This is a genomic window from Phormidium sp. CCY1219, from assembly GCF_055795085.1.
Window position 1 is genome coordinate 57,672 of sequence record NZ_JAYFEQ010000448.1, and the last position, 52,067, is coordinate 109,738.

Below are 52,067 nucleotides of genomic sequence, written 5' to 3' on the forward strand. Positions count from 1 at the left end.
ATAGGTTGAACTCTGTTTGTCGATTAAATGCTGGTAATCGTCATGGGAATTTACGTGATAGGAAGAATTCCGGGTCTCGATGTGGGCTAACCAAGTGGTGTGGATGGTAAAACCGACGTTAAAATCAGGATGCCACAGTTTGCATTTTGGCCCACTTTTGAGATCGGCGGCATCAAAAATCCACAATTCATTGCCGTTAGTCGGATCGGATCCGTCCCCGTGATGAACGATGCAAGCGATGTAACCATCGGTAGAACTTCCGCGATCGCTGCGGGGAATAAATTGAGGAGAAATCGCCCACCGATTCTCGGGAAACTGATAAACATCAGCGATGCTCAATCGGTTTTCCCCCGCTTTGACACTTTCTCGGGGTTTTATCTGCACCCGCAATAGATTCGAGTTGCGACCTTGTGCGGTAATTTCATCCAGTAATTCCAGTCCGATCTGTCGGTGGGGGTAATCTCGATACAGGTGAACCATGTGGGGAGTTTTCAGTTCCGACCAACATCCCAAACAACTCCAGTAAATATTCTCCAGGGTCTCGGGATGGGGAAAATTGCGATAAGCATATAATGCCGGCCCCCAGGTATAATTCACGTCCATTACCGTATGTTGTTGGTTCTCGATTAAGGTACCGGTTTTGCCATCGATTTCGTGACACCCCAATCGACTGATATCCATCGGTCCGGCGATCGCGCCATACAGACGCCCCAGCTTTTCCCCTGCTTCATTCTCGTCATAGTCAAATTCGGAAAGCCATTCCGCCGCATCCCAGGCACACACATGGGACACATGCAGGGTAATGCGATCGCCCGGGTTGCGATAGTCTACCAAAAAGTGCGCCGCTTCTCCCGGAATGATGGCTTTCTTAGCATCCACAGAATCTTTTTCCGGCTTTAAATCCCGGCGATTGATGATATAAACCCGCGTATGAGACAGTTGCGGTTTATCGAACCAATTTCTGAGAATTTTTTCGATTTCTGCCGCGTCATTGATGTTTGAAAAAGAGGGCAGCAATTCTTCAATAGAAAGCTTGAAGGCGGTATCTACCAGCACTATATAATCTTCTGTTACCCCCATTTGGTGGATGCTTTGCTCGATTTTCAGGGGGCATCCATTATAGTGAACTTTCCATTTTTTCAGCTTACCCGCACCGTCCCACTGCATCAAATACACAAAGTTTCCCGTAAAAAATTCCCAAATTGCCTGCAGGAAAAGCATCAAGCTTTGGAAAATTTGGTAGAGTTTTTTCCATCCGAATTGCAGGGAAAATTCTCCCTTCTCATCCGGCGGTTTGAGTTCAGCATCTTCTGCGGGATAGGTGGTAACTTTGCCGCGATTTTTCAGCCAGTCTACCAACTCTTTCAACAAATAGCAAATCGGAAATAATTGCGAGAAAACATTGGCAGGCGATCGCCCAATATTTACCGTAAACATCTCGGACGTATAAGGGTCGAAACAGGGATGCGCCGAGGTTTGCACGATTTTAAACACTTGCGGCGGTTGACCCAACGAATTGCCCAGCTTGCTGACTTCTTCCCATTCATCATTGCCCCCCACCGGCGTCACGGTTTCGAGGGTTTTCGGGTCGATTTCGTAGGGACGACCCACATCCCAGGTCACCAACAACCGATCGCGGTTTTCCCCCTGAAATTTCATCGGCAAAAAGGCGGTATTTAATTGATTGCGCGACCCTAACCGAGAGATTCTCGCGATGCCTAGATTGTAAAATTTCAAGCTGCGATAGTCGGGACATTTAGCGGTGGTTACATCGGCGTAATAACAGGGGGGTTTCACCAATCGCGCGGACAGAAATACCCCCTCTTGCAGATTGTCGAAATCCACCCGATAAACCATCCCATCGCCATTGTAAAGAGGGGTAGTGCCATCACGAGAAGGGCAGACCGTGGCTTCACTGACATCTACATCCCCCGGGGGTGAATCAATCGACCCATTCGCCCCAATGAAGAACAAATGCCCTTGCAAATCCGTGGGAATCGTTCCTTCCTTCACCTGTAGTTTTAGGGGGCGCTCTTTCGCCGCTGGATTGTCTTCTGGGTTGCCAAATTCAGCTCGACTCACTGACAATATCGAGCGCGGAAAGCGGGTGGTTATGCTTTTTTTTGTATCGGTTTGTAGTAGTTCGTTCATCAGCGGTTGTGGTTTTTCGGTAAAAAAGCAGTATGGGGCGATCGCCGAAATGGCATGGTTCAATGGTAACGATGACGCCAAAACCCTGTCACCCTGTGGGGCGATCGCCAACTGTGGATGTTGTTACCCTGGTTACAAAATCCTAAAGTTTCTAAGTGGAAGACTATTTTAACCCAAAATTAACCGTATCAACTTCGCAAACAAATCAGGGTTCCGAGGGAGAAAAGCGAAGGGGCAAGGCATAGGTTCCATCGGGGAAAACGGGAGGAAAGCGAACTGTAGCTTTGTCAATTTCCCTTCTTTAACCGCCTCAAAATAGTTTTAATACCGTCGGGGGCTTTGCCAGCGATAAATGACGGCTAAAGCAATGGACAAAAAAAGCAATAGCCAAATCACTCCGCTGGAAATACCAGAGAGAACCTGTAGTCCTCGGAGTACCCAAAGGAGGACCAGGAGGCTAACCACAATCCAAAATGACCCGGAGACAATTTTGAGCATCTGCGTCGGAGGCGATCGGCTTTACAGGTGAAACGCAGCTCGGGGGAGAACCCAAACAAGGGTTGGTGCGCGCTTTCTCTAGTGTGCCACAGGGTGGAGGGTTTGGCAGCCCATCTGTTTTTCTTGCATTCCAGGGAAAAATAGGGTCAAGAGAAACGGACCGGCGGACCTTTGCATCGCCGCCGAGATGTTTTGCCCGTGGTGAATCGCGTTACAATCAACCCCCAAACATCACAAATCATGCATTATGCCCAGTCGTAAAACGTTGAAATTACCAGATATCGAGCTTTCTTACCTGGAGTGGAACCGAGGAAAAGAGCCGCTGTTGTTATTGCATGGGTTGGGAGACCATGCGGGAGTGTGGTGTAGCTTAGGGGAGTATTTGGCCGATCGCTATCATATTGTGGCACCGGATATGCGCGGTCACGGGGAAAGCGGCAAACCGGAAACGGGATACTCGGCCACCGAGGCGATCGCGGACCTGGAAGGAGTGATGAACCATCTCGGTTGGGACTGCGCCCACATCTTGGGTCACTCCTGGAGTGGAAAATTGATTCCGATTTGGGCGCGCCAAAACCCGCAGCGCTTCAAAACTACCATCTTGGTGGATCCGATTTTTATTACCAAAATGCCTAGCTTTCTCAAGTTGAGTTTTCCAATTCTTTATCGCACTCTGGATTGCTTGAAAATGATCGGGCCATTTCCCAGTTATGAGGCGGCGCAGGCGCAGGCGCAGCAACTCGGTCAGTACGCCGGATGGAGTCCTTTGCAACAGCAGGTGTTTGAAGGGTCTATCGAGCAAAAACTGGATGGGAATTGGGGGAGTAAGTTTGTCGTCGCCGCCCGGGATGGAATTTTTGCCGATGTGATGCGGGTGGCGGGGTTAACTGAAGCGATCGCGATTCCCACTTTATTCATTCAACCGGAAAAAGGGGTCAATCGTTCCGCTTGGCAAATGAAGCCTTACCTCAAGTATTTAAAACATCTTAGGATCCAGCGACTCCCTGGGAATCATTGGCCGTTTTTAGTTCAACCCACGGCGTTTAATCAGACAATCGAAACATTTTTAGCCGAGTTTGCCTCCAGCTAGTGCGGGGGCACAAATGTTGTCCGTTTTCGTGAAACCCTGATTTAGAAAGAACTCTGGCCATTGCTGTCCTACCCTAGGGGCGAAAAATGAGTGCCAGAGCGATCGACTCGACTGGACAATTCCCGGTTTCAATTGTTATTGATTGAGGGGTTTAGTACATGAGGGGTTTAACCCCCCACTTGACGCTTAACACTTCTACATGAGAATCTATTACCCTGAAGCTCGGAGATAATAGCAATGACAGGATCCAATCCCGCCTTCGGTTTTAGCCCAAGTTCCGCATCCAATTCCCGGGATGCTGACAATTCTGGCCTCGATCCGACCAGCGATCGCTCAAACCCCCTCGAAATAACGAGGGAAAATGGGGAAGAGACGCCCCATAGCGCGATCGCCGCAGTGGATCCCCAGCAAGCCTGGGAAACCGCTTTGCGTCAAGTAGGAGAAGAACTGCAACAGGTTCGCCTTGACAGAGGTATTTCTCTCTATCAACTGCACGCATGGACCTACGTTCCCCTGGATCACATCAAGGCAATCGAAAACGGGACCGTCGAGAGTTTGCCCCCAGCCATTTTCGTGCGTGGGTTTGTCCGTCGCCTCGGCGATGCCTTGGGATTAAGCGGTTCGGAGATTGCTGATTCTTTACCCGAAATTACTCCGCATCAAACCCTCGCCAACACCTCGGAAGAATTCAACTCTGCTTCTGGATTTTCCCTCAGTCCGATTCATTTGTACGTGGGCTATGCCGCAATTTTAGTCACTGCAGTTGCCGGACTAACTTGGATCACCGGTCAGGTTTCCGCCGAGTCTTCTCCCACTCCCGCAAGCGGGACAACCCTCGAATCTACCATTGAATCCGAGGAATAAATCTCCTCTCAATTGATTGAGATGAAGCATGGTTCCCGAGAAAATTATCACCAAAAAACGGGTTGTTATTTCACAGATAGTTTCTCGGAAAAGGCGTACCAAAATTAAGCAAAGTCAGTGTTAATCAAACATACTGATAGCTTTGATTGTCGGTTAAACCTTACCAAAGCGCAGCGATCGCTGAGCTTGTAAAAACCGAATAAACCTCCGCGATCGCAGCTAATTTTTTCGGCGATTTATATTCTTATTTTGAGGCAATTTAACAATAAATGAAGGAAAATAAATATCCGTTAGAGCGAGGATTGAAAAATTTTTAAATTCAAAAAATACCCCAAAAATACCCGGCAAATTCAGAAATACAGGCCACTGCTTTCCGGGGGAATCCATACTTGCAAGAACCCCACACAAACCCCGGAGTCACCGTCACAGAAATTCCCGTTTGAACCTACACTCAGCCGGCGATCGGGGAACAGAAAACTGCATTCGTGCTGAATTGGGAATCCTCAGCCCCCGTCAAGCCAGGAATAACGCACCGATCCAAAGCTAAGCCGGATTTTATTCCAGAAAAACCAAGATTTATGGTACAAAATCGGCTAAAATGCGCTTTGGCATCTGTTGGCTCGTTGGGAGAGATGTGGCTGGTCAAGCGATCGCCCTTTCATACCCTAAAACCCCTCGGCATTGTTAAGCGCCTAAATCCGGATTCGATTCTCCAAAATCCGAAACCTGAGAGGGATTCATTCTAGGATGGCGAGAACTGTAGCAAGATGCCGGCAACCCTTCGAGGGTCTAGCCTTCTGAGAGCAATCGCTTTCTCGCGCCCGCGCCGGAAGTCAGCTTCCTCCTGTTGCCCCAGGGTGGATCCAGCATAATTCTACAGATAAGCTAAAGTATTTGGATAAAAATCCATGTCCCCGATCGAATCTTTCAGTCGCATTAAACGTTGGCCTCGCATCGCCCTAGTGAGTTTATCCTTAGGAGGGATTTGCGCCATCACTCCAATCCAAACCGCGATCGCCCATTCCCCTCTCGATGGCGAAAATCAAACCCACCGCAATCCGCCCGCACAATCCGAATTTACCGCATCTAGACGCGATTCAATCCCACCGGAACAAATACATCACCCTCCTACAACTCTCCACGACGCGAGGGCGATCGCATCCCAGTTACCCCCCGATCGCCTTCCCCGCATTTCTCCAGTTCAGACCCAATTCACCACCGTATCCCCAGAGGAATCTCAGTTCGACCCTCACCAAAACGCGATCGCCCAACAACTCAGCGCCTGTCCTAACGGACTGCAAGTAGAAAGCGTCAGCGGAGAGGTCACATTTGAAGGACAGCTCATCTCTGCGGGAGAATGCTTGCAACCCGCCACCGGCACCATCGTCGCCGATGTCAATTCCACCGCAAGGTTGCGCCTCGACAATTTTCGCGGCAGCATCGAGGTCGCCGAAGTCACCGAATTTAACCTCGAAACCCTGTCAGATTCCAACGTGGATTTGTTCGTACAACAGGGGCGCGTCCGCTTTTCCGTCGGTCGCTTATCCCAAAATCGCGCAGCGCTGCCCGCCGAGACCCTAGAAGCGCTCAAAACCACTGACCCAGAGAACCCGGCGATCGCCCAAAACCGTGGCGGCGATTCTCCGTTTCGCGTTCGCACTCCCACCGGCGTCGCTGGCGTGCGCGGCACCTCCTTTGGCGTCGATGTCGGTCCTAACGGTCAAACCGGCGTTAGAACCTTAGCTGGCACCGTCATCGCCAGCGGTCAGGGGCAAGAAGTTACCGTGGGTCGAGGTCAGTTTACGGTGATAGGTCCTGGATCTGCCCCCCTAGCACCCCAGGAGATTCCCCCGGAATCCAAATTCCGCGTGTTGCTCACCCAAGTCCGAGGCATGGATCTGGTTCGCATCGAAGGCAAAATCGATCCCCCCGACATTTTACTGCTCGACGGAGAACTGGTGGAAACCAATAGCGATGGGACGTTTTCATTGTTGGTGCCTCGCCCCCGGTCTCGCCGTTTCCGGTTTGTGGTCCGAGGTCCAGCAGTTCGCGAACGAGTCTATGTGGTTCCGATTCGATAATCTGCCGCTAGTCCAAGTCACTTCCCCAGTCAGTTTTCTCTCGATCTTCGAGAAAGCTGATTTTTTTTATCTTTGCGAAATACCATCAGGCCGTAAACATCCTACCACTCTTGCCCGGTACAACCCTCACAAAATCACGCACTTCCCGGAATGCTGTGGGAGGATTTGCCGCAAAATGAGGCACCGGGAACGAGTACAACGATTTGAGGCTTCCACTCCCCTCCGCCTCCGGAAAAGCAGAGGCGCGAATTTCGTTGATACTCGATGGGCATATTTCATCCCTTGCTCGAACGAGAAACTGCAGGCACTTTAAGCTAAACCAGATGCCACTGCCTTTCGCTCGAAATCTCTGCGAATCCTGAATGCCCGCCGCCTTGCTCAGCGGCACCAGGGTATTGCCCCACAGCGTCGGCATAGGTCCGCACGGAGAAGGGAAAGGAACGAATTAGTCCTCATTTGCGTTTTTTATCATGTAAAATCTAAACTCTGAAAGGACAGTTGGTGTTGTTGTGGGATTTCGAGGCTGGATAGATAAATATTTCCGAGGGCATCATCCGTTGGTGCCCGGAACCATCGCAGCAGTCATCTCGGTGGGGATGTGGCAGTTAGGCGCATGGCAAGGGTTGGAACGCTTGGCATATCAGATGTTATTCCAACTGCGACCCGACCCGGGGTGGGACGAACGGATTGCCGTCATCGCCATTGATGAGAAAAGCTTGCAAGAGTACGGACAGTTTCCCTGGCAGCGCGATCGCTACGCTGAATTGTTACAAGCTCTGGAATCCTCTCCTCCCGCCGCCATTGGTTTCGATATTCTTTTCCTCGACCCGAGTCCCCAAGATGAGGAACTCGCCGAAGCGATCGCCGCGAACGATCGCGCGGTCCTGGCAAGGGGAGGGGAAGGGGAAGAACCCCTGCCGATTTTACAATCCGCCACCGCCGCGATCGGTCACATCGTCCACGAAGCCGATAGCGATGGGATCAGCCGTCAAGCCATCATCTGGTTCGATGGCATCCCCACGTTGAGTTTGGCTATGCTTCACCTGGCGCGAGAGCAGACCTATGCCAGTCTTTTAGATACCATTCCCCCCACTGCCAAAATCCAGCCGAATCCAGAACTCGATTGGATTAACCTCTGGATCGATTGGCCCGGAAAAATGGAAGCGGTGCCCACGTATCCCTTTGTGGATGTGGTGGAGGGCAATGTTCCCCCAGACGCCTTTCGAGATCGACTCGTTTTGCTGGGGTTTGTGGCTACGGGGGTAGATACGAAAATTTCCCCCTTGCAACGGATTTCTGGGGTTTATCTTCATGCGGCAATTTTGGATAATTTTCTCCAACAACGATTTTTGCAGCGCCTCCCGCAGCCAGTGACGATTCTGTTACTCATGGCGATCGCCCTCGGCATGAGCTGGCTGCAGTTTAAGCGCGAATTTACCGGACGGCTGGCGATCGCTCTATTGCTGTCTGTGGGTTGGTTCGCGATCGCCTTCGCCGCTTTTACCTGGGCACAGTGGTGGCTGCCGGTAGCCGCACCGATCGGCAGCATCATTTTAGCCGGCACCGGGGGACAACTGCGCGACCAATACGAAAAGCAACAACTCTTAAATCTGTTTTCCAAGCAGATTTCTCCCCAACTCGCTCACAATATCTGGTCTCGTCGCGACGAAATTTTTCAAAATGGGGATCTGCCGCCTCAAGAACTCACCGCTACGGTGCTGTTTATGGACATTCGCGGCTTTACTAGCATCTCGGAACTCATGTCCCCCCGGGATTTGCTCCCCTGGTTAAATGAATACCTCGATGGAATGTCGGATTGCATTTTGGATAATGGCGGGGTCATTGATAAGTATATTGGGGATGCGATTATGGCGGTGTTTGGCGTTCCGTTCCCCCGCGAGTCACACTCACAGATCGAACAAGATGCCCTCAACGCGATCGCCGCTTGCTTTGCCATGCACCAGCGACTCCAAGTGTTGAATCAAAAATTCAAACAGCATGGTCAACCGGAAATACGGATCGGGATTGGGATGCATACCGGATCTCTGATTGCCGGCAGTGTGGGGGGTCGCCGACGAGCCAATTTTTCCGCCCTCGGCGATACGGTGAATGTGGCAGCACGATTGGAGCCTATGAACAAGCAGTTTACGGAAAATAATCCCTTAAATCTGTTGGTCACCAGTCACACTTATGAATATGTGCGCGATCGCTATGTTGGCATCCAAGTGGGGCAAATGCAACTGCGGGGCAAGCAGCAAGAAACCACAATCTACGCGATCGTGGAGGAACGTTCTACCGCCGATTAAGCAGTTTGCTACTTAAATTGCGCTAGGCTTTCTTGTTTCTGCCGCTCTTTGCCATCACCCATCGCCTTTTACCTCCTCCATTCCATCCCGGTAGTCGCCAGCATTCCCTCCCCAAAAATCTCACAAATCAGGGGTGCTCTGTAAAATCGAGCCACACTATGATATGATGTTTCGGGTTTTTATGCCTGAAAAAAACTCGGGTAAATCTCTATTATTTTACCATGTTTTATTGTTTTAAAAAACAATAAAATAGCCAAACAGTTAGGCCAATTAAATGTTAATTATACATGCAGATTGGGGTCGAAAGCGCAATAACCTGGCGCTCGAATTCTTTGATTGGCAGTGGGCACCTGGTGTAGGGACAGGCGATCGCCACATTTTGGCCTTGGGATTCCCCATTGTTATCCCCCGGCTCTTATCTAATGCCATTTTTTTGAATGACGAAACAGTTAAGATCCCCCGCTCTTGCTGCTTACAAAGGGGGACCCAGAGGAATAAATACTTATCTCACCAAGACCAACGGCGAAGCCCCGCAATCGATCGTCATGGGGAGTTCGTATTCTGCGAATTGTTGCAGAGCTAAATGAAAATGGTATAAGTCGGCGTTGTAGCGATCGCCGCTTTACCCGGGGCAGCGATCGGGATTGGCCCCACCACAGTTTCTCCATGCAAGTCCCGGCACTCATCAAAAATTACCGAAGTTGGCGGATTTGCGCCGGTTGAAAAAATTTTTTTTATGCCGTATAATAAAATTCAAATTTCATCAGTGGTGCATGTCACGTGACGACAAGCAGGGTGCTACATTCTCCGGTGAAACCCTCCGATCCAGTCACAGGATGACCCAAAAGGCTTCCTATCCAAGGCTAGAGTCGAGCCGTTGTCTTTTTTTCAGGGTGTTGGAAGGGTAAGGCGATCGCCAACGCGATGCAGATCTGCATCATTATTATTCCACTGTTTTGAATTGCAAAGCAAAAACCTCAGGAGCAAGTTGAGGGTGCAGCGCGTCAGCAAATAAACGACTCCTCGGGTGTGGCGGGCAGCGGTTTCCCCATCCCTAAAAAGGCAGGAGAGAAGGAGCCTGTACGATGGTCCCTCTCTCCCTCTCTTCCCTGATTTAGATAATGTTTTAGCATCTAGCTATTTTTTTCTGGATTTCCTCGGTTCTAGAGATGTTAATTCTAATGTCACCTTAGGGCTATGGGGGTCTTGCTTGAGATTACAACGAAGTGTGGTTGGTTTGTCGTCATCATCTTTTTCGGATTTTTTGCCCGAGAAAATTTCCACTGTGAATGCAATAAACAACAGAATAAAGACTACAACTGGCATAATACTTGAACTCCAAATAAAATGGCAATTACTTAGAAATATACCTGGGTAGAGTCAGGGTTTGGGTTTTACTATGCCAGTTTGATAATTGGCAGAACCATGCCTGGGAAAAGGTAGAGTTTTCCCGAAAAAGCGATTGCGAATCCACGCATGGTTTGTGTCAGAAAAGCCAACGCCAAATTCCCGATGAGCGCAGTGGGGATGAAAGCCAGAACAACGCCACTGATTTTAGTAAAAGTCCAGTGCTGGGTGCATCAACCATCTTGCAGAAATTTATTCCTGAAAGATAAAGCAGAGCGCTGAAAACTATTGCGACTTTCGCGGTGCGCTGGAGGTTTGGAAAGCAAACCGGACTCCGGAGCGATCGCGCCTTACTAGCCGAAGAGGAATCCCCCATCGCGGACTCACGATGGCATCCCTGATGCCCTAATCAGGAAGGTTGTCCTCAACGCGAAAACAGGGATATCCCGACCCAGTGTCAAACAAAGCGGCTAAAAAAAGCGCCAAAACCAAAAACCAAGCCGATGGGTGGCACGTTTCTACGCCATTTGAGGATCGCGGGAGGGTTGAAAGACCCAAACCAGAGAGTCAGTTTTGTCCTCAGGGACGTGCTTTGCCATCGGGAAATTGCAATGTCGAGGTCTAGGTGGAAATTGGTTTTATGCAGAAATTCATGTCAATACCCCGATTAGAAACGTTACTTGCGGATCGCTATCAAATTATTCAAAGCCTGAGTAACCAGGATGTAGGAAAGACCTACATTGCTCGAGATACGCAACAATTGGGCCATCCGAAATGCGTTATCAAACAGCTTCAATTAACGAAAAACCCCCAAAGCTGCCTCAAATCAGCCCAGCGGTTGTTTGCCATTGAAGCCGAGATCCTGAAAAAACTCAGCATCCACGATCGGATTCCAAAATTATTACACTCCTTTACAGAAGCGAACTGTTTGTACGTAGTGCAAGAATTTATTGTCGGAGAAACCCTCACCGACTTGCTTCCGGTTGGCAAGCGCTACACTCAACCTTGGAGCGAACCCGAGTGCCTCCAGTTTTTGCACGAGATGTTAGAGATCCTCGAGTTCGTTCATCAGCAAGGAATCGTTCACTGCACTATCGCACCGGAAAAGATTATCAGACGTGAAGCTGATGGAAAATTCGTGCTGCTCGACTTTACAGCGGTGCAGGCAATTTCCCAACCTTATGTAACGAAGCGCGGAGAATTTTTAATTACCCTGCCAATGGGGACGTTTGGGTATTTACCGCCAGAGCAACTCACCGGTAATCCGCATCCGAATAGCGACCTATACGCCTTGGGTTTGATTGGCATCCAAGCACTGACGGGAAGACATCCGGCACAGTTAGAGGTTGACCCCACCACTGGGGATCTGCAGTGGGAGCGAGAACTGCTCGCCCCGGTGAGCGAAGGGTTGCAGGCGCTGTTAAGTCAGATGGTGAAGTATCACTGGAAAAATCGCTACCCCTCTACAGCAGCGGCGATCGCGGCACTGCAATCCCTCCAGGGGTCTGACGCCCAGGTAACCCGTGGGAAAAACAGCCCAGTGCAGAGCGCTCAATGCACGGCAACATCGGAGGAGAATTCCAAGGTGCTACAGATAACTGGTGAAGAACGGACCGGGGAGGATTGCAACGCTTCAATTCCGACGCCGACTTCTCTTTCCCGTTGCGAATTCGAGGGCGGTGTCCCAGAACAGTCTCATCCCGGGGTGGAAACGTCCGGGCCAGCAAAGGTAAATTTAGATTTAGAGTTAAAGGGGATGTCTTCTACAGCAGATACAAGTAATATGGTACCGGATGATGCGGAGTTGTCATCGGTACCCACAGGGAAGGCAAACTCTTCGCAGAATTCGACCCGCCCGATGCCCTCTGTTTTGTTATTGGGAATGTGGACTGGGATTACGGTGAATTCGCTGGTGATTACTGGTGGATTGACCTCTTTGCTGCATTTTTCTCCCTCAGATGAAGGGCCAGAGAAATTACGTCAGGCCACAGAGCAGTTTCATGCCGGGGATTATGAAAGCGCGATCGCGGCAGTGGAATCGATTCCCACCTTCAGTGCGGCATATTCCGATGCCCAGACCCTTTCCCGTCGCTGGCAGGAGGATTGGGAAAAAGCGGCGGAGAAATTTCCGTTAGTGGAACAAGCTTATCAGCAGGAGCGCTGGACCGAGGCGATCGCGATCGCCTCGGAGATTCCCGAGATTGAGTTTTGGCAAAATAAAATTGCGCCCCTAGTGGAGTCAGCCACGGAGAAAGTGGCTCCTTTGACCCCCGGGTGGTTAGAGACTGGATATGAAAAGGCGCGGGAAAGAGATTTTGAGGCGGCGTTAGAATACCTGACGAAAATTCCGCCAGGAACCCCTGCGTATGAGGCGGCGCAGGCGAAAATTCCCGAGTATCGAGAAAAGCGCGCGATCAAGCTGGAAGCTGAGGCGCACGAGTTAGTGAAACGGGCGTATGCAAAGGCGATCGCGAAAGATTTTGATGGGGCGATCGAGTTGCTTCTGACGGTGCCGAAGGATACGCCGACTTATAATAAGGTGCAAGAAAAAATTCGCGAGTACAAGGAAAAGCGGCGGATTAAGGGGAATAAATTGTTGCAACAAGCTTATGAGCGAGCGCGAGGTCAGGATTTTGCGGGGGCGATTCGCTTCTTGAAGCAAATTCCGAAAGGGACTCCTGCCTATGCGATGAGTCAAGTCAAGCAGGTGGAGTATGGGAAAAAGCTGCGGGTAGGTCGCAAGCGAGCAGCGGCGACGGGGGTGAGCGAAAGCCCGATTGCGGTTTCTCCTTTAACCCTGTCCTCGTTGGCCACTGAGGGGATGGAAGCGGGCGATCGGGGGACGCGGGTGGCGCTGGAGTCGCAGATTTCCGGGATAGTGGAGGAGTTAGAGCCGGGGGATTTTTTTCAAGAGGTGACGCTTGAGATGTTTTTGGTGTGAGGGGGAATAGTCGAGGGAGAATTTGGCCTCGAGGATGAGGGGTGACAGGTTGAGGGTTGAGGGAAAGGGATCCGCGTGTTGGGTGCTTTTCCCTCATTTTTTATGGGGGTGAGGGGGGATTTATTCGATTTCGGCTCGATCTACCGTGGCATCTCCCGGTCCGAGAATGAATTTGATGGGGAGGCGATTGGGGTGTGCTTTGGCCACGGTGCGATAAACTTGGTAGTTGGTGGGTTTTGCTACTTGGCGATCGCCGAGTTGATAGTTGAGTTCGTACTGGACGTTTTTTTGCAGTTGGGGGGTGCTGGCGGTTTCGTTGGGTTGTTTGCGTTGTTCGATTTCCTCTACTGTGGGACGGGGGGGAAGCGCCGGCCACCACAAACCGCGATCGTCTTCGAGGACCGCTCCTTCAGGTTTGATGCCGTTGCGATTGATTAAGGTGGTGGAGGCGAATGTTTCTTGGCGCGGGTATTTTCCTCCGCCTGGGGTTTTGGTATATTCGACTTGCCAGGTATATTTGACTATGGCGGTGGCGTCATAGCGATCGGTGATGATGTTATTGCAGCCGGTGAGGGCGAGAGCCAGGGTAAAGCCAGCGATCGCCATTCCCAGGAAGCGGCGTCGGCGATGGGGGCGAACCGGGCGAGGGTGTGGTGCCTGGGGTGCGACGGACCCCAGGCAGGAGTTTGATGAAAAATCTTGACCGGGTTGAAGCAAAATAATTTATTTTTTTTATCTCGGCGAACAAGTTTTGGGAGAATTTTGATTTTCTATTCTAACATAACGGTAGCGGGATGTAGGTTGGGGAAAAATTAAATTAAATAAACTTTTTTGAAGAAAAGCAAATGCCATTTGCGCCATTGTATCCAATTGTGTATCGAATTTTGAAGCCTTGTTTTGGGAGTTGTCTGTGGTCGGGGAGTGAAACCGAAGCGCAGATCGCTTTGACATTTGACGATGGTCCCCATCCGCAGTACACGCCAGAGTTGCTGGAGGTTTTGGATGAGTTCGGGATCGAGGCGAGTTTTTTTTGGTTGGGGGTTTGTGTGGAGCGATCGCCGCAGGTGGCGAAAGCGGTGTACGAGCGGGGTCATTGGATCGGGTTGCATGGCTACGAGCATCGGTCGTTTCCGCGATTGAGCGCCCGGGAGTTGCACGAGAGTTTGACGCGCACCCAAAGGGCGATCGCCAAGGCTTGTCACCTCGACCCACAGCAGGTTAATACCCAGATGCGAGATGTTCGTCCCCCAAATGGATTGTTTGTGCCTAAAACGTTGGAATACTTGCAGCGGTGGAATTATCGACCGGTGATGTGGAGTGTGGTGGTGGAAGACTGGTGGAGTCCGGGGGTGTCGGTTGTGGTGCAACGGGTGCTACAGCAAGTCCAAAACGGCTCTCATATTGTCTTGCATGATGGATGCTACGGTGGCGCAGATGTTGCTAAAATTACGGCGCAACTGATTCCCGAATTGTTGCAGCGCGGTTATCAATTTGTTACACTCGATCGGCTGTGGCATTCACTCAAATCACCGAATGTCTCGGGCGCAAAAGCTCCCTAGGGTGGGTCGCGATCGCGAAAGCCGTTCGCCGGAAACACTATCGGAAGCGTTACCCCGATTGGCATCCCTCTAGATATAGAGGAAGAGGCGACAAATGGCATGGAAAAGCCAGGGACTCGCGATCGCTCGCAATCGGCAGAAAAGACGATTCAAAGACAGATGAATGTCAGTATTACAATTCTTTTCATTTCTGCCCCACTCCAGCCAACCATGAGTGCCCCTTCGGTTGAGGGAATGTTAACTTATGCAATAAAAGCCCTGTCAAATTCGAGATGGATTGATTAAAATATCGAAGTGGACTTAACTTACGGAAATGGCTAATTGTGGCATCGCTCGCCCCTACCCGCCTACCTCAGCGCGCGGACAAACTCGCAAAAGTCGGCAGGAAAGAATCCTTCAGCACAGATGACGTTATGCGCCGATGCCCTCGGCAGTTAACGGGATTTGCAGTGGCGTTGCGTGACAAAGGTCGCGAAAATCAAGCGCATTTTTCGACTACACCCCCACCGGGGAAGAACGAAGCGCTCGAGGAAGAACGCTTTCCCACTGCCCGCCAAAAAAAAAGGGTATCCTATGCTCGTAGAGGATTGGATTCCTGGGGGCGATTCCCGTGAAATATCTGGCCAAAAAATGATGGGAAGATCCGCAAAAATCATCCGTAGAACAGTAATGAAGCAAAAATGCGAAACCCCGTGGAATGCAGCAGTGTGATTCACTCCTTGCCAAATCCAATCAGAAGACCAACCAGATGCGAATGCATCAGACAAATTGGGGCAAGCTGAATAAAGTGGTGGATGAATTTTCCCCGAGGGGGCTTGCCCCTAAAGCACAAAATTCATTTCTTTGTTAAAATTTCAATCTGAATATGAATAGGAGGCGATCGGTCAAATCAACTCGGGAGCTTACCCGTCAAAGCCACCAAACACGCCAGATGGCTATCGATGGATCTATATGAAGGAAATCAAGTGAAGATGGGTGCATTGATTCTTAGATTGCTGGGAACTCAAAGGGCAAAACTTGCCTTCCAGTGTATGGGTAAACAGCGACAACTGAATGTAAAGAGTTTGTCAAGATGGGGATACAGTGGTTATGCCTTGTTCTCGCACCCGAGCCATTGAAAGCGCGATCTGGCAGCGGATCGCCCGGGGCGATGGTGCAGGTCAGATGCGGATGTCAGGAGGTTGCTTCCTTAGAGATCCCGACTGGCAAATAAACCCAGACAACAAGCGTGCATTTTTTGTGAAAAAGGCTACAATTGGTGCATGTCTTTGCGCCTACCGCACAGAACCCAAACTGAAGAGAACACTTCTAGTTAACCGTTTCGTGGATTGGGAATAATTAATGAGATACAGGTTCTGTTCTAGTTACTCGTGGATGGAGAGCAGTTGAAACGCAATTGCCACCCAGTGTTTGTCGCTCAGGCTTTGCGATAGGCGCAAGCTGACCGGATGACACGGGCCAGACCCGATCGCCTCTGGGAATCGTCACTGGAAAGTTGGGTTTTTCCGGTGGTATCGAGACCTTCTTAATCAGCCGGAAATGGGGGTAAAATCCACTGAGGGGCTAGAAATTGAGAACTGAATCCCGATCGCACATTTGAAAATTGTTGATTGTTTCATTAAGGAGCATGAGGAACGCGGCATGACCCAAGCTAACAACGTATTGGCACCCCTTGAGAACTCCGATCTCGAAGCGATCGGTCGGTCTCAAAATGAATTAGATATGCTAATCGATTCGTCCGACGAATCGATGCAAAACCGCTCGGGAGACGAGGAGGTGATGGAAACTTTGCCCGATGGCGAGGATGGCAAGTCGGCTAAACTGAGCGCTGCCCGTCGAAAACCCCAAGCCAAGAAGAAGCACTATAGTGAAGACTCGATCCGTCTGTATTTGCAAGAAATTGGTCGGATTCGACTGCTGCGCGCTGACGAAGAAATCGAACTGGCGCGTAAAATTGCAGACTTGCTCGAATTAGAGCGCATTCGCGAGCAACTCTGCGAACATATGGGACATGAGCCGAGTGAGGCGCAGTGGGCAGAAGCCGTAGATATGCCTTTACCCACGTTTCGCAATCGCCTTCATTTGGGCAGGCGGGCCAAGGACAAAATGGTACAGTCCAACTTGCGTCTGGTGGTTTCCATCGCTAAAAAATACATGAATCGGGGATTGTCTTTTCAAGATTTAATTCAAGAAGGCAGTCTCGGTTTGATACGCGCCGCCGAGAAATTCGACCACGAAAAAGGTTACAAATTCTCCACTTACGCGACTTGGTGGATTCGACAGGCGATTACGCGCGCGATCGCGGATCAATCTCGCACCATTCGCCTTCCGGTTCACCTCTACGAAACAATTTCTCGCATTAAGAAAACCACGAAGCTTCTTTCTCAAGAAATGGGTCGCAAACCCACGGAAGAAGAAATCGCAACTCGCATGGAAATGACCATCGAAAAGTTGCGCTTTATTGCTAAATCGGCTCAATTACCGATTTCTCTCGAAACTCCGATCGGCAAAGAAGAAGACTCTCGCTTGGGGGATTTTATCGAATCTGATGGGGAAAACCCAGAAGACCAAGTGTCTAAAAATCTCCTGCGCGAAGACCTCGAAAGCGTCCTCGACACACTTAGCCCGCGCGAACGCGATGTGTTGCGCTTGCGCTACGGGTTGGACGATGGTCGGATGAAAACGCTAGAAGAAATCGGCCAAATATTTAACGTCACTCGCGAACGCATTCGCCAAATTGAGGCGAAAGCACTGCGGAAGTTGCGCCATCCCAATCGCAACAGCATCCTGAAAGAATATATTCGCTAATCGCGCCCCACTGGGTTAGGGATGGGGGTCAATTCGGTGGCGATCGCCCTTGACCCCCCGCTTGGTTCATCAATCCCTACGCACCAACTATGACCCTCGAAAAACAACTGGCAGTTCCGACGGGAACTACCAGCTATTTTTTTTTTCACCTTGCCACAGGGGGGACAAAACTCACGTGAGCATTAAACCCACAACCGAGATTTTTGTTCCCCTACGCGCGATCGCCCCCTGGTGCAACAGCCAGAGTTGAACCAGATTCGCCGCACTCTCCTTTTCTCGCCTAGCTGGCGATCGGGCGAGGCGATCGGGCCTTTCATCCCCTAGGGATACTGAAAAGCAGTGAGTGGCTTGTATGGAGAAATCACCAACAGGTTTGTGGTACAATCATTTCATCTCGAGCGCTACGGTAAAGGGCGCAACACCGATTCCGAATTCATCCGCAGATTTTGTAACGTTTGGTTAAAAAAATCGCACCTAGCATTGCCAAAGAAGCAACGTTGTGGTAACAAAAGCTAGGGAGCCGATCCCTGGCGGTGGAAGTAGGTGCAGGTCGCTCAAGCACTGGCCGAAAAAATGGCCAACCCCGTATCGGGATCGAACAGATGAATCTTATCCCGAGCGATCGCTAGCCACAGTTCTTCCCCAGGACGCACGAACCAATCCGGTGCGATTCGCGCCTGGAGGGTGACGGGGGGTGACGCGCCCACCAAGGTTCCGGCAATATAGGTTTCATGTCCCAAGGCTTCCACCAGGTCTATTTTCACCATCAAATTTTTCGTGGCGGCGGGACTGATATTCAAGTGTTCCGGTCGGATGCCTAAAATTAACGACTGTCCGTCATAGCCTTGTAACGGTTCTGCCCACGATTGTGGCAGCGTAAAGCGAAATGACTCGTGGGTAATTCCCAACGGGGCTTTAAACTTAACTGGGATAAAGTTCATCGGGGGCGAACCGATGAACTCGGCCACGAATAAGTTAGCCGGACGGTGATACAATTCCAACGGCGGCGCGATCTGTTGGATCGCCCCGGCATTCATTACCGCAATCCGATCGCCCATCGTCATGGCTTCGGTTTGGTCGTGGGTGACGTAAATCGTCGTAGTGCCTAACTGACGCTGTAGCTTGACGATTTGGCTGCGGGTTTCGGCTCTGAGTTTCGCGTCTAAATTGGAGAGCGGCTCATCCATTAAAAAAACTTGGGGGTTGCGCGCCATTGCGCGACCCAGTGCCACCCGCTGCTTTTGTCCCCCAGAAAGCTCTTTTGGTTTGCGATCGAGCAGCACTTCGATTTGCAGCAATTGAGCCACCATTCGCACCCGGCGATCCACTTCGCGCTCTTTTTCTGAGAGATAGCGCCAGGGTTTTGGGAAATTGCGCGTCATGGCAACTAACGCATCTTCCGCCCAACCGGGAATTGAGGAGGCACGCTCCACTGAGGTTCCTAATTCCGACCCTTGTCCCCTCTGCGCCACGATGGTGCGCCGCAACCCAAAGGCAAGATTGTCATAAACCTTCAGGTGGGGGTAAAGGGCGTAGGTTTGAAAGACCATCGCAATGTCGCGTTGTTTCGGGGGCAACTCGTCGATCGCGCGATCGCCCACCCAGATATTTCCCGCCGTCAGTTCTGATAACCCCGCAATTAACCGCAATAGGGTACTTTTTCCGCATCCGGATGGCCCGACTAATACCATAAATTCGCCATCTTCCACGGTTAGGTTGATTCGCCGCAAGACTTGGGCGCTTTTGCTCGGCGATCGCCCCGATGCCTCATCTGCTACTAACCGGGGATCTGTGGGGGATTTTGCCGCGATCGCGCGGCGGCTGTAAGTTTTGTAAACGTTTTCGATAACAACCTGTGCCACGATTAATTCCCGATGACCTCCACTCAATGCCACTTGCGATCTGTTTTTATTGTCTTTTATTGTTGCGCCGATCGTTCGCTTTGAGCTAATTCCTCGATCTATCTCCCTGCCCCGGATCCCTCTTTAGCGCTTGTTGCAAAACGCGATCCCTATCTTCCCTCTCCCCGTGCTACCTTCGATCGTGTTATCTTAGCGATTATCATATTTTTGCAGCATTGTCAAATTCCTTCCCCCAACCTGCATAACAAGTTGCCAACTGTCAACCCTCGTTATTTATCTTGGCTCTCGCTTTGTGATAAAAAGTCCGGTGGGTTAGAGGAGGCAGGTATATATAGCGATCGAGGCCGAGGGCAGGGTTAGGTTCCGCTTGTCCCTCCGCCTCCTTCGGTGTTGAAAACCCCGAAAGAGACTGCCTTTAGGGTATATAAAAAACATAAACCATCGATGCAAGGGAGATGTCCGGGGTAGATACAAAAGGGTTCCTTAAAAATACAACGCGAACCACGACCGACGGTTAGGGAAAATTGGGCGGGCTTCAAAAGCGGACTTTATAGAGATTAAACAATTCTCCCGGCAGACGTTTCACGATTTTAGCGCCTGTGGATTTTATAAGTTTTTCCCATTCATGGAGGGATTCCAAAAAGACTTCCGCACCGAGATAGGTTTCTAAAATGGCCCAATTTTCTGCGATCGGGGAATCGGGGTCGAGAACGTCAAAGACAAAATAGCTTTGTGGTTTTAAAACCCGCTGCACCTGAGCCATAACAGAAGACCAATACTCGAGGGGATAATAGCAGCTAAAGCCGGTAGCGATCGCGAGATCGAAGCGATCGTCCTCATCGCTCAAGCGATGTGCCGGGGAGAGTTCGACCCCTTTAAACAGCTTAGAATTGAGCTGGGGGCCACGGGAATTGAGGAGATCGCGAGCCTCGGTACTGATTTCGCGACCGTAAAAATAAGCGCGCCAATCTCGCCAGGGATAGACCAAAAAGCTGACTCCGCAGCCGAGATCGAGACAGTGTTGGTTTTTTTGAGGTTGAGCGAGTTCCCAGAAAGGGGAACTCGTTTTCGCGTGTAAGGTACCAGAAGCGCGATCGTGAAAAATCGGCATTGCCTCCACCTCAGAGGGGAGCTCGAAGGCATCGCCGCGATATTCCCGGTTAAAGCGAGTAGAGATAGCCGAGGTGCGATCGCGCCAAGGGTCAGAACCGAAGCGATCGCCCGGTGAAGGGGTAATATGGCGCGGTTTAGACATGAGCTGACTTCCCCATCCGAGACCTCCGATGTCACGTTATCGACTTGCAATTGTGTAGCTAGTTATTTTCCTTTGAGGGCTTTGTTAAAATTTTTGCGATAAGACTTATTCGCAATCAAGACAGGCCACAACAAAGTCAAATAAAGGCGACCTTCGCTGAAGTTGGTGCGTTTAAAGCCTTTCCAGAACTTCCAGCCACCACCAGCATAGACGACCAGCAATAAGAAACTCAATATTTCCATATTTGCCACCTGTGGGATAAGGATCTAGATGAACGACGGTGCAACACTGCACAAGCGGTTAAAAAAGAGCGTACGCCTTCCAGTAGAGACCCCTGCAAAATAGAAGTAGGCCACAGTACCGCCGCTAGAGAGTATTGTACCGCGTGCAAGGAGGTAAAAGGATTCGCCGGGAGATGATAGGCTCGAGAGGGAACAGCGAAGAGCAACCGCGAGGGTGGATCCGACCCAGGAAGAGAATGGTACAGAAGCAAAGAGGCGACGAACATCCAACTCATAATCCAGGGGCACACCCCAAAACCGGGCGGGGTTTCATCAAAATTACACCGCTAGGGTGTAGACTGAGCCGTAAGCCTTCCTAAATAATCAAACAGGCCAAGTCCCGCAAAGACGAGCGTCAAGTTGCCAGTCAAACCGCCACTATTCACCCTTGTCTGAGATGGAGAGGCCAAGGAGGAGGCAAACCAAGCGAACCCAGGAGATATAGTCTGGTAAGTGTTCAGTTGCTAGAGTGCCGATAGAGAGCGTTAGCCCAAGGAAAGGGGGTAAGCTGAGAAGCTCATAGATGCGACAAGCATAAGATACTAGAGTACGAAGATCGCTGACAAGACATAAACCAGAAGCGAAGCGATCGCGGAGTAAAAATACCCAACAAGGAGGAACTATGCGAGCAGTGCTGATGGCTGGCGGTTCGGGAACCCGCCTGAGACCGCTGACCTGCGATTTGCCCAAACCGATGGTGCCGATTTTAAACCGACCCATTGCCGAACATATCGTCAATCTCCTCAAGCGGCACGGGATCGAAGAAATCATCGCCACCCTGCACTATCTTCCCGACGTCATGCGGGACTACTTCCAAGATGGCAGTGAGTTTGGGGTGCAGATGACCTATGCAGTCGAAGAGGATCAACCCCTAGGAACGGCAGGATGCGTCAAAAATATTGCCGAACTCCTCGACGACACCTTTTTCGTCATTAGCGGAGATAGTATTACCGACTTCGATCTCAGCGCAGCGGTAAAATTTCATAAAGAGCAGGGATCCAAAGCGACCTTAGTGTTGACGCGGGTTCCCAACCCCATCGAATTTGGGGTAGTGATTACCGATGAAGACCAGCGGATCAAGCGGTTTTTAGAAAAACCCTCCACCAGCGAAATCTTCTCCGATACCGTCAACACCGGAACCTACATTTTAGAACCGGAAGTCCTGAAATATCTGCCTGCCAATCAAGAAAGCGACTTTTCCAAAGACTTATTCCCCTTGCTGCTAGAAAAAGGGGAACCGATGTACGGATATGTTGCCGAAGGGTACTGGTGCGACGTAGGGCACCTAGATGCCTATCGCGAGGCGCAATACGATGGACTCGATCGCAAAGTCCACCTAGATTACGCCTACGAAGAGCATTCCCCCGGCATCTGGGTGGGTCAGAACACCTATATCGATCCCAGTGCCAAGATTCAAACCCCAGCGCTGATCGGAGATAATTGCCGGATTGGGGCGCGGGTCTGCATTGAAGCCGGCACCGTGATTGGGGATAATGTGACCGTAGGAGCCGATGCCGACCTGAAGCGTCCGATTGTGTGGAACGGAGCGATCGTCGGGGAAGAAGCGCACTTGCGCGCTTGCGTTGCAGCGCGAGGGGTAAGAGTCGATCGCCGCGCCCATGTTCTAGAAGGGGCGGTGGTAGGATCCCTCTCCACTGTAGGAGAAGAAGCGCAAATCAGTCCTGCAGTGCGCGTTTGGCCGAGCAAGAAAATCGAATCCGGTGCCACCCTAAATATTAATTTAATTTGGGGTCATGCAGCACAGCGCAATCTATTCGGACAGCGAGGGGTATCCGGACTGGCGAATATCGATATTACGCCAGAATTTGCCGTGAAACTGGGGGCGGCCTATGGATCCACCTTAAAACCCGGTGCCAGCGTCACCGTATCGCGGGATCAGCGCAGTATTTCCCGGATGGTATCGCGATCGCTGATTGCCGGCTTGATGTCTGTAGGCACCAACGTGCAAAACCTGGAAGCCACCGCCATTCCCCTAGCGCGGTCCATCGTCCCCACCCTATCCGTGGAAGGGGGAATCCACGTGCGCCTGCACCCAGAACGCACCGACTCCCTCTTGATTGAATTCTTCGACGAGAAAGGCATCAATATCTCCAAGGCGCGGGAGAAAAAAATCGAAGGTGCCTATTTTAAAGAAGATTTCCGGCGCGCGCAGATTGAAGAAATCGGAAATATGGCGTACCCCAGCCAAGTGCTGGATCTCTACAGCACCGGATTTGAGAACCACCTCAACGTAGAAGCCATTCGCTGTAGCAATTCCAAAGTGGTAATCGACTATTCCTATGCCGTTTCCGGCGCGGTTCTGCCTGTGCTGCTGGCCAAATTTGGCTGCGACGCGGTGGTATTAAATGCCAGCTTGCGCCAAACCGCACCTTCCACGGAAGAGCGCGAGAATTTGCTGCAACAACTCGGTCAGGTGGTGGAAGCGTTACGCGCCAATTTTGGGGTGCAAGTTTCCGCCAATGGGGAACAGCTCATTTTAGTGGACGAAACCGGGGGTCAAATTCGCGGCGAATTGCTCAATGCCCTGATGACTCACATGATTTTGACCACCAACCCGCGCGGAACCGTGGTGGTGCCGGTGCATTCCTCCTCTGCAGTGGAACATATTGCCCGTCGTCACGATGGGAAGGTGATTCGCACCAAGGCAAATCCCACCGCCCTGATGGAAGCTTGTCAGGCGAATCAAAATGTGGTTCTCGGCGGGAGTGGCGAGATGGGCTTTATTTTCCCGCAACTGCATCCTGGATTTGATGCGATGTTCTGCATTGCTAAGGTGATTGAAATGCTGACGGTGCAGGAACAGTCTTTAGCGCAAATTCGCTCCGACGTGCCTCGGGTTTGCCACAAAACCTATACCGTGCGCTGTCCTTGGACTGTGAAAGGTGCTTTGATGCGTCATTTGGTAGAAACTCACCCAGGGGATAATTTAGAACTGGTGGATGGGGTGAAGATTTTCGATCGCCCCCACCAAGAAGATAGCTGGGTGTTGATTTTACCCGATGCTGGCGAACCAATGGTTCATATTTTCGCCAACAGTACCGATCGCGAATGGGTGGATGGAAGTTTGATGCAGTACCGCAAGTACGTGCAAGATTTCGTTCAAGAACAAGAAGGAGGTAACTCCATCTCGTTAGCGGAAAGTTAATCTCATCGACCCATAGCCGCATCGATTGAATCGCGAGTCAAACCCCCCTCGGCGGGGGGTTTGACTCGCGATTTCTTTATTGGCGATCGCAGTTGACCCGCTCGGGTATATAATTAATTATTGTAGGTCGGGGAACAGAAGAATTGAGGATTGAGTATTGAGTGTTGAAAGGTGAAAATTGAGTGGTGTTTCATGCTTCATTATTCGCGCTTGACGCGATCGCACCCCAGTCTCTACTCTTCTCCCCCGTTGAATCTCGAAATTCGGAGCTTTTTATGAATAGCTGCATTTTAATGGCCGAAATCGTTCAAGAGCCTCAACTTCGCTACACCAGCGATAACCTGGCTTTGGCAGAAATGTTGGTGGAGTTTCCCTCTTGGCGCGACACCGATCCCCCCTGTCATTTGAAAGTGATCGGATGGGGAAGATTCGCGGAAGAAATTCAGGGTCGCTATCACCCGGGCGATCGCGTGGTGATTGAAGGTCGCTTGAGTATGAACGTGGTAGAACGTCCCGAAGGCTTTAAAGAAAAACGAGCCGAATTGGTGGCCAAACGCATTCACAGTGTGGGGAAAGAAAGCGAAGTTCCTTCCCCGCCAGCCAAACCTTCTGCGACAAAGACAAACGTGGTTTCCTTGCAGTCTCGCCGCCCGCAACATGCTTCCGGTTCTCCCAAAACCGACGACGCAAACCACCCGTCCACTCCTGCTTCTCCTCCCGCACAACCCAGACAACCAGTTCCCTCCAAACCCTATCCCCTACCCACTCGCCAAACCTCTTCCTCCCAAGAACCGCCGATGGAGGAATACTCTGAAGATGATATTCCTTTCTAACTCCCTAACTCCCGGCGGTTTTCTCTCGCTTCTTTTAGTGTAAAGACTTACCCGTGCGGATCTTTACTCTAGGAGAAGTTTCTCTGAGATAGCACATCCCATAACTCCTTTCCCTGGAGACGGGCAACCGTTCGTCTCCGGTTTTCATATAGTATAAACCCGAAACAACTCCCACATCTGGCAAAACGCCTTCCCCACTCCAGACAAGAAAATTCCCCTCCTTCCCTGCCGGCTTGGTAATGGAAATAACAAAAAAAGAACGAAAGGGTATTGTCGCCTTCCTAACTATTTTTCCCCACCGAGGCAGCCGTTTGCAGCAAATCGCGAGCCTTTTTCTCGCCCGCGATCGCAACCCTGCTAAAGGCGCGCGATCGACAACTCAGGCCAATTGTTAAGGATTCTTAAAACGGCGATCGCCAGACTTGTCCGAAAAAGAATTCCAGGCTATACTAAAAAAATACTGCCTGCCAAGCCTCTGTCCGTCAACGCCTAAATGAAAATTGACCGAACTCACGGAGGTCTTCAAACCCTACAGGGAAAAGCGATTTTTCAAAAAACAGCGCCACTGCCAAGCCCCTGCATGTTCTAGAAAAACTAATAAATCCGGAAAGTCCAATAAAAATGTAGCAGCATGTAGACTCCGGACAGAAAAAAGCCAAAATCGGACTCAACTGCACCGATAAACCAACAGGCATAACGAAATGAACAACAATCGAGTGAGTTTTGACCCTCTGACCAATCATCTGAAAATTTTACAAACCGAGACGATTGGGCTGTTAGAAAAAATCGAAAAATTGATGGGTATTGCCCAGTCAAATCGGGGTAAAAAAGACGGAGAAAAATACCTGCAATTTCAGCAGGAAATTCACCATGCCATTCGCAATGTAGAACAACTGAAGCTAAAAATGGCGATCGCTGCCCCGATGAAAGCAGGGAAATCAACCATCGTCAATGCGCTCATCGGTCAGCCCTTGGTTCCCCGGCGCAATGCCGAGATGACGAATTTACCCCTTGAAGTTATTTTCAACGCCCAATTAAAACAGCCCATTTTGAGATTTACCCCGCAACCGATCTCCATTTTCGAGAAAAGCTTTAGCGCATTGCAAGCGCAAATCACAGAACTCGGAATCGAGAAAGTGCGCCAACAAATGGCGGAGTCTGCCCATTTCGGGGAAGAACTAGAAACTATGGCACAGCGATCGCACTTTTCCCTTGCGGCGCAAGTCTCCGGTTGCGAAGCGGTTTGCCAAACCCTAAACGATTGCAATGCGATCGTGCGGTTGAGCAAAATTATCGCCCCCGAAGCCGATCCCCTGAAATTTTTAACCGAACTTCCGCGTATTTTTACCCCATTTTGGGGATTACCAAAAAGCGAAACTCCAGAAATGCGGGGCAACCTAGTGATTGTGGATACGCCCGGGGTTAATGAAGCCGGCGAACCGCAATTAGCCTCCGTAGTGTTGGAACAACTGCGAAAAAGTTCGATGGTGGCGGTGGTACTGGATTTTACGCAACTGAAAACCCAAGCTGCAGAAGACATCAAACAAGAGGTACAAAAGGTCATCCAACTGAGAGGAAAAGAGAATTTATTGGTCTTGGTCAATAAAATAGACCAGCGCCGGGAAGAAGATATGACCTCAGAAGAACTGCGGCAGTTTGTGGCGGCGGAATTTGGATTGGGGGAAAAAGCCGATCGCGATCGCCTGTTTGAAATTTCCGCCAGACAAGCCTTTGTAGCGGCGCAATTTCTCCAGGAGTTGCAGGAAAAACCGGGGGTAGAAATTGCCCAGCTAAAAACCGCGCGATCGCTAGCGCAAGAAGTATTTGGCATAGACTGGGAAGAAGACCTGGAAGATGCCACCTTGGCTCAGTTGCAGAAAAAAGCCCAGCGACTTTGGCAACGATCGGGCTTTGCACCCTTCCTAGAAAGTGCGATCGACCTGCTCATCGAACGGGCGGCACCTCGCTGTATTAAATCGGCTTTAAATCTCAGCAAGAGCCAGATTTTAACCCTCTGCAACGATACAGATTTACAAGAAACTGCAGTCGGGAAATCCGCCGAAGAGTTGAAGGTGCAAATCAGACGATTGGCGGAGTATCTTTATCTCGTCGAACTGTGGCGAAAACTAGCCAAACAAGTAGAGGAAGAACTCAAACCCCGACTGTTGATTGAAATCAACCAAGATTTAGTCAGCCTCAAACGGAATTTGCGACTATCTCTAGAACGGTATTTTTACCAAGAAGAATATCGCCAAGCTTCCCCGGTGAAAAAATTCCGGGTGGGGTTGGTGCAAAAAATCAACGGCGGACAAACCGATCGGACGCAAGGGGGGTTGCAGTGGCTCGAATCACAGCTAGAATTTAAGTCTACCGGATACTTGCAGTTTGCTAAGCTAGAAAACGCCCAAGAGCAAGCCGATCGCGCTTATAATTCTGTCAAACCCGAACTGGTGAAGGCTCTGGATATGAAATACCAAGCCATTCAAACCGATATCGCGGACAAGCAGGGAAGTTTAGTAGAAACGCTGCAACAAGCGATGGGGATTTTAGGCGAACCCTATCAGGGGTGGGTGGCGGCTCATTTACCGCAAGCGATCGCCCAACCCAAACTCAAATTTGACCCGGACAATATTGAGGATTTGCAGCCTTCGATCGCGGAAAATTTGGTATTAGAAGAAACCGCTGATGGTCAGCGATCGGGTAATGTGTTGGGATGGTTGCCCTTCAATCAAGCCAATACGCCTCACTACTCGGTCTCGGTAAAAGACATTTTCGATATCTGCGAATTTGCCATCAATCGAGAAGTGGAACGCATTCGGGCTAAAGCCAAGGGATATTGGGAAATCCGAGTGAAAAATAGCCTGCAAACTGTCTTCGAGCAGCTTATCGCATTGGGGGAGAAACAGTGAAGGGGTAAGAATGGGGAAATGAGAAATAGTGGCGGTTTCTCATTTCTCCTGTCCCGCACGATGGGGGAGGGTGGGTAGGGAGATAGAGTTTCCCCCGAGGTGGGGGAAGGGGTTAGGAATTCACCGCCATGAGTTGTGGTGTGGGATTGGAAGAAGCCAAGGATTGTCGGAGGGGAATTTCGATGCGAAACTCGGCTCCGTTTCCGGGTTCGGAGAAGCAAGCGATCGCGCCTTTGTGTTTTTCCACCACAATTTTATAGCTAATCGACAGTCCCAACCCGGTGCCTTTGCCCACCGCTTTGGTGGTAAAAAATGGATCGAACAGACGCATTTTGACGTCTTCCGTCATCCCCGGACCATTATCGGAGATAATAATTGCCACTCGGTCAGGGGTGCGATCGCCAGTGAGCCATTCGGTGCGGATGGTAATTTGGGGAGAGGCGTTTTCTTGTGCTGTAGCGGGCTGATGGGGAGAGTTCTCGAGGGCATCGATCGCATTCCCTAAAATATTCATCAAAACCTGATTGAGCTGGCCCGGATAGCATTCGACTTTTGGTAACGAGGCATAGTCTTTGACCAGTTGGATTGATGGATGACCGGGTTTTGCTTTGAGACGATTTTGCAAGATTAATAACGTGCTGTCGATGCCTTCGTGAATGTCAGCCAATTTCATTTCGGCTTGATCCAAGCGCGAGAAATTCCGCAGAGACAGAACGATTTCGCGGATGCGATCGGCTCCAATTTTCATGGAGTTTAAAATGCAAGGCATATCCTCGCGCAAAAAGTCGAGTTCGATATTTTCCGCATGCTCTTGGATTTCTACGTGGGGTTCGGGATAGTGTTTTTGGTACAGTTCGATTAAGTCGAGCAAATCTTGGGTGTAACCGTCCACGTGAGAAAGATTGCCGTAAATAAAGTTCACCGGGTTGTTGATTTCATGGGCGACGCCGGCGACGAGTTGGCCCAAACTGGACATTTTTTCGCTTTGAATGAGCTGAGTTTGGGTTTGTTGGAGTTGGTGTAAGGCTTGTTGTAATTCTTGGGCTTTGGTTTCGGCGACTTGGGCGGCGGTGCGGGCTTGTTCGTAGAGTTCGGCTTGATGGATGGCGATCGCGAGTTGTTCGGCGAGTTGTTCGAGCAAATCGATTTCCGAGGAGCGCCATCGGCGGGGGCGATCGCACTGATGAACGATCAGCAGTCCCCATAATTGATTTGAACAACTGTGCAGGGGGACGATCAGACTCGATCGCACGTTGAGCCGTTTCCAACAAGCGTGCTTGGCGGCATCCACCGCCGGCGCGCGATCGATATCTTCGATGGCGCGCACCCCGAGGTTGTGTTGGTATTCCCGGGCGTAGGCGCGACAATTTCCATCAAAGCAGCGTTCTTGGCACAGTGCTTTCATCCGGGAGATACCCGGGAGATTTTCTTCCACCACCACTTGTCCGGTTTCAAGGTCCCTAAACTGATAAATCGCCACGCGATCGGTGTCGAGCAGTTGGCGGACTTCCCGGGCGATAGTTTGCAGGATAGTTTGCAAATCCAGGGTGCGGCGAATCTGTTCGCTAATGAAGCGCAAGAGGGATTCTCGCTCCATCGAGGCGCGAGTTTGGGCGTACAGACAAGCTTGCTGGATGGAGATGGCTAGTTGGTCTGCCACGGCTTGCGCCAATTCGCGGTCGTGTTTCGTCCAGTACCTTGTGTGAGAACACTGATTGATATAGAGTAGGGCATGCAATTTGCCGTTTGCCTGCACCGGCACCACCAGGGAGGATTTGATTTGCGCTTTTTGGTATTCTTCGTTTTGGCTGCCGATGCGGCGGTCTTGGCTGACATCAGCGATCGCCACCAGTGTTCGATGAGCGATCGTCCATTGGGTAATCGGGCCGTGAGTGTCGAAGTCCTCGAGGGAGGGTGAAAATGGCGCTCGGCAGACTTCAAACAAGTGCGATCGCCGGAACGCCACATCATTAGCGATGTCCCAAAAACAGGTTTCCGAGTGCTTGGGCGAGTCCTTCTCCGTCGGTTCTTGGTCTTCTACCAGATGCACCAAACAGCGATCGACCGCTAAAGCTTCTAACAGTTGGCCGATCGCTTGGTTTAAAATCACTTCCAAGTTAAAACTTTGACGGGTTTGGCTGGCAATTTGATTGACTAACCGCTCTCGCTGGGCTTGTTGGTGGATTTGTTCGTACATTTGCGCTTGCCGGATGGCGATTTCTAATTGTTGGGCGATTAACTGAACGAATTCGATTTCTGCAGCGGTCCAGGGGCGAGGTTCTTGTGAGAAACAAGCGACGAATCCCAACCATCCTTGCGATCCTTTTACCGGCACTAATAGATTGGCGATGCGCTCTTGTGGTTCCCTCTGCGAGATGTCCCCCCGGGTAGAATTCCATGAGGCACGGTCCGCGTTGGGTTCGCCCAATAACGGTTCTGGCGGACGGGCGAGGGGACAGTTGGCGATGATGCGGGTCATTGCGCCAAAGGCACCGGGTTGGGATATCGGTCCGGTGCTGACCATCATGCGTCCCTGAGCGATCGCGCTGGCGGCGGAACCAAAGACATCTAAGGAGTAATTGCCTATTTCCGAGAGTTTGCCGATCCCGCCACCGGCGGCGACTCCCGACTTGCAGTGGCAATCGCATACCACTTGCACCCGTTGCGATCGCTCAAAATACCATAAAAAACTACAGGCATCGAGGTCGAGCATTGCCGCAATTTCATCCACGGCGCTTTGCAGGATTGCTTTGAGATCCAAAGAATGCCAAATTTGGTCGATGACTTTTCGCAACAAGGCGCTGCGCTTTTGAGGGTCTTCGATGGGAGTGGGTTGCAACGGACTTCTCAGGGATACGGTTGGACTTACGCGAGGAAAGAGGAAAAAATTCTCGAACATAACGACTCATCACCCCAAATTTTCCTGGTGGGCAGCTTGGGCTATTTTCTGGGCGGAATGGCTTTTCCCAACCCCGGTTTCGGGGATTTTGTGCGTGTTATTCAGTTAATTTATCGAGTCAAAAAAAAAATTTATAAAAATTAAGCCGTAAGATGGCAAAGGTATGCCGTCCCGCTTGTTTTAATTTAAGATAGGTTTTCCGGTAAAAATGTATTCTGGGCTACATTTCTAGGGTACAACAGGGAGATGAATTTTTGACATTTGTTAATCAAATCTTTGGGATCGAAACCGAAAATCAAGATATCCTAACAAAACCGGGTTGGTCTCGTCAATCCCCAATCCCGAGGGCGGGCAAATCCAACCCGGATGAGGGGCATTAAATTCGTGAAATAGCTCGTAAAATAGAACCATCCGCCCAGAGGTCACAGGGGAGAGTCTGGGCGGAGGTAGGGGTCTGTGGTCAAAGGAGTTTTCGGCCACAGAAATAGGATGGCGCTGTTAGAGATTGTGGGTAATATAAACCTCAACCTCTTCGAGCATTTGGGATAATTTTTCCACACCCTCGGCGGCATTTGAGAGATTTTCAGCTTTAGCCTGACGATTGAGGGTAGTGGCGAGATCTTGAATAGAAGTCACGCCCACATTAGAACTGGCACCTTTGAGCTGATGAGATTCATTTTCAAAAGCGGTACAATCATTTGATGCCAGAGCCAACTTGAGCCGATCGATATTGTCGCGGGCATCCTCAACAAACGCTTCGAGGATATCGCGTTCGAATTCAGTATCTCCACCAGATATTTCGTGCAAGCGATCGAAATTCACAGCAATCTCCAGATTGGTAGTGCTAGCCTGATTGTCGGTGTGCTCGGTGGTAGAGACGCGATCGCTCGCGTCTCCACTTTGGCCCGCGATCGCGGGCCAAGGTGCAGCAGCAGATCCAGGGGGTTCTTCCGTGGGTGAAGGAGCCACAGGGGCAGGACTAGAGTTAAAATTCATGGTCGTTTGCCCCGGTAGCGCTTCAGATGCTTTCACGTCCACCAAGTTTGGGGAATGTAGGTTCGGGGCGGTTGCAGCAGACGAGTCCTGAGCCAAAGAGGTTGGAGTTTGTACCATCATATCTTGATTTTCCGCTCCCACCTGAGAACAGCGGCGAGCGGTCCAGCGCTCGATCGTAGAGCCGAGGTCGGATAAATCCACCGGTTTGCTGAGATAATCATCCATTCCCGCCGCCAGACATTTTTCCCGATCGCCCTTCATGGCATGAGCCGTCATAGCAATCACCACCGTATGCTGGCGATCGCCTTCCCGACGGCGAATTTCCCCCGTCGCCTGATACCCATCCAGGATCGGCATTTGACAATCCATAAATACAATATCGTAGTGAATTTGCGCCAGCATCTCCAAGGCTTCTTGACCGTTCGCCACCGCATCCGCAGAATAGCCCAACCGTTTAAGCTGATTGAGCACCACCTTTTGATTGATAACATTATCTTCCACCACCAGAATTTTCACCGATTTAGGTTTAGGCGAGTCTGGAGTAGAAGGAGACGGTGTGGGAGAGGGCGTTTTGGCAGACACCGAACCCAAGCGCAGGGAAGAGCGGGCCGCGATCGCCCGTCGCAAACACTCCTGCAGCTTCGACTCCTTCACCGGCTTGACCAAATATGCCGCCAAACCCAATTCTTGTAACTTCGCCGCATCTTCTCCATGACACACCGAAGTCATCATCACCAAAGCGGTTTGCTTTAACGAAGGTTCCTTGAGAATTTGCCGCGCCAGCATCGCCCCATCCATCTGCGGCATTTGCATGTCCAAGATAGCCAAATCGTAAGGACGACCCAGGGCCACCGCCGAACGCAACGCGCTCAATGCTAACACCGCACTGCTCGCTTCATCCACCTGCATGTCCCATGCACTCGCCTGATAGCGAACGATTTGCCGATTGGTTTCGTTATCATCTACCACCAACAGCCGCAAACCGGAAAGGGAATATTTCTCGGAGGAAGAGTCCTTGAGGGTCAGGGTGGGGGAAGAGGCACCCGGATAGTCGGCGTCGGTTTCCAGTTTGGCAAAGGTGGCGGTAAACCAGAACGTAGAACCCACCCCCTGTTCGCTTTCCACGCCGATTTCGCCGCCCATTAACTCCACCAATTGTTTGCAAATCGCCAATCCCAAGCCGGTGCCCCCATATTCCCGGGTGCTGGAGGCATCCACTTGGGAAAATGACTCGAACAGCTTGTGCTGGTCTTGCGCGGCGATGCCGATGCCGGTATCTCGCACCGCAAATCGAATCGTGGCGCTACTGCGGGTTTGGGAGTGCAACGACGCTTGCACCACCACTTCTCCGGTGGAGGTAAATTTAATCGAATTGCCGATTAAATTCATCAGCACTTGTCGCAGGCGACCCGTATCGCCGCGCAGTTGTCGCGGAACTTCGGGATAGAGGGAGTAGCACAGTTCGAGTCCTTTTTGATGGGCCGGTGGGGCTAACAAGTCCGCCACATCTTCCAAGCAGCGATTCAGATCGAATTCGACGGTTTCGAGTTGCATTTCCCCGGCTTCGAGTTTGGAGAAGTCGAGGATATCGTTGATAATGGTGAGCAGATTTTCGGCGCTGATTTGGATGGTTTGCACGAAGTCGCGCTGTTCGCCGCTGAGGTTGGTTTTGGCTAGCAATCCTACCATGCCGAGCACGCCGTTCATGGGGGTGCGGATTTCGTGACTCATGTTGGCGAGGAATTGAGATTTGAGTCGGGAGGCTTCGAGTGCGCCTTCGCGGGCTTCTACCAGTTGGTCGATGCGATCGGTGACCATGACGATTCCGCCGACTTCGCCATCGAGGGTGTGCCAGGGGTGAATCGCCCAGCGCAGGTAGAAGCGGGAGCCATCTTCGCGCTCGAAGACATCTTCCGGGTTGGAGATGATTTCTCCTTTTAGGGCTTGTTGGTGGATGGTTTTCCATCGTGCGGGAATGTCGGGGAAGATTTCATAGTGGCTCACACCGAGAATGGAGCGATTTTCTAAGCCGTAGTCGGCGAGCCATTTTTGGGAGTAAGCCATGTAGCGCATGTTTTTGTCGAACATGGCCATTGCTACTGGGGCGTTGGTAATGATTTGGCGCAGTTGTCGGCGTTCTTTTTCGATCGCTTGTTCGGCTTGTTTGCGATCGCTGATGTCTCGACCTACGGCTTGAATTTCGACTAATTGGCCGTTTTCGTTAAAGATGCCGCGATCGCTCCACTGTTGCCAGTGGATGCGATCGGCCTCTAGAATCACCCGATGCTCGTAATGAACTACGGGATGCTCTGGGGAAATTTTGCCCATATTTTCGCGAATCACATGCATATCGGCGTCGGGAATCATCGGCATGAAGTTGTGACCGATGAGTTCGGAATGGGTTTTGTGGAAATAACGACAGTAGGCATCGTTGACGAAGGTGAGGGTGCCATCGGGACGGAAACGACAGATCAGTTCGGTTTGGTCTTCGATGATGGCGCGATAGCGCATTTCGCTGTCGCGCAAGGCGGCTTCGGACCGCTTGCGTTCGGTGATGTTGCGGACGATCGCCAATACGGAAGGGTCTGGGTCGCTGGTAAAGGGTAATACGCGCGCTTCAAAAAAGCGATTGCCTTCGTCCATTGGTAGGGCATATTCCACACTTTGGGACTTCATGGTGGCAAGGGTGCGGGCGATCGCGGCGTCTAGGGATGGGGTGATGCTTTTTGGCAGCACGTTTTGCACTTTTTGGCCGATGAATTCATCGGGGGTCACGTACAGATCTGAGGTGGTGCCGGCTCGATAATCCAGGATGTTTCCTTCGGCATCTAGGCGGAAGAATAAGTCGGGGAAGGCTTCAAAAATGGCTTGCAGTTCTGAGGTTTTTTGCCGCAATTCTTCTTCGGCGAATTTGCGATCGCTGATATCTTCGGCAATTCCAACCATGCGATACACTTCCCCGGCTTCGTTGAAAATCGGAAAGGCGCGCGCCCAAATCCAGCGAATCGAGCCATCGGGTCTGACGATTCTATATTCTTCGCTAAATTTGCCTTGTTCTTGCAGCAGTCTTTGAAATTCCGCCACCACTCGCTGGCGATCGTCGGCATGAATGGTCTCGATCCACGATTGGGGGTGTTTATACAGGCTCTCCCGGCTCCGCCCCCACACTTCTTCGTAAGCCGGACTGATATAAATCATTTCACTGGCATCTGGGGCAATGGTAAAGAACACTTCCCGCACGTTTTCGGCAATTTGCCGGAACCGTTCTTCGCTGTCGCGCAATGACGCTTCCGCCGCTTTGCGATGGGTGATATCTTCGGCAATCCCGGCGATGCGATAGATTTCTCCACTGGCATTTTTAATCGGAAAGGCGCGATCCCAAATGATGCGAACCGCTCCATCGGGTCGAACAATTCGATATTCTTCGTTATATTCGCCGCGAATCTGTTTGGCAAAGGCGGCCATGATGCGATCGCGATCGTCCGGATGGATGGCTTCCACAAAAGATAGAGGATTTTCATACAAACTCGCGCAGTTCCGACCCCAGATTTTCTCATACGCCGGACTGATATACACCATCTGATTCTTGTGCGGATCGGTCATCCAAAACACTTCATCGATGGTTTCCGCCATCTGCCGAAATCGTTCTTCGCTCTCGCGCAATGAGGCTTGCGCCGTGAGTCGCTCGGTGATATCCCGCGCAAAAATACACACATACTCTTGCCCGTTAAATTCTAAAAAATTACAGGTCACTTCTACGGGCAACAATTCCCCGTTGGCTCGGCGATGGGTGGATTCCTCGGTAAAATATCCCCGTTTTTTCAGGCTGTTCCAGGTATTCGACCATTCCCGACGGGAAAAGTTGGCATCGATGTCTTGGATTTTTAAACTCAGCAGTTCTTCCCGGGAATATAAAAGCAATTGACAGGCGGAATCGTTCACATCCACTAGCTCGCCATTCACTTCGACCCAAAACACTGCATCGCTGGCATGGGCGATGGAAAAAGCGGCTCTTTGTAGCCCCTCTTCTACCTTTTTTTGTTCGGTTACATCCCGATAAATCCACAAATATGCACCGTGGCGTTTTGCCAAATTTAAAGGTATAAAATCTCGGTCTATAATCGTTCCATTTGTTAAATCTAATCGGTCTTCCAGCACTCTTTTGCCTTGTGTCGTTATCTCTTGATTTCGAGAAACAAAATTTTCTTTGTCCGCAATTTTGTTGGCCACAATATGAGCGAAATCATCGAGATTTTTGGGCAGTATATCTTGAGAATTTACCTCGATATCGAACAGGTGAAAAACCTGGAGGCTAATATGTAAAATACCTCCGGCGCGATCGCTGACGATAATTCCTCCGGGCAAGTTGTCTAGGGCAGCAAAAAATCGGTGACTTTCATGCAGGTGAATCGGCAAATTGTCCGCCGCGAAGGGACGAGAATGAGAAATGGGTTCGCGGCGCGGGTGAGGTAGGGCAGCAAGATTTTGCGCCTCTACCGAGGTTGAGGAGATAGGACGGGAATGGGGGGGATTGTCTGTGCCCTCGGGAACGGATTTGGGCATCAGGGATAGGGCAATTAAGGCGATCGCGCTGAGGACCAGGGCAATAATGATGTAAGAGCCATCAATCGCCCAGGCGGTGTCTAAACTGACGGAAAAAGATGGAAAGGCATCGGGTCCTAGTCCGGTTTCCGAGGGGGGGAAAACGGCGGTATGGATGGCGGCTTGGCTGGTATAGTGGCTACCGGCGATCGCGGTGGCTAAAAATAAGGCGCTACTCCAATGTTGCCGGCGATTTCCCGGGGTAAAAGTGGTTAACCCCAACCCGGATAATCCACAGGCTAAGGCGAGAGACAGGAGCACCAACGGCAGATTAAGGGTTTGCTGGGCGGGCAGTTGTCTCGCGAGGAGAAGGAAAAATTGCGATAAGGCGATCGCAAAGGCAAAAAACAATCCACTTTTCACCGAAGACAGGGAACCCGGGGTCTGTGCGGGCTGTTCGGACAACCCGATCCCGCTAAGCGCAACCGCCACCACCAGAGATAGAATTATCGGCCAAATTTCATAGTCAAGGGAGGGGGTCGCCAGGGGCGGGGTCTGAAATGCCAGAAAGGCGATTCCGTGGACGATCCACATGCCAACTCCGATGGCGGCGGCACTGATGAGGATCCAGGCGGGGGGGGATCGGTGGGAACTGCGATCGGCATCTGGGCGATCGGCGGCGATCGCCACATAGGAGGCAAATGCAGCCACTGCGATGGAAAGCGCAACGAGGCGCAGATCGTAGAGACCACTCACCCAAGCATCAATCTGACTCATTTTTTACTGGACTCCTGCAAATACCGCTAGTTTTGTATGTTAGACGTGAATGATTTGACGGCCACTGCCTTCTCCAATACTAAAGAAGTTCCGAGAATCTTTCATCCCCTTCGCTTCAGCTAGAGAATGTTGGGTTGACATGCCGATTTTAAACGGACAATGCCGTTCCCCTCAAACCCGCTTAATTCTTAATTTTTAATCGGTCGTTCTGACGGGGTTTGTCGCACCGGAATCACGATTGCCATTTCCGTTCCTCGACCCACTTCGGAGATACACTGGAGATGACCGCGATGCTGCTTGACGATAATTTGATAGCTAATCGACATTCCCAAACCCGTCCCCGCCCCTACTGGTTTTGTGGTAAAGAAAGGGTCGAACAATCGCGCTTTCACCTCGGGGGTCATTCCCGGCCCGGTATCGGCAATCTTAATCGTCACGAACTGTTGGGCATTCCCCATGTCCGGGGGGGAATCTACCGTGGATGGCGCAGCACAAGCTTGTGCCATCATTGCTTCATTCTCGGTTTGCAATTCCCCGCTTTCCCGCGCCGATTCCGCCCCTGGGGTTCCGACTTCGGTGCGAAGGGTGATGCGGGGCGGGGTTTGGCTGCGATCGCGCCGTTCCAACGCATCGATCGCATTGGTGAGTAAATTCATAAACACTTGGTTGAGCTGACCGGGATAACATTCGACGAGGGGAAGATTCCCATAGGCTTTGACCACTTCTATTTTAAACCCATTCTCTATGCCGTTGAGTCGATGCTGTAAAATCAACAAGGTACTTTCCAACCCTTCGTGAATATCCACCCATTTCATCTCCGCTTCATCCAGACGGGAAAAACTCCGCAGGGACAAGACGATTTTGTGGATGCGATCGGCTCCGCTTTTCATGGAGGATAACAATCTCGGCAAATCTTCATGCAGAAAATTAAAATCTATCTCTTCTTCTTTGGCGCGCAAGCCATCGCTCGCCTGGGGATATTCTTCTTGATAGAAGGCAATCAATTCTAGCAAGTCTAAAGCATAGTTGCGAACGTGCAGGAGATTCCCGGTAATAAAGGTGACGGGATTGTTAATTTCGTGGGCGATGCCGGCCACTAATTGACCGAGGCTGGACATTTTTTCGGTTTGCATCAGTTGTTCTTGGGTGCGCTGCAGGTTCCGCAAGGCTTCTTCCAGTTGGGTGGCTTGGGTTTGCGCGCTCAATGCTGAGGCGCAAGCTTCGGCGTAAAGTTCTGCTTGGTCGATCGCGATGGCTAATTGAACGGCCATCGGGCGCAGCAGTTCTACTTCGCTATCGCTCCAGGTGCGGGGCTGACAATGCCCGCATACCACCGCCCCAAACTGACTGGCGCGGGTTTCTATGGGCAAAATCAGTTGCGAGACGATTCCGAGTTCGGCGAGAAACCCTTGTAGGGGAGAGTCCAACTCGGCGATGTTGTCGATGCGAATAATTTCGCGATCGCGGATCTTTTCGATCGCCCAGGCGAGGGCGGGTTCGGTATATTCCCCGATGGAACTGCACAGGTTCTCGCTGTTGGATTCGTGGGTGACGCTGATGTGCGAGCGATCGCCCTCGGACATGCACCACAAAAAATAACAGCGATCGACGCGCAATAAACTTTTAATCTCATCTACCGCAGTTTGTAAAATATCGCTCAGTTCTAATGAATTGCGAATCTGACTGGCAAGGCGAAATAGTAACGATTCCCGACGCGACAGCAGGGCATCTCGCACTTTGATGCGCTCGATCGCTACGCCGATACTATTGGCGACCCATCGCAACAGGTTATTCATATCCTCGCTGAAGGATTGCGACCCCAAAATCACCATCACGCCGATGGTTCGGTCTTCTACAATTAACGGATATCCGCCCAGGGCGGTAGCTTCTGAGCCGGATGGCGAGGGCGAAGGGTTCCGGGCCGGAGTTTCCCACCCCGACTCTCCCGGCCCAGGCTCCTTGGGTGGGTTGTCTGACCAGGAGGTAACATCCCTCTGAAATGCTTCATGGGCGAAGCGGTCTTGCGGGGAATTGCGATCGTCGGACGGGGGTTTGCTAATATATGGAACCCCGGTTTGGGCGATGGTGCCCACGAGGGAAAATCCGTTGGGGATGCGATCGCCAAATTCCTGGGTGGACGGCTGTTCCCCGGCGGCAGATTTTAATTCTAACAGTTGGTTTTGCGGATTTAACGTCCAGATTCCGACAAAGCTGGCGTTTAAGTGCGTGAGAATGGCAGAGGTGCAATTGTGCAGAATTTGGGAAGTCTTTCCCCCTTGAGAGAGGGCTATTCCGACTTTGGCACTGAGCTGATTCTGACGCGATCGCTCCTGTAGCATGGCTTCCACTCGCACGCGATAGGTGATATCGTAAAATGTCCATAAAATCGCTTCCTCTCGGTCAAATTCCAACAAGACGGCGGACAATACTACCCAGAACCAAGTGCCATCACGTTTTTGAAAGGGCAATTCGTAGTTGTACAAATGACCCTGGCGAAACAGTTCGTTATATAATTGTTCGCGATCGCTGCGGGCTAAGCAAAAATCGGGCATCGGGCGATCGATTAAGGCTTCGTGTTCTAACCCAAAGGTGGGGCTGGCGTGGTGATTGGCATAGACCACACAGGCGTCTGCGCGCCGGGTAATCAGGACCGACAGGGGTATGGATTCGACGATGGCATGAAATCGCCGCTCGCTCTCGCGCAATGCTTCTTCGGTGCGCTTGCTTTCGGTGATATCTTCCACCATCACGATGGTAAAGTGCGGTTCGCCTCCGTCGTCTCTCACGAGAGAAACGCTCGATCGCGCCCACATGATGTTACCCGTTTGACAGATATAGCGTTTCTCGATTTGATAGCTGTCGCGCTTTCCCGCAATCAGATCGCGATAGCATTGTCGGGCAAATTCTACATCCTCGGGATGGGTGAATTCGCTCAGGCTCATCGTGGCTAAGCGATCGCGGCTATATCCGAGCATCTGCTCTAGGGCGCGATTGCTGGCAAATACTCGTTCCTCTAAGCTGGCTAACCCAATCCCGATCGCCGCTCCTTCAAAGATGGTGCGGAAGCGTTTCTCGCTGGCGCGCAGTGCCATTTCTCCGGCTTTGCGATCGCTGAGGTTTCTCACCGCCGCCACGCGGAGGGTTTTTCCTTTGTAGGGAATCTCTTTCCCGTGGATTTCAATAGGTAGGGTTGCACCATCGACGCGCAACCCCCTCACTTCATAGGGTTTCTCGTTTTCAGCGGCGATGTTCTCGCCCACTAGCGGGCGATCCTCGGGTACGATGTAATCCAGTACGCAGGTGCCAATAATCGCTGACGCCTCTGCGCCGACTAACTTTGCAAAGGCAGGGTTGATATCCAGGATGATACCATTGTCGTGAATGACAATCCCTTCCTCTGTCGCCTCAGACAAGCAGCGAAATCGTTCTTCGCTCTCGCGCAACGCCGCTTCGGTCCGCTTGAGTTCGGTAATGTCGAGGGTGGTTCCCACTAATCCGCCTAGGGTGCCGTCGGTATGGTAAAATGTGGCTTTGTGGAACAAGACCTCATGCAAGGTTCCATCGGCATATCTCACGGAATTTTCGTAAATCTGCACCCCGCCGCGTTCCCATAACTCGCGATCGGCGCGATCGTAGCTCTCGGCTAAGGACTCGGGAGCGAGATCGTACACCGATTTTCCCACAATCTGTTCGGGGGTTAAACCCAAATTACTGGCAAAGGCGCGATTGCACCCCAGATAGATGCCGGCGGTGTTTTTGTAAAATATGGGCACGGGAATGGCATCGATCGCAGTTTGCAGAAAGGCTAACTGTTTTTCCGGGGCGTCCCCAGGGGGGCGTTTTCCCCAGGCGAGACGGGCGCGTTTCGCCAGCAGCAGGCTCATCAACGTGCATGTGGCACCCAGAACCATCCCCACCACCAGCAGGGTCAATTCTGGGTGGAGCAACTCTGGCGCAACCGAGGGTAAAAGAAAGGGCAGATGCAAAACACTCATAGGGAGGAACTACGATAAGCGGCGACGTAACCCCCTGTGGGGTTGGGACAAATGTATTCTTGTTCCTCAATAGTATGCCCCTCGGCGCTGTCTGGGAAAGCTAAATTAACGGTTGAAAACACTCGGGGGGCTTGTTCCAAGACGATTGCAGCCGATTTGTTGCCCGTCTCTGGGATGGCTTCTCAATCGGCGCGGGATGGTGAAGCGGCGATCGCTTTTTTCCCGGTGCTGTTTTCATACCATATTTTCCCCAAATTGTCAAGGGTATCCGCTGCCATTTTGCAACCATCACTCCTGGCGATCGAAGGGAGGGACTTCGACCCACTCCCTTCCCGATCGCCGATGGCCCGCGCAAAGGCGCGATCGTTGCACTTAAATCGACAAACTCAATTGAGAGCCGTTGGGAGTTTTGCACACTTCAATGCGTGCTTGAAATGCTTCTTTAAATTGTGGCATATGGGTGACAGTGAGGATACAGGCAAATTCAGGGGCGATCGCGTTAATCGCCGCCACTAAGCGATCGCATCCTTCCCGATCCTGAGTGCCAAATCCCTCATCCACAATCAACATCTGCAAAGCCGTTCCCGCACGATGTGCTAACAATCTCGCCAATGCTAACCGAATCGCAAAATTAATCCTAAACGCTTCCCCTCCCGAATAGGTTTCGTAAGGGCGCGTCCCCCGAGCATCGGCAATTAAAATATCTAACGTATCGATCGGCTTGCTGGATTTCTTCTTGCTGCGCGTGCGGCTTGCCCGTTGCGTAATAAACTGAACGTGCAATTGATTCAAACTCAAACGCGCCAAAATCTGATTGGTTTCGGCTTCCAATTGGGGCAGCACGTTTTCAATCGTTAGCGCTTGAATGCCATTTTTCCCAAAGGCGGTGGCAAGTTCCCCATAAACTCTCACGTTGCGACGGGCGGTTTCGAGCTGACGCCGCTTTTGCTCGTGCTGGGCTTTCACGCGGGCAAAATGCTGTTGCTGCTGTTGTAGCCTTCCCTGGGTGGAGAGCAGCCCCTCCCGCGACGATTGCAGTCGTTCGAGACTCTGTTCTAACTGTGCGATGCGATCGCCCGCATCGGGGATTTCCTGAAGCTGGCAATCCAAGTTCTCTCGCTGTTCGCTCAGGGTTTGGCGCTCCTTCTCCCGTTCCTGCAATCGGCTCTCGAGTTCCTCTAGGCGTTGCTGCTCTTGCGGAAATTGCTGCTGCGCTTGTCGCAAGGCTTCCATCCGCCCCCACCACACCTGTGCCTTTCTCAGGGCGACGCGGGTCTCTTGATGTTCCCGCCCATCGTAGCCGATCTCCTCCATGTGGCGATCGAGCTGTTCGAGTTCTCGCTGCAATTCCGAGTCGGTGCGGGCACGCTCTAATTGGATTTCTAATTCGGCAATTTGCCCTTCTAATTTGGGCTTGCGCTGTTGCAGTTGCTCCATTTGTCGCTGCGCTTGCTGCAATTGTCCTTGTTTGATTTCCGCCCAGCGCCAGCGCTTTTCTTCGTTGAGCGCTAAGGCACGATCTCGCTCGTTATAGTTGAGGTCTTCTAAACTGCGCGTCACCGCTTGCAGTTCGGCGTATAATTCCCCGCCATATGCGCCTGTATGCAGCGATCGCTCTAATTCCTCTTTCTCCCACGCCAGTTGTTCCAGGCGCTCTCGGGCAGCAAAGGTGGCCTCTATCTGGGCTTGCAGTTGTCCCCGCCGCTCTCTAAGGCTATTATACGGCTTTAATTGTGCCTCTAATTGTCGATATTCTTCCCGCAAAATGGAAATTTCGCGATCGCTGGTTGCTAGTTGCTCGCGCACTACCCACATCTGATTGATGATATCCTGCTGTTGGGTTTGATGTTTGTGCAGCACCACATCCCAATCATGTTCTCCCAACGGGCGATCGCACAGGGGACAAATGGCATCGGGTACCTGCAACATCTGGATTTTTTGGTCGATCTGTCCTAACTGCCCTTCGTAATCTCGCTGATGCGCTTTCAGTCGCTCCATGAAATTACGGCGCTCTAGTCCTTTTTCCCGCACTCGCTGTTGATAAACGCGCTTTTTCTCCAGTTCGTCTAGATCGATGGCGAGTTGGGTGAGGGCTTCCTCTAGGGCGTAGCTATTTTGTTGCTCGACCTGCAGGCGGTGCATCTGACCGGCAATTTCTTCTAAGCGCGCACTCAGGCGGGCGCGAGTGCGATCGAGTTGGCTCTGTAGGGTTTGCTGGCGCTGGATTAACGGGGTGGCTCGGCTCTCCAATTCCTCTATATCGGCAAGGCGCACCCGCGCTTGCTGCAATTTTACCATGCCGGCTTCTATGTCCGCCCCTTGGGCGAGGGTTTCGCTCAACTCCCGTTCCTGTTGTAACAGGGCGTCGTATTGGGCGGCGATCGCCGCGCGTTTGGCTTCTGTGGTGGATAAATATTGCCGGAAGTTTTCTTGCAGGTTTTGCCGCTGTTGCTGCGCCTCTTGGTAAGCTTGGAATTTGCCGGCAAGGCTTTCTTCGTGAGCTTGTAGTCGGGAAAATTCTTCGTACCCGGCTTTAATTTCTGGCTCTTGTTTTAATAAGGCTTCCAGTTCTTGGTAGCGCCGCTGAGTGTTGCGAACGTCTTGTTTGACGCGATCGCTCTCGCCGCGCAGTTGTTTTTCTCGCAACTGGTTTGCTGCAATTTGTTGCTGCCAGTTTTGCCGCACGAGCTGTCTATCTTGCAGTTCTTGCAGCTCTTTTCGCTGGCGATGGGTCTGTTCTTGTTGGTCTTTGAGTTGGGTTTCTACGCCTTCGAGTTGCCGCTCGAGTTGTTGTTCTTGTTGCAGTTGCTCTTGGGTGGCGGCGACGCTCTGTTCGAGCAGTTGCACTTGCCCTTTGGCTTCGCGCGATCGCTCTTTGGCGCGATCGGCGAGTTCTTCAAAGGCATCCAGTCGCAGCACGGTGGCTAAGACTTGTTTGCGCTCAGAAGGTCGCTTGAGCATGAATTCATCGGCTCTCCCTTGTCGCAAATAGGAGGAGTTGACAAAGGTTTCGTAGTCGAGTTTAATCTGTTTGATAATTTTTTCTTGGGTGGCTCGCAATCCCCGTTCGGTGAGGGGGCGAAATTGAAGCTGTTCTAAGGTGGTTTCTGGATTGATTGGCTCGGTGGCAATTTGGAATTCTAGGGTGGAGGAGTGCCCTCTTTGCCGCGATCTAATCACTCGGTAGGTTTGTTGGTTGGTCTGGAAGATAAAATCTACCCGGACTTCTTTTTCGCCGGTGTGGATGATATTGTCTTCGGTTCCGGCTCGACTATTGCCCCAAATCGACCAGGCGATCGCTTCGAGTAAGGAGGATTTACCCGCTCCATTTGGCCCGCAAATGCACGCCGTGTGCAATCCCTGGAAGTCTAGGGTCGCTTGGCGATAGCTGAGAAAGTTTTGGAGAGTCAGTTGCAGGGGTATCATATTAATAAATTGCCGCTTAAAATTTAACCCTGGGTTTTGTTCTGCTGGTTCAGCATTGTTTGCCTTGATTAGTGAATCAACTTCTCATTGTGGGTCATTTTTTTAGATGATTCTAGCTTTTTTTGTTAAATTTTACAATTCTTTACAATTGCGGGCGCGCTTCTCGGTCTCTCCTTTCCGCTTGTCTCCCCTCCCAAGTCTCTGGAACAACCCCTCACCCGTGCAGTCATTTCCCCCTCGGTTTCTTTTCTTCCTCTCACTGGGCTGGCTGGAAAACCGTCTAAACCCCAGTGCAACAAGCCGCTACACAGAGAAATACCCCCGACTATCGTGCGATCGCGTGGCGATCGCACGGGATTTTTGACTCGCGATCGCCAGATTTGCACCCCATGCCCTCTTACTAAGTTAGCCAACGACCACTTACTTTTACCGAAGCTATTAGTATAAAATTTCCTTCGTCCCCCACAAATATAGTTGGTTGGCGGTCGATCGGCAACTGAATTCTTTCCAACCATCCCGTCACCCCGATGACAGAGTGAAAATCTCCCCAGCGATACTCTGAATCTGACACGGAACCCTCGCGTTTTCGCACATAAGACTCGTTGGACTACGACAGCTCGACGTTTATATAATTGTTAGATAAAAAACGATGTCGATAAAAGGTATATACGTAGCACGTCAGGTATCTATAGGGGGTGGAACGGCCTCGTGGGTGGTTTGATAACAATGGTTGTAATATAACAATGGATGAGTTGCGGTTCCTTCTTAAGATATAAAAATCCAACCGATAAAAGGTATCGCCCAGGTTATCCGGTGAGGTCAGGGCGTATTGAGTGTAGCGTTACCGCACAATACACAAGCAGAAACTTGTCAGGCTGGTGGCAAGCTGAAAGTTTTATACAAACAGCAACAACTTTTCTCCTCGCCCGACATAGAAGCAGGGTCTATCTCTCCTTAAAAATAATTTCCGGCAACAAAAAATACGCGATCGCCACCTCTGCATCGACAATCCCGAGGTTTTGGCAATCTCGTTCTACCGTTTGCCTCTCGCAAATAATAATGATTCTGGGTAAAAGTTCCTAACCGACCTCAATCTTTTTTCGCACCGTGGCATCTCCCGATTTCTCCCACGAGAAACGCGCATCAGTTCGCGTCATTGCCACATCGTATAGGCACACCCCGATATGAAAGCGCCTGCTACCTGAAACTCTCGAAGCGCCAAGGCCAATAGGGCGAAAGGTCGTTTAGCCTCTACGCGCCTATGGTCTTTCCACATCAATGTCCGCTGTTGGACGATCGCCATCTTTATCCTCTTGCGTTTAACAAATCGAATCTATCCATAACCAGGGCTAAAACGCCCACAAACTGAAGTTGCCAAGGTGCCAGGATTAAACCGACAATTACCAAAATACTCGCGATCGTCATCGCCATGACGCCCACCGTTTCTTCCGATGCATGTCTGTAAATCGAAAATGCACCTAGTGCAATTGCCAAGGGAATTATGTAGATAGGTAGCAAAACAGGACCTCCTCATTCATTCATTCATTGGTAAAAAGTATTCTCGGCTACATTGATTGACCGTGTTTCTAATGTAGCATTGAATACCAATTCCTTCACCATCTCTATATAGAGATTTCGTGACAGTTCGCTCGCTCTCCCGGGAGAGGGTGCTTAGCTTCAAACGAGCTGAGTGAAAACCCTTTGAACCCATCCACCCCTCAAATTCCGCTCGGATTCGGGACAAAATTTTCCCATCCCCGGCACCTAAACCCGAAGGACATACCTCTATAGATAGAACAAACTACATCATAGCTCCAACTTCCATTTTCCCCAAGGAATTTTTCTTTTTTCTCTGAAACACTGGCCCAGCATACCTTTCCGGTTTTTTAGAAAATCTTCTCCCTTCACCTTCCCCTCTTAAATTCGTTTGTCTTAGCAACTTCGCATCTATCTCAAGGCTGATTTAGCGCAAATTTCTGCAAAATCGGAGGCATAAATCTCCCCAGGCACCATTTGAGTGCCGAAAAAAAATTTTACAACCAATTTTATCGCCCTGTTGCTTGCAGGTTCCGGCGATCGCCCAGAATCCCTTTCCCACTCCAACCCCGGTAATTGTTAATTCGTAATTTTCCCAACCCCCACTGTTCTCTACTCCTGACTTTTCCTTGTCAATTCCCCAATTTTTTAGCTCCGCCACCCAAACCTTAGCCCCTTCCTTTTTTCCAAAAAAACAACAGCGCCAAAACCCGTTTCTCGCCATTTCTACCGAGTAATCAAACAGAAATCTGCTGTTGCGCGCGGGTCATCTTCCCGAAATTCTTCCCGCTTGGCCTGATTTTCCCTACCCAGAGAGTAGAATTTTCTCGCAGATGTCACCCCGGGCACAAGAAGGCATCCGGTGGCATTCGCCTCAAGTTCGGGAGGGAATTTTCCCCAGGAAAACCCTTTCAAATCACCAACAACAATGCGGCGTAGGTAGTAGCACCCGCCGCAAATGCCCAGAAACGACTTTCCCGTTCTTCCGGGAGTTCTTCTTTCAACACGTTGAGGATAATTCCACCGGCTAAAAAGGCAAACAGCACCGCGATCGCCGGTTCGGAAATTTCCGTGGCCCTGCCAATTGCCCAACCCACTAAAACCGCCGCCGCCAGCACCCAGCGTCCGATGCGCCGATAGCTGTGCTTGTGATGGTCTCGCAAACCAAAATCATTCACCAGAAAATGCAGTGCCATCGCCACAAAAAACACCAATAAACTCCACACCCCCGGTTCTTCTCGGTGCAGCAGCAGATAACCAATCAGAGCATTATAAACCGCAAACGAACTGATATGCAGCCAAAACACTTCCTCAGTGGTGGAATCTGCCGATCCCTGCTTTTGCTTTTCTTGTCGCGATGCCGCCGCCACTCGTTCCAGTCCGTAAAAAATCCCAAACCCGAGTAACGCCATGAGATAAACGTGGTGTTCTAAATAATTGACGATCGCATTGTCTACCCGTTCGAGAGTGACTTGTCCTTGGTTGAGTTCCGGGAAAATATGAATAAAGACATACGCCACCGATGCTCCCCCCGCAAGGGACAACCACCGACTGCGGGGAATCGTTTCCAGAAACAGGAGCTTGCCGGCAAAAATATGCACCAAAGCCAAGGCGATCGCAAAGACGAAAGGGAGAAAAACCATTGAAATCCGTAAAGCTTCACATCTAACTGGGTCAGAAATATGATAAATTCCTAGTTTCCAACGTCTGCCAACTGGTGCAAATTCGCGGGTCATTGCACTCCAGGGCAATTGGAGGGTAGGCATTGCCCACCCTACCCATAATTCCCCAGAACCGTTAAGCGTGGGTTTCGATGGGCAACCAGACGATAAACGTGGTGCCCGGGGCGGGGGAGGATGAGGGAGTCGTGGCGGAGTCCGTGGGGAGGAATTCCGGTTTAGCGGGACTAAACACCTCGATGTCGCCGTCCATATCCCGGAGGAGTTCCCGGGCGATCGCCAAACCCAAGCCGGTGCCGGGGATATCGCCCTGGGCCTGGACGCCGCGATAATAGCGCTGGAATAAATGCTCTAAATCTTCCGGGGGAATGCCCGGTCCGGTGTCGCTGATGGCGATCGCCAGTTGCGCTCGGTCATGGTGGTGGCGCTGTTGTCCCAGATGAATCGCGATCCGACCCCCAGCCGGCGTATATTTCAACCCATTGTCAATCAGATTGCTCAACACTTCGCGCAGGGCGCGGGGGTTGGCGCGCACTGGCGGCACCGAGGGGGGAATTTCCACGTCTAATTGCAAGCCGCGATCGCTGGCGATCGCCCGGGCGGAAAGCAGCAACGGCTCTAACACCTCCGGAACCGAGCAGGTTTCCAGACCCGACGCCGGCAGCAGCAATTGGGGCGATCGCCGCTCCAGTCTGGGGGGTTGATAGGGGGCGTCGCGGTTCATATCCGGAATCGATTCTTCCCGCCCCAGGAAGATCGCTTCATTCATTTGTTGCAGTAGTTCTTGCACGCGATCGCTCTCGCGCAAAATGCTCGTGGCAAACTGACGGTTCGGATCCGGTTCGAGCAAGCGCTTGAGCAGCAGTTTGCCAAAGGTGCGTAAGGCGGTTAGGGGACTGCGGAGTTGATGCAGCAGGTTATCGAGCAATTCGTGTCGTTCCGCTTCCTGGCGCTGCTGTTCGCGCAGTTGCTCTCCCAACCAGCTTTGACGGCGGTCGAGCAAACAGGCGATCGCGATCGTGTGGGCAATGCGCTCGATCTGGCTGCGTTCCCCCTCGTTCCAGGCGCGGTCTTCGCGACTGGTGACCAGCAGCCCCATCACTACCCCATCGTGGATCAGGGGTAAGACCATTTGTCGATTTCGCACCAGTCCCTTTTCTTCGGGATCTGCATCAAATGGCAGGTTCTGTTCGTTCCAACTTTCTAGAGATTCCACCAGGGGCACGTTCACGGGCATCGTCGGGGTAGCAGAACGCAAGCCCCTCGCGTTCTGGAGGCTGGGGTTTTCCTCTGCCTCGGAGTTGTCTGCTTCTGCCGAGGAATCCTTGGGGTCCTCCGTACTGGTTTCCGGGCTGATGGGCAAGGCGAGATTGTCTTCCCAAACCACGGCTGTTTCCGGATAGGCGACCACCGGAATGAGCTTGGCTCCGTTTCCCTCTACCAGTTCTTCTGTTAAATACACTACGCTCAAGCTAGAGCCTAGCCCTTGGGTGAGTAAGGCAATCTGCGATTTACACAGTGCCACAAATTCTGAACTGGCAGGCACGAACATGCTGTTGATGGAATTCCTTTTCACGCAACTTCATTGGCCCTCGGCTCTCGCCGATGAACCGCATTCACCGATATGGCAGAGGCGGCTCTCACCGGGCATCGGCAGAGTCCGCTTGAGTACATGTTGGCAGAAATCTACCCTAGTTGTACACCTCCACAGGCCGATCGCCGTTTCTGTGACCTGGCTCGTTCAATTCTTCTGCTCCCAGTTATTTTATTTTTCCATCCCCGAGGCAATTCCCCTCCCCGATCGCCTCCGAATGCCTTCTAGAGTGGCTTCCAGGGGCGATCGCTTCCCCAAAAATTGACCGACTAATTATGTAGTTTTGTAAAGAAATTTTTATTTTTGTAAATACCTGGCACCCTTTCCCCCCCCTTCTGGTAGGATCGAAGGCGCAGCTCCATTGATAGACAAGGGATTGGAGCTTTTATATTGCCAGATTGTAAGGGGATTGATTTTTTTTATCAAGGGCGATATAATTACCTCGGCTTTTGTAACTATCACTACACCCGTCGGCTAAAATAGGAGGTAAGGATTTTGGCAAGGAGACGTAAGCGTAAGAGTCGTCGCCGCCAAGAAGGGCGAAGAATTCTCGAACAAGTGCCTCAATATAGTATCGAAAGTGGTGAATATAAACCAGTGACAGCGGCTCGTAATTTCATCAAAGCAGAAGGCATTGTCCCCCCCGCTTTGCTGTTAGTCAAGCGCAACGAGCATACCACCGATCGATATTTTTGGGCAGAGAAAGGGCTATTTGGCGCTCAATATGTGGAAGAGAACCATTTCTTATTCCCCAGTTTAAAGTTCATTGAGCCAGTAAACCCCTCTGCACAGAAGCAGCAACAGCAGCAACCACAGCCAACCCCGGCAGTGGCTCTGGAAAGTGCCACCCGAAGCGGTTGAAAGAAACCGGGTGAGATAATCGATCGCCTTCTGGAGTGGGAGCGCGGTGACGACCCCTAGGGTGTGCGATCGCGCGGTGACTCTGCATTTGGGTGGCGATCGCTTATCCACAATTTTCACAAATTTCGGGATTCCGTAAATACCGTATTCCGTGAATACCGCTATGCAAAAATTCCAAATAAACCGCACGCCAATCATCGGTTTTGGGGGATAACCTCCGCAAAGCCGCAGCGATGCGGTGGTGAAACTCTTTTGCAGACTCGACCCTCGGTGCAACCCCATCGCAACCACATCCCGTGGGGGCGAAACTCCCCCAGGTTCAGTGTGGGAGCATAGTCGTCCCGCAAGCGCGCTCGGGTTTCCGTGCTTCGATGACCCGATCGCGAATCGATTTGTCCGCAGTGGCAAGTTTACCACTAAAAGGGGAGCGATCGCACCCGGGTCGAATTTTAATCCGCAATTGCCCTGACAACGGGTACTCTCTTACCCTTGGCGGGCGGCGATCGGGAAGCTATGCCGAAAAAACATCGGTTGGCTGGGTACGATCGTGCTATAATATAAAGTTCGCCCCATTCAAGCGCCTCTCGTTTGAATGGGGCGAACTGATTCGCGATCGCCCCGACTCAGGCAGAAGGCAATCCCAGGTTTTGCTTGAGGACCGCCAGTTCGTCGCGATGACCCGTCACCGTAATTAAATTTTGCGACTCCTTCGATTCGCTTTGGGGATTGGCTTCTACTTTCAGCCGCACCTGCTCGGTTCGACCGGCATTTTTCCAGTAGAACACTCCCGCCAGGGGCGATAAAACAATCAACCCGAGAAACAAATTCCCCCCCTGGGGCAGCAGCATAGACAATACCAACCCAAGGCACAGCATCCCCACCGCCGCCAGTAGGGTCAAAAAAATCGCCAAAAACCAACTGGGACGCACGAATCCTTCAAAGGTGACTTGACGATCTGCCGCATCCACCGTCGCCACCCGGTACGATCGCCCATCGAAATAGGTTTGCAGTTCCTCCAAAATCGAATCTTCCGGAGAATCAGACACAAAGGTAAGTTGTTCCGTTCGGTCTTTCACCGACGCCCGAATAAAGAAAAACAACCCCACCGCCAGCAACAAGGTCAATAAAAAGGTCGAGGAGAGAATCGGCGTATTCATACTTAAAAGTTTTTAGCCTGACTTTACATAAGTTTACAAAAAAAAGCCACTTCTGGCGAGGACGCTTCCCCCACCATTGGCTATAAACTATTGTCAACTTGAAATATATCGGCCAACCTTACCGCCACGGTGTTTCCGAGGGCAAGGTTTTAATCGCCACCCCGGTTGGGGGAATCTCAGGCGGGCAAAGCGCCCGGGATATCCGGCGCGGTGGAGTGCCAATCCAACATCCCCCACCTCCGAGCGCTGCAGTCCGAACCAACCCCCGACCCTGACCCCGGGGCAGAGTGGTTGCTCCCTCAGCTTTCCTCAGTGGGAGGATTCACCGCATTAAATAACGCCGAGTAATCCGCATCGGACAAAGCGCGATCGATGGCCATACTGATAATTTCTCTGACCCCTTCCAGACCCGCCACTTCCAGTCCGATCGCCCGCGCTTCTGCCAGAAATAAATCCGTATCCTTGAGCAGGTGCTTAGTGGGAAAATTGGGATTGTCGAAGTTGCGATCGCTCATCCGCGACAACTTCTTATCAAACGTCGGCGCATAAAGCGCACTGTCGCGCAGAATTTCCATAAAAGTGTTAAACTAAGCAATTCCGTCACCAGAACTACTCGTCTTCAGAACCGGACTTGAGATTTTCACCTCATCCGGC

The 52,067-nt window shown here is 51.3% G+C and carries 25 protein-coding genes (1 of these 25 only partly in view); 11 read left to right on the forward strand and 14 right to left on the reverse strand.

Translation table 11 applies throughout. From position 1 onward, the window contains the following. Positions 1-2,214, reverse strand: the 5' portion of a protein-coding gene (locus AC0QH1_RS10810) for a carotenoid oxygenase family protein (protein WP_324631100.1). Its footprint begins 108 nt before the window's first position; only the first 2,214 of its 2,322 coding nucleotides appear in the window; the start codon lies at positions 2,212-2,214; its stop codon lies off the left edge, out of view. A gap of 679 nt (positions 2,215-2,893) precedes the next feature. Between AC0QH1_RS10810 and AC0QH1_RS10815 the strand changes: the two genes are divergently transcribed. The 5 genes from AC0QH1_RS10815 to AC0QH1_RS10835 all read left to right on the forward strand — a co-directional run bounded on the left by AC0QH1_RS10815 (position 2,894) and on the right by AC0QH1_RS10835 (position 13,278). After that, positions 2,894-3,739, forward strand: a complete 846-nt coding sequence (locus tag AC0QH1_RS10815) for an alpha/beta fold hydrolase (protein ID WP_442957303.1) — start codon at positions 2,894-2,896, stop codon at positions 3,737-3,739. 237 nt (positions 3,740-3,976) lie between these two features. Continuing rightward, a complete protein-coding gene (locus AC0QH1_RS10820) occupies positions 3,977-4,603 on the forward strand; it encodes a helix-turn-helix domain-containing protein (protein WP_324631102.1) in 627 nt (208 codons plus the stop codon). A gap of 908 nt (positions 4,604-5,511) precedes the next feature. Continuing rightward, positions 5,512-6,684, forward strand: coding sequence for a FecR family protein (locus tag AC0QH1_RS10825; protein WP_324631103.1), 1,173 nt, complete (start codon positions 5,512-5,514; stop codon positions 6,682-6,684). 509 nt (positions 6,685-7,193) lie between these two features. Beyond that, on the forward strand, positions 7,194-8,990 hold the full coding sequence (locus tag AC0QH1_RS10830) for a CHASE2 domain-containing protein (protein ID WP_324631104.1): 1,797 nt from the start codon (positions 7,194-7,196) through the stop codon (positions 8,988-8,990). Positions 8,991-10,989: 1,999 nt separating this feature from the next. Further along, complete coding sequence (locus AC0QH1_RS10835) at positions 10,990-13,278, forward strand: serine/threonine-protein kinase (RefSeq protein WP_324631105.1); 2,289 nt, start codon at positions 10,990-10,992, stop codon at positions 13,276-13,278. 120 nt (positions 13,279-13,398) lie between these two features. Here the strand turns inward: AC0QH1_RS10835 and AC0QH1_RS10840 are convergent, their stop codons facing one another. Continuing rightward, positions 13,399-13,995: a hypothetical protein gene (locus AC0QH1_RS10840; RefSeq protein ID WP_324631106.1), complete on the reverse strand. Its 597-nt coding sequence runs from the start codon at positions 13,993-13,995 to the stop codon at positions 13,399-13,401. A gap of 128 nt (positions 13,996-14,123) precedes the next feature. Between AC0QH1_RS10840 and AC0QH1_RS10845 the strand changes: the two genes are divergently transcribed. After that, a complete protein-coding gene (locus AC0QH1_RS10845) occupies positions 14,124-14,837 on the forward strand; it encodes a polysaccharide deacetylase family protein (RefSeq protein ID WP_324631108.1) in 714 nt (237 codons plus the stop codon). Between the two features lie 1,641 nt (positions 14,838-16,478). Further along, complete coding sequence (rpoD, locus tag AC0QH1_RS10850) at positions 16,479-17,645, forward strand: RNA polymerase sigma factor RpoD (protein WP_324631109.1); 1,167 nt, start codon at positions 16,479-16,481, stop codon at positions 17,643-17,645. Positions 17,646-18,199: 554 nt separating this feature from the next. Here rpoD and AC0QH1_RS10855 read toward each other — a convergent pair. From AC0QH1_RS10855 to AC0QH1_RS10865, 3 genes are all read right to left on the reverse strand, one after another. Beyond that, on the reverse strand, positions 18,200-19,507 hold the full coding sequence (locus AC0QH1_RS10855; protein WP_324631127.1) for an ABC transporter ATP-binding protein: 1,308 nt from the start codon (positions 19,505-19,507) through the stop codon (positions 18,200-18,202). A gap of 535 nt (positions 19,508-20,042) precedes the next feature. Further along, complete coding sequence (locus tag AC0QH1_RS10860; RefSeq protein ID WP_324631110.1) at positions 20,043-20,762, reverse strand: class I SAM-dependent methyltransferase; 720 nt, start codon at positions 20,760-20,762, stop codon at positions 20,043-20,045. 62 nt (positions 20,763-20,824) lie between these two features. Beyond that, entirely contained in the window at positions 20,825-21,004 is a 180-nt protein-coding gene (locus tag AC0QH1_RS10865) for a hypothetical protein (RefSeq protein ID WP_324631128.1), read from the reverse strand. Between the two features lie 661 nt (positions 21,005-21,665). On the opposite strand from AC0QH1_RS10865, the gene AC0QH1_RS10870 reads away from it, so the two are divergent. The 3 genes from AC0QH1_RS10870 to AC0QH1_RS10880 all read left to right on the forward strand — a co-directional run bounded on the left by AC0QH1_RS10870 (position 21,666) and on the right by AC0QH1_RS10880 (position 27,951). After that, entirely contained in the window at positions 21,666-24,209 is a 2,544-nt protein-coding gene (locus tag AC0QH1_RS10870) for a mannose-1-phosphate guanyltransferase (RefSeq protein WP_324631111.1), read from the forward strand. A gap of 275 nt (positions 24,210-24,484) precedes the next feature. Then, a complete protein-coding gene (locus AC0QH1_RS10875; protein ID WP_324631112.1) occupies positions 24,485-25,042 on the forward strand; it encodes a single-stranded DNA-binding protein in 558 nt (185 codons plus the stop codon). A 701-nt stretch (positions 25,043-25,743) separates the two neighbouring features. Next, positions 25,744-27,951 (forward strand): dynamin family protein, encoded by a 2,208-nt coding sequence (locus tag AC0QH1_RS10880; RefSeq protein ID WP_324631113.1) that lies wholly within the window; start codon positions 25,744-25,746, stop codon positions 27,949-27,951. Between the two features lie 112 nt (positions 27,952-28,063). Here AC0QH1_RS10880 and AC0QH1_RS10885 read toward each other — a convergent pair whose 3' ends face one another. The 7 genes from AC0QH1_RS10885 to AC0QH1_RS10915 form a co-directional block, all read right to left on the reverse strand. Beyond that, complete coding sequence (locus AC0QH1_RS10885; RefSeq protein WP_324631114.1) at positions 28,064-30,790, reverse strand: GAF domain-containing protein; 2,727 nt, start codon at positions 30,788-30,790, stop codon at positions 28,064-28,066. 558 nt (positions 30,791-31,348) lie between these two features. Further along, on the reverse strand, positions 31,349-37,165 hold the full coding sequence (locus tag AC0QH1_RS10890) for a PAS domain S-box protein (RefSeq protein WP_324631115.1): 5,817 nt from the start codon (positions 37,163-37,165) through the stop codon (positions 31,349-31,351). Positions 37,166-37,353: 188 nt separating this feature from the next. Beyond that, entirely contained in the window at positions 37,354-41,160 is a 3,807-nt protein-coding gene (locus AC0QH1_RS10895; protein WP_324631116.1) for a PAS domain S-box protein, read from the reverse strand. Between the two features lie 372 nt (positions 41,161-41,532). Then, the gene (locus AC0QH1_RS10900; RefSeq protein WP_324631117.1) at positions 41,533-44,586 is read right to left on the reverse strand and encodes an AAA family ATPase; all 3,054 of its coding nucleotides are present in this window, start codon (positions 44,584-44,586) and stop codon (positions 41,533-41,535) included. A 1,305-nt stretch (positions 44,587-45,891) separates the two neighbouring features. Then, positions 45,892-46,104, reverse strand: coding sequence for a hypothetical protein (locus AC0QH1_RS10905; RefSeq protein ID WP_324631118.1), 213 nt, complete (start codon positions 46,102-46,104; stop codon positions 45,892-45,894). Positions 46,105-47,033: 929 nt separating this feature from the next. Continuing rightward, the gene (locus tag AC0QH1_RS10910) at positions 47,034-47,765 is read right to left on the reverse strand and encodes a hypothetical protein (protein ID WP_324631119.1); all 732 of its coding nucleotides are present in this window, start codon (positions 47,763-47,765) and stop codon (positions 47,034-47,036) included. A gap of 154 nt (positions 47,766-47,919) precedes the next feature. Further along, positions 47,920-49,377, reverse strand: coding sequence for a GAF domain-containing sensor histidine kinase (locus AC0QH1_RS10915; protein WP_324631120.1), 1,458 nt, complete (start codon positions 49,375-49,377; stop codon positions 47,920-47,922). A gap of 513 nt (positions 49,378-49,890) precedes the next feature. Between AC0QH1_RS10915 and AC0QH1_RS10920 the strand changes: the two genes are divergently transcribed. Next, complete coding sequence (locus tag AC0QH1_RS10920) at positions 49,891-50,256, forward strand: DUF3155 domain-containing protein (protein WP_324631121.1); 366 nt, start codon at positions 49,891-49,893, stop codon at positions 50,254-50,256. Between the two features lie 623 nt (positions 50,257-50,879). Here AC0QH1_RS10920 and AC0QH1_RS10925 read toward each other — a convergent pair. Together AC0QH1_RS10925 and AC0QH1_RS10930 are read right to left on the reverse strand one after the other, a co-directional pair. After that, positions 50,880-51,413 carry a cofactor assembly of complex C subunit B gene (locus tag AC0QH1_RS10925; protein ID WP_324631122.1) on the reverse strand — a complete coding sequence of 178 codons (534 nt, stop codon included), beginning with the start codon at positions 51,411-51,413 and terminating at the stop codon, positions 50,880-50,882. 299 nt (positions 51,414-51,712) lie between these two features. Continuing rightward, positions 51,713-51,988 carry an NAD-binding protein gene (locus AC0QH1_RS10930; protein ID WP_324631123.1) on the reverse strand — a complete coding sequence of 92 codons (276 nt, stop codon included), beginning with the start codon at positions 51,986-51,988 and terminating at the stop codon, positions 51,713-51,715. Positions 51,989-52,067: the final 79 nt, after the last annotated feature.

Coding starts and splice junctions, on each gene's coding strand:
- AC0QH1_RS10910 (WP_324631119.1), bottom strand. CDS start 47,765: ATGGTTTTTCTCCCTTTCGTCTTTGCGATCGCCTTGGCTTTGGTGCAT.
- AC0QH1_RS10890 (WP_324631115.1), bottom strand. CDS start 37,165: ATGAGTCAGATTGATGCTTGGGTGAGTGGTCTCTACGATCTGCGCCTC.
- AC0QH1_RS10930 (WP_324631123.1), bottom strand. CDS start 51,988: ATGGAAATTCTGCGCGACAGTGCGCTTTATGCGCCGACGTTTGATAAG.
- rpoD (WP_324631109.1), top strand. CDS start 16,479: ATGACCCAAGCTAACAACGTATTGGCACCCCTTGAGAACTCCGATCTC.
- AC0QH1_RS10875 (WP_324631112.1), top strand. CDS start 24,485: ATGAATAGCTGCATTTTAATGGCCGAAATCGTTCAAGAGCCTCAACTT.
- AC0QH1_RS10880 (WP_324631113.1), top strand. CDS start 25,744: ATGAACAACAATCGAGTGAGTTTTGACCCTCTGACCAATCATCTGAAA.
- AC0QH1_RS10825 (WP_324631103.1), top strand. CDS start 5,512: ATGTCCCCGATCGAATCTTTCAGTCGCATTAAACGTTGGCCTCGCATC.
- AC0QH1_RS10925 (WP_324631122.1), bottom strand. CDS start 51,413: ATGAATACGCCGATTCTCTCCTCGACCTTTTTATTGACCTTGTTGCTG.
- AC0QH1_RS10835 (WP_324631105.1), top strand. CDS start 10,990: ATGTCAATACCCCGATTAGAAACGTTACTTGCGGATCGCTATCAAATT.
- AC0QH1_RS10870 (WP_324631111.1), top strand. CDS start 21,666: ATGCGAGCAGTGCTGATGGCTGGCGGTTCGGGAACCCGCCTGAGACCG.
- AC0QH1_RS10895 (WP_324631116.1), bottom strand. CDS start 41,160: ATGAGTGTTTTGCATCTGCCCTTTCTTTTACCCTCGGTTGCGCCAGAG.
- AC0QH1_RS10820 (WP_324631102.1), top strand. CDS start 3,977: ATGACAGGATCCAATCCCGCCTTCGGTTTTAGCCCAAGTTCCGCATCC.
- AC0QH1_RS10865 (WP_324631128.1), bottom strand. CDS start 21,004: ATGGAAATATTGAGTTTCTTATTGCTGGTCGTCTATGCTGGTGGTGGC.
- AC0QH1_RS10860 (WP_324631110.1), bottom strand. CDS start 20,762: ATGTCTAAACCGCGCCATATTACCCCTTCACCGGGCGATCGCTTCGGT.
- AC0QH1_RS10845 (WP_324631108.1), top strand. CDS start 14,124: ATGCCATTTGCGCCATTGTATCCAATTGTGTATCGAATTTTGAAGCCT.
- AC0QH1_RS10900 (WP_324631117.1), bottom strand. CDS start 44,586: ATGATACCCCTGCAACTGACTCTCCAAAACTTTCTCAGCTATCGCCAA.